The sequence below is a fragment of the Rhizobium sp. SAFR-030 genome (assembly GCF_059415005.1).
Genome location: NZ_JBPFDO010000008.1, coordinates 1 through 57,671, shown reverse-complemented (window position 1 = coordinate 57,671; position 57,671 = coordinate 1). Strand labels below are relative to the sequence as shown.

At 59.4% G+C, this 57,671-nt stretch carries 39 protein-coding genes and 5 pseudogenes; 25 read left to right on the top strand and 19 right to left on the bottom strand.

Features of this window, described 5'->3' with window-relative positions; genetic code table 11:
- The first annotated feature begins 269 nt into the window (after window positions 1-269).
- From ACR65N_RS21070 to ACR65N_RS21050, 5 genes are all read left to right on the top strand, one after another.
- Complete coding sequence (locus ACR65N_RS21070) at window positions 270-761, top strand: sigma-70 family RNA polymerase sigma factor (protein ID WP_440458610.1); 492 nt, start codon at window positions 270-272, stop codon at window positions 759-761.
- 344 nt (window positions 762-1,105) lie between these two features.
- Window positions 1,106-1,540, top strand: coding sequence for an IS66-like element accessory protein TnpA (gene tnpA, locus ACR65N_RS21065; protein WP_440458609.1), 435 nt, complete (start codon window positions 1,106-1,108; stop codon window positions 1,538-1,540).
- A complete protein-coding gene (gene tnpB, locus ACR65N_RS21060) occupies window positions 1,537-1,890 on the top strand; it encodes an IS66 family insertion sequence element accessory protein TnpB (RefSeq protein WP_440458608.1) in 354 nt (117 codons plus the stop codon). The genes tnpA and tnpB overlap by 4 nt, the downstream gene beginning before the upstream one ends.
- A gap of 46 nt (window positions 1,891-1,936) precedes the next feature.
- Complete coding sequence (tnpC, locus tag ACR65N_RS21055; protein ID WP_440458607.1) at window positions 1,937-3,595, top strand: IS66 family transposase; 1,659 nt, start codon at window positions 1,937-1,939, stop codon at window positions 3,593-3,595.
- A gap of 2 nt (window positions 3,596-3,597) precedes the next feature.
- The gene (locus ACR65N_RS21050) at window positions 3,598-4,182 is read left to right on the top strand and encodes a plasmid pRiA4b ORF-3 family protein (protein WP_440458606.1); all 585 of its coding nucleotides are present in this window, start codon (window positions 3,598-3,600) and stop codon (window positions 4,180-4,182) included.
- Window positions 4,183-4,215: 33 nt separating this feature from the next.
- On the opposite strand, the gene ACR65N_RS21045 is transcribed toward ACR65N_RS21050, so the two are convergent.
- From ACR65N_RS21045 to ACR65N_RS21005, 9 genes are all read right to left on the bottom strand, one after another.
- Window positions 4,216-4,440: a DUF6429 family protein gene (locus tag ACR65N_RS21045; RefSeq protein ID WP_440458605.1), complete on the bottom strand. Its 225-nt coding sequence runs from the start codon at window positions 4,438-4,440 to the stop codon at window positions 4,216-4,218.
- Window positions 4,441-5,448: 1,008 nt separating this feature from the next.
- Window positions 5,449-7,860, bottom strand: coding sequence for a membrane-bound PQQ-dependent dehydrogenase, glucose/quinate/shikimate family (locus tag ACR65N_RS21040; RefSeq protein WP_440458604.1), 2,412 nt, complete (start codon window positions 7,858-7,860; stop codon window positions 5,449-5,451).
- Window positions 7,861-7,970: 110 nt separating this feature from the next.
- Window positions 7,971-8,618 carry a PRC-barrel domain-containing protein gene (locus ACR65N_RS21035; protein WP_440458603.1) on the bottom strand — a complete coding sequence of 216 codons (648 nt, stop codon included), beginning with the start codon at window positions 8,616-8,618 and terminating at the stop codon, window positions 7,971-7,973.
- 619 nt (window positions 8,619-9,237) lie between these two features.
- Window positions 9,238-9,858: a LysE family translocator gene (locus tag ACR65N_RS21030; protein ID WP_440458602.1), complete on the bottom strand. Its 621-nt coding sequence runs from the start codon at window positions 9,856-9,858 to the stop codon at window positions 9,238-9,240.
- A 368-nt stretch (window positions 9,859-10,226) separates the two neighbouring features.
- Complete coding sequence (locus tag ACR65N_RS21025; protein WP_440458601.1) at window positions 10,227-11,222, bottom strand: zinc-dependent alcohol dehydrogenase; 996 nt, start codon at window positions 11,220-11,222, stop codon at window positions 10,227-10,229.
- Between the two features lie 125 nt (window positions 11,223-11,347).
- Entirely contained in the window at window positions 11,348-12,871 is a 1,524-nt protein-coding gene (locus ACR65N_RS21020) for a tripartite tricarboxylate transporter permease (protein ID WP_440458600.1), read from the bottom strand.
- A complete protein-coding gene (locus ACR65N_RS21015) occupies window positions 12,868-13,329 on the bottom strand; it encodes a tripartite tricarboxylate transporter TctB family protein (protein WP_440458599.1) in 462 nt (153 codons plus the stop codon). Before ACR65N_RS21015 ends, ACR65N_RS21020 begins: the two co-directional genes overlap by 4 nt.
- A 4-nt stretch (window positions 13,330-13,333) precedes the next feature.
- Window positions 13,334-14,290 (bottom strand): tripartite tricarboxylate transporter substrate binding protein, encoded by a 957-nt coding sequence (locus ACR65N_RS21010; RefSeq protein ID WP_440458598.1) that lies wholly within the window; start codon window positions 14,288-14,290, stop codon window positions 13,334-13,336.
- Window positions 14,291-14,338: 48 nt separating this feature from the next.
- The gene (locus tag ACR65N_RS21005) at window positions 14,339-15,271 is read right to left on the bottom strand and encodes a FadR/GntR family transcriptional regulator (protein WP_440458597.1); all 933 of its coding nucleotides are present in this window, start codon (window positions 15,269-15,271) and stop codon (window positions 14,339-14,341) included.
- Here ACR65N_RS21005 and ACR65N_RS21000 point away from each other — a divergent pair.
- Together ACR65N_RS21000 and ACR65N_RS20995 are read left to right on the top strand one after the other, a co-directional pair.
- Complete coding sequence (locus ACR65N_RS21000; protein WP_440458596.1) at window positions 15,270-15,764, top strand: 2,4'-dihydroxyacetophenone dioxygenase family protein; 495 nt, start codon at window positions 15,270-15,272, stop codon at window positions 15,762-15,764. The genes ACR65N_RS21005 and ACR65N_RS21000 overlap by 2 nt on opposite strands.
- A gap of 90 nt (window positions 15,765-15,854) precedes the next feature.
- The gene (locus ACR65N_RS20995; protein ID WP_440458595.1) at window positions 15,855-16,580 is read left to right on the top strand and encodes an SDR family NAD(P)-dependent oxidoreductase; all 726 of its coding nucleotides are present in this window, start codon (window positions 15,855-15,857) and stop codon (window positions 16,578-16,580) included.
- 585 nt (window positions 16,581-17,165) lie between these two features.
- Here ACR65N_RS20995 and ACR65N_RS20990 read toward each other — a convergent pair.
- The 5 genes and pseudogenes from ACR65N_RS20990 to ACR65N_RS20970 form a co-directional block, all read right to left on the bottom strand.
- Window positions 17,166-17,414 (bottom strand): annotated as a pseudogene (locus ACR65N_RS20990) (PAS domain S-box protein); the annotation flags it as partial.
- Between the two features lie 493 nt (window positions 17,415-17,907).
- Window positions 17,908-18,354, bottom strand: a complete 447-nt coding sequence (locus tag ACR65N_RS20985; RefSeq protein ID WP_440458594.1) for a hypothetical protein — start codon at window positions 18,352-18,354, stop codon at window positions 17,908-17,910.
- 42 nt (window positions 18,355-18,396) lie between these two features.
- A complete protein-coding gene (locus tag ACR65N_RS20980; RefSeq protein WP_440458593.1) occupies window positions 18,397-19,707 on the bottom strand; it encodes an HlyD family type I secretion periplasmic adaptor subunit in 1,311 nt (436 codons plus the stop codon).
- Window positions 19,697-21,424 (bottom strand): type I secretion system permease/ATPase, encoded by a 1,728-nt coding sequence (locus ACR65N_RS20975; RefSeq protein ID WP_440458592.1) that lies wholly within the window; start codon window positions 21,422-21,424, stop codon window positions 19,697-19,699. Before ACR65N_RS20975 ends, ACR65N_RS20980 begins: the two co-directional genes overlap by 11 nt.
- 92 nt (window positions 21,425-21,516) lie before the next feature.
- Window positions 21,517-36,408, bottom strand: coding sequence for a carbohydrate-binding protein (locus ACR65N_RS20970; RefSeq protein WP_440458591.1), 14,892 nt, complete (start codon window positions 36,406-36,408; stop codon window positions 21,517-21,519).
- A gap of 646 nt (window positions 36,409-37,054) precedes the next feature.
- On the opposite strand from ACR65N_RS20970, the pseudogene ACR65N_RS20965 reads away from it, so the two are divergent.
- Window positions 37,055-38,182, top strand: a pseudogene (locus tag ACR65N_RS20965) (IS3 family transposase).
- Between the two features lie 231 nt (window positions 38,183-38,413).
- Here ACR65N_RS20965 and ACR65N_RS20960 read toward each other — a convergent pair.
- Window positions 38,414-39,178: a LuxR C-terminal-related transcriptional regulator gene (locus ACR65N_RS20960; protein ID WP_440458590.1), complete on the bottom strand. Its 765-nt coding sequence runs from the start codon at window positions 39,176-39,178 to the stop codon at window positions 38,414-38,416.
- A gap of 197 nt (window positions 39,179-39,375) precedes the next feature.
- Between ACR65N_RS20960 and ACR65N_RS20955 the strand changes: the two are divergent.
- Window positions 39,376-40,033 (top strand): annotated as a pseudogene (locus tag ACR65N_RS20955) (IS3 family transposase); the annotation flags it as partial.
- A 990-nt stretch (window positions 40,034-41,023) separates the two neighbouring features.
- Here ACR65N_RS20955 and ACR65N_RS20950 read toward each other — a convergent pair.
- Entirely contained in the window at window positions 41,024-41,518 is a 495-nt protein-coding gene (locus ACR65N_RS20950) for a helix-turn-helix domain-containing protein (protein WP_440458589.1), read from the bottom strand.
- A 716-nt stretch (window positions 41,519-42,234) separates the two neighbouring features.
- On the opposite strand from ACR65N_RS20950, the gene ACR65N_RS20945 reads away from it, so the two are divergent.
- The 4 genes from ACR65N_RS20945 (at window position 42,235) to ACR65N_RS20930 (ending at window position 43,718) form a co-directional block, all read left to right on the top strand.
- Complete coding sequence (locus ACR65N_RS20945) at window positions 42,235-42,690, top strand: DUF3846 domain-containing protein (protein ID WP_440458588.1); 456 nt, start codon at window positions 42,235-42,237, stop codon at window positions 42,688-42,690.
- Window positions 42,687-43,028, top strand: a complete 342-nt coding sequence (locus ACR65N_RS20940; protein WP_440458587.1) for a hypothetical protein — start codon at window positions 42,687-42,689, stop codon at window positions 43,026-43,028. Before ACR65N_RS20945 ends, ACR65N_RS20940 begins: the two co-directional genes overlap by 4 nt.
- Complete coding sequence (locus tag ACR65N_RS20935; protein ID WP_440458586.1) at window positions 42,979-43,515, top strand: hypothetical protein; 537 nt, start codon at window positions 42,979-42,981, stop codon at window positions 43,513-43,515. Before ACR65N_RS20940 ends, ACR65N_RS20935 begins: the two co-directional genes overlap by 50 nt.
- Before the next feature lie 77 nt (window positions 43,516-43,592).
- Window positions 43,593-43,718 carry a hypothetical protein gene (locus tag ACR65N_RS20930; RefSeq protein WP_440458585.1) on the top strand — a complete coding sequence of 42 codons (126 nt, stop codon included), beginning with the start codon at window positions 43,593-43,595 and terminating at the stop codon, window positions 43,716-43,718.
- A gap of 327 nt (window positions 43,719-44,045) precedes the next feature.
- On the opposite strand, the gene ACR65N_RS20925 is transcribed toward ACR65N_RS20930, so the two are convergent.
- Complete coding sequence (locus ACR65N_RS20925) at window positions 44,046-44,255, bottom strand: hypothetical protein (RefSeq protein WP_440458584.1); 210 nt, start codon at window positions 44,253-44,255, stop codon at window positions 44,046-44,048.
- 255 nt (window positions 44,256-44,510) lie between these two features.
- On the opposite strand from ACR65N_RS20925, the gene ACR65N_RS20920 reads away from it, so the two are divergent.
- The 4 genes from ACR65N_RS20920 (at window position 44,511) to ACR65N_RS20905 (ending at window position 48,141) form a co-directional block, all read left to right on the top strand.
- Complete coding sequence (locus tag ACR65N_RS20920) at window positions 44,511-46,127, top strand: RcgA family putative transporter (RefSeq protein ID WP_440458583.1); 1,617 nt, start codon at window positions 44,511-44,513, stop codon at window positions 46,125-46,127.
- Window positions 46,117-47,139 (top strand): alpha/beta fold hydrolase, encoded by a 1,023-nt coding sequence (locus tag ACR65N_RS20915; RefSeq protein ID WP_440458582.1) that lies wholly within the window; start codon window positions 46,117-46,119, stop codon window positions 47,137-47,139. The genes ACR65N_RS20920 and ACR65N_RS20915 overlap by 11 nt, the downstream gene beginning before the upstream one ends.
- A 457-nt stretch (window positions 47,140-47,596) precedes the next feature.
- Window positions 47,597-47,794 (top strand): hypothetical protein, encoded by a 198-nt coding sequence (locus tag ACR65N_RS20910; protein WP_052642493.1) that lies wholly within the window; start codon window positions 47,597-47,599, stop codon window positions 47,792-47,794.
- A 98-nt stretch (window positions 47,795-47,892) separates the two neighbouring features.
- Window positions 47,893-48,141 (top strand): hypothetical protein, encoded by a 249-nt coding sequence (locus tag ACR65N_RS20905; protein ID WP_440458581.1) that lies wholly within the window; start codon window positions 47,893-47,895, stop codon window positions 48,139-48,141.
- On the opposite strand, the pseudogene ACR65N_RS20900 reads toward ACR65N_RS20905, so the two are convergent.
- A pseudogene (locus ACR65N_RS20900) lies at window positions 48,138-48,451 on the bottom strand (ATP dependent DNA ligase). The gene ACR65N_RS20905 and the pseudogene ACR65N_RS20900 overlap by 4 nt on opposite strands.
- Before the next feature lie 11 nt (window positions 48,452-48,462).
- Between ACR65N_RS20900 and ACR65N_RS20895 the strand changes: the two are divergent.
- The 8 genes and pseudogenes from ACR65N_RS20895 (at window position 48,463) to repC (ending at window position 56,704) form a co-directional block, all read left to right on the top strand.
- Window positions 48,463-49,524: a hypothetical protein gene (locus ACR65N_RS20895; RefSeq protein WP_440458580.1), complete on the top strand. Its 1,062-nt coding sequence runs from the start codon at window positions 48,463-48,465 to the stop codon at window positions 49,522-49,524.
- Between the two features lie 69 nt (window positions 49,525-49,593).
- The gene (locus tag ACR65N_RS20890; protein ID WP_234614022.1) at window positions 49,594-49,773 is read left to right on the top strand and encodes a hypothetical protein; all 180 of its coding nucleotides are present in this window, start codon (window positions 49,594-49,596) and stop codon (window positions 49,771-49,773) included.
- A gap of 584 nt (window positions 49,774-50,357) precedes the next feature.
- Window positions 50,358-51,173: a helix-turn-helix domain-containing protein gene (locus tag ACR65N_RS20885; protein ID WP_440458579.1), complete on the top strand. Its 816-nt coding sequence runs from the start codon at window positions 50,358-50,360 to the stop codon at window positions 51,171-51,173.
- Window positions 51,122-51,778: pseudogene (locus tag ACR65N_RS20880) on the top strand (Fic family protein); the annotation flags it as partial. The gene ACR65N_RS20885 and the pseudogene ACR65N_RS20880, both read left to right, overlap by 52 nt.
- A gap of 221 nt (window positions 51,779-51,999) precedes the next feature.
- Window positions 52,000-52,869, top strand: coding sequence for an ArdC family protein (locus ACR65N_RS20875; RefSeq protein ID WP_440458578.1), 870 nt, complete (start codon window positions 52,000-52,002; stop codon window positions 52,867-52,869).
- A gap of 180 nt (window positions 52,870-53,049) precedes the next feature.
- Window positions 53,050-54,264 (top strand): plasmid partitioning protein RepA, encoded by a 1,215-nt coding sequence (repA, locus tag ACR65N_RS20870; RefSeq protein WP_440458577.1) that lies wholly within the window; start codon window positions 53,050-53,052, stop codon window positions 54,262-54,264.
- A complete protein-coding gene (gene repB / locus ACR65N_RS20865) occupies window positions 54,261-55,274 on the top strand; it encodes a plasmid partitioning protein RepB (protein WP_145162306.1) in 1,014 nt (337 codons plus the stop codon). The genes repA and repB overlap by 4 nt, the downstream gene beginning before the upstream one ends.
- Window positions 55,275-55,465: 191 nt before the next feature.
- Complete coding sequence (gene repC / locus ACR65N_RS20860) at window positions 55,466-56,704, top strand: plasmid replication protein RepC (protein WP_440458576.1); 1,239 nt, start codon at window positions 55,466-55,468, stop codon at window positions 56,702-56,704.
- Between the two features lie 93 nt (window positions 56,705-56,797).
- On the opposite strand, the gene ACR65N_RS20855 is transcribed toward repC, so the two are convergent.
- Complete coding sequence (locus tag ACR65N_RS20855; protein ID WP_302079820.1) at window positions 56,798-57,340, bottom strand: helix-turn-helix domain-containing protein; 543 nt, start codon at window positions 57,338-57,340, stop codon at window positions 56,798-56,800.
- Window positions 57,341-57,671: the final 331 nt, after the last annotated feature.

The window sequence follows — 57,671 nt, the reverse complement described above, 5'->3', positions numbered from 1 at the left end:
ACGTGCGATCATTGCTAGGGCCAGGACCATAATCAGCACGCGCCCGAAGCCACTACCGTTCGGCAATCCGGAGACCACTCGCGACGCAGGGTCAAGGGAGGGTTGCTCTGGGCTGAGGGCATTCGCATGCCAAACGCGGGATCAAGCGGCCCCGATTATTTCAGTCGAGAACCGTCCATTGAGGACTTCCCGAAGTCAAACAATAAAAATGGATCAGGAACTATCTAAACAACCTCATGTTGAAGCCGCATCCGGAGAGAGAGGACATCATGACGGAAGTCCCTGGAAGTGAGCCTGTGCGGGCTGAGATGATAGAGCTTGTTCCGGCCCTGAGGTCGTTCGCACGTCGATTTGAGCGTAACCCTGCCAACGTCGATGACCTCGTACAAGAGACGCTGGTGCGTGCGCTCGCCAATCTTGACAAGTTCAAAGAGGGCACAAGCCTGAAGTCTTGGATGTTTACGATCCTACGCAACACCTTCTGCACCAAGTTTGGCTTGTCCAAACGCGAGGTGGTCGGACTCGACGACTGCGCCTCGGCCAGGTCGTCAATCAGCGCGCCGCAGGAGTGGGGCATAGCCGCACAGGAATTCCACAAGGCGATGCTCGGCTTACCAAAACACTACCGGGAGGCCTTCGACCTGATCCTGCTCCAGGGCCAGTCCTATAAGGATGTTGCTCACCGAATTGGATGTCCGATTGGCACCGTGAAAAGCAGGGTCAACCGTGCGCGCGCTCAACTTTACGAACAACTCAACTGAAGACGAGCTAGCTCGGATCGCGCTTCCGGCCCGACAGGTTGCGGGCACCAATGTCTGAGCGATCGGCGAGGGACAGCGCGGGGCCGCGGCGTCAAAACCACGGATAACTCCAGCAACAGCCAGAGGGCGGCGCTTATCGGCTACCGAAATAAAGGCCGCTGTTCCGATTAATGCAAGGCGACGCTCGTCACTCTCGGCGCGGTCATTCCTAGACGACTTGCCGTACCGATCCTTCAGGAGAACCGGCGCCGCAGGCGTATCCGTCCGAGCGAGACCGCCTGTGAATATTGGATAAAACTGTCCAGACCCTGTCCTTATTCTCAGGCATAAGGACAGTTGGACAGATGGAGATTTTTGAAGGGGACAGCGGGTCTCGGGTGAGCCGTATCGAGGTGATCAACACCGGTCGGCGGCGTCGCTTTAGTGAGGATGAGAAGCTGCGGATTGTCGCAGAAAGCTTTGCGGGGAGAGGCCGGGCGTCGGCCACGGCCCGTCAGTACGGCATCAGCCGCTCCCTGTTGAACCGTTGGCGCAAATCGGTTCGCCAGGGTTTGCACGGCCAGAAACAAAGCGATAGTTTTGTGCCGGCGTTCGTCATGCCGGAAGCTTTTGTGCCGGTGAAGCAGGCCACTCCACCTGTTGCGATGGAGCATCTGGTGGCGTCTCCTTCCGGCCGTATGGAGATTGTCGCGGCGAACGGCCGTCGTGTGGTCGTGGACGGCAGCGTCGACGTTGAGGCGCTGCTGCGGATCATGCGAGGGCTGGAGACGTTGCGGTGATCACGCTTCCTTCCGGTCAAAATGTGCGGGTGTGGATTGCAACGGGCCATACCGACATGCGGTGTGGGTTTCCATCCCTTGCGTTGCGGGTGCAGGAGGTGCTGAAACTGAACCCTCTGGACGGCAATCTTTTTGTGTTCCGCGGTCGCAGCGGATCGCTGATAAAAGTGATCTGGAGTGACGGCCAGGGGAGCTGCCTTTTTACAAAAAAGTTGGAGCGCGGCCGGTTCGTGTGGCCGTCTACCCAGGGCGGCGCGATTGCGATATCACCCGCGCAGCTCAGTTATCTTCTGTCCGGGATCGACTGGAGGCATCCGCAGGAAACCTTTCGTCCGACGAAGGTCGGCTAAGCATTATTCAATTGAAAATACAGGGGAAATTTGGTCGAATGGCTTCATGATCTCGAAGCCTGTCGATCTTCCTGCGGATGTTGTAGGCGCTTACCTGGCGCTGCTTGGCGAGCATGAAGCCTTGCAGGCTAAACACGCTATCGCAGTTGCGGAAGCGGCCAATGCGCAGGCGATGCTCTCTGACAACGAGGCACTGATCGTTGCTCTGGAATTGAAGATCGAGAAGCTCAGGCGCGAGTTGCGAGGCCAGCGCTCTGAGCGCACGGCGCGCCTGCTCGACCAGTTGGAACTGCAGCTCGAGGAACTCGTGACGGCGGCGACGGAGGATGAGGTCGCGGCGAAAGCAGCAAGCGCCAGAACCTCGAGCGTACGTTCGTTCACGCGCAAACGGCCGGTGCGCAAGCCATGGCCGGACGATATCGAGCGCGAACGTATCGTCATCGAGCGGCCGACGACTTGCGCCTGCTGTGGTGGTTCGCGCCTGTCAAAGCTGGGCGAGGACGTCACCGAGACGCTCGAGGAGATTCCGCGCCGGTTCAAGGTGATCGAGACGGTGCGGGAAAAGTTCACGTGCCGTGACTGTGAGGCGATCAGCCAGACGCCGGCACCGTTCCATGCCACGCCGCGCGGCTTCATCGGTCCTCATCTGTTGGCGACGATCCTGTTCGACAAGTTCGGCATGCACAGCCCGCTCAACCGGCAGAGTGCCCGGTTCAAATGCGAGGGGATCGATCTTTCGACCTCGACGCTGGCCGACCAGGTCGGGTACGCAACAGCGGCTCTTATGCCTGTCTTCGATCTGATCGAGGCGCATGTTTTTGCGGCCGAGCGTCTTCACGGTGATGACACCACCATTCCCATTCAGGCCAGAGACAAATGCACGACCGGACGCATATGGACTTACGTATGCGATGACCGGCCGTTCGGGGGAGCAGCGCCGCCAGCCGCAATCTATTATGCGTCAAGTGACCGGCGCGGCGAACATCCGCAGAAACACCTGGCTGGATACGGCGGCATTCTGCAGAGCGACTGCTACAATGGCTTCGAGCCGATCGCTGTTGCCGCAACGAAAGAGATCCCTATCACCTTCGCCTTTTGCCACGCGCATGCGCGGCGGAAATTCTTTGAGCTGGCCGATATCCAGAAAAGTGCGCGGGATCGCAAACGCAAGGGCAAGCCGATCTCGCCGATCGCATTGGAAGCCGTCAAGCGCTATGACGAGTTGTTCGAGATCGAGCGGCAGATCAACGGTTTGAGCGCCGAAGAACGACTGGCTGTGCGGCAACAGAAGAGCAAGCCGCTGTTCGATGACATGCACGAGTGGTTGACGAAGGAACGCGCCACACTCAGCAGATCGTCCGAGGTCATCGAGCCGATCGACTACATGCTCAAGCGCTGGGATGGTTTTGCCCTCTTCCTCGAGGACGGGAGAGTTTGCCTCACGAACAACGCAGCCGAGCGGGCGCTGAGAAGTGTCGCATTGGGAAGACGGAACTGGACCTTCGCCGGTTCCCAGCGTGGGGCAGATCGTGCCGCTGTCATGCTGACCGTCATCACCACCTGCCGCCTCAACGATGTCGACCCAAAGGCGTGGCTTGCCGATGTCCTGGCTCGCATCGCCGACCATCCTGTCACGCGCCTGCACGAACTGCTGCCCTGGGAGTGGAAACGTGCATCGCCGGCAACCGTCATGCTGGCGGCCTGACGATGGTGGCTTCCGTCGTCCGCCTGAAGGTCACCCTCGATCATGTCGAGCCGATAGTGATGCGGCGTGTTGTCGTGCCGTTCACCATCAGGCTCAGTCGGCTGCACGAGGTATTGCAGGCGGCGATGGGCTGGACCAACAGCCACCTTTACGAATTCCGCATGCGTGACGTCGGCTTTGGTTTGCCTGACGAGGAATGGGGGGATGGTCCGATCGATGCCCGCAGGGTCTCGCTGCTGTCGGCAGTCCAGGACACCGGTGCGAAATCGTTCAAATACCTATACGATTTTGGCGACGGCTGGGAACACAGCATCAAGATCGAGCGCACCTTTCCTGCAGTCGGCACGGAAGGACCGATGCTCCTCGAAGCAACGGGACACTGCCCGCCTGAAGACGTCGGTGGTCCATGGGGTTATCAGGAGTTCCGCGAGGCGCTTACAGACCCGGCGCACGAGCGACATGCCGAAATCCTCGAATGGTGGGGCGGCAGCGATTATTATCCCGCCGCCGCCAACTTCTCGCAGCTCAACAAAGACGTCGATGACCTTGCTGCAAAATGGGCCCGAAAAGCGCGCCGCAAAACCTGAACGCCGGCTGTGGGTGAAGGCCGAAACTGGACTTTACCGTGCAAACAACCGGCGGAACAGTTCTTCCGAACGCCGTAGACCTTCGTCCGTCAGGACCAGCGACTTCGACTTGTTCACCGGATCACAGATCAGTCCCTTCTCGTGCAACCGGTTCGTCGTCGTCCAATCAAATCCCTTCCAGGCGCAACGCTCATCGTGGAGCGTCAGCCATAACAGTGCCAGGACCGCGTCATCGATTTTGTCCTCGTCGATCTCCATTCTGCTATGCTACCACGCGCGAGATCCCAAGTCCCGCGGCCCACCTCGGATGGATACCCGCAGGCGCACGTTGGCGTTCGCTGACTTGGCGAAGCGCCATCGGCGGCACAGACAACTGGAGGAAAGGACGCGGCTTCAGATCCTTCGTGGCACAAAGCTGATCCACTCTCGCGAAGCGGCTCCAGTGAACGTTCGTAGGGTTGAGCAGCCACACTGACGCTTCACGTTGATCGAATGTAGGAGACAACTAATATTGGCGATTGTCTAATGCAACTGGTGCCTAACGGCTAATAATAGTTCTTTGTACTCGAGTATATCGAATATCGTTAAGCTATAATTTCTACGTCTGTTTTGAATCGAACAACATCACCTTCGACATGAGGAGTCAAAGCGAGACCTTGATTGAGTTTTCAGAGCGGTAGCGAAAGGAATCGTCTAACGTCAGTGAGGTGGCATCGCTTGAGGAAGCTGCCTCCAACCGGCGAGCGGGCGATGCGCTCGTCGAGGCGGGCGCAAGCGCTGCTGGCGTCGATATGGGCCGCAACAGGGTCTTGTGCAGTTCCGAGATCGTAAGCCGTTGAGCTATAGTAAATGATCTCCTACCATATCGATGTTATTATCACTCATACGCGATAATGAGCCCCAATTCGCTGACGCCCGATACGTAACACCAGTTGCGACTGATAAGTGAGGCATGGCAAGCTTGTCTATCGCTCAGCCGTTGATCTAGCCGGCCAACCGCTTTGCAGCGACTAGTCAAGCAGGCGCCCTTAACCGACGCAGGCAAGTCTCCTTATACTTCAAACCTGCTCCGGTTGCATCACGCTGCTCCACAACGAAGGTCGGAACGATCGTCATACCGAGGTTATGAGACCCGCCTGTGCCAATCTTTTCCGCCTTGAAGTGAATCGGACCACAGATGACGCGGGCTCGCAAGATTTCAATCACCTACGTTTATTTACCGCAACTTGAATATTGCCTGTTAGTCCTACTTGATCACCCCTCCTGCTAATCCAGCCGGTAAGCGATAAGGGAATCCCCTGGCGTCGTGCCGATGGATCCGTGACCGCCAGCCGCGATGACGATATATTGCTTGCCGTCCGCTCCTCGGTAGGTCATCGGCGTCGCTTGGCCGCCCGCGGGAAGCCTCGCCTGCCAGATTTGCTCACCAGTTTTCATATTGTAGGCCCGGAGATAATTGTCGAGGGTGGCGCCAGTGAACGACACACCGCCGGCAGTGGTCAGGGTGCCACCGTGCGCCAGGATGCCCATGGGCATGGGGATTGGCCACGCCAGACCGAAGATCTTCTGGTCCTTGACGGTCCCGTGACGATGTTTCCATGCGGTCTTGCCGGTAACAAGATCGACGCCCACCAATTCGCCCCATGGCGGCGCGTTGCATGGCAGGCCGAGTGCCGAGCGAAAGTGCTGGATACTGATGCCAAAGGGGCCGCCAAGGTTCTCGTTCCCAGGCTTTTCCCCCTCTTTGGTAAACAAACGCCGGTTGAGATCTTCCGGCGAGCGCGGATAAGCTTTGTAAAGATAGGGCAGATATTGCGGCGTGCCGATCAGCCATTTGTTGACAGGATCAACAGCGACAGAACCCCAGTTGAACACGCCGATATTGCCGGGCCAGACCAGCGAGCCCTTGAGTGTCGGCGGAGTCCAAGGATTTCCATCGTAACGCTGACGGTTGTAGGTGATGCGGCAGGCAATCTGGTCAATCGGCGACACGCCCCACATCTGGGCTTCACGCAGAGGCGCTGGTGTAAAGTTAAGCGATGATACCGGCTGTACTGCCGACGGCTTCTCGTTCGGCACGTCCGTATCGGTCTTAACGGAAACCTCATGAACCGGAAGAACCGGCGTCCCGTCCCGACGATCCAAAACCCAAAGGTTGCCGCCCTTCGTTGGTATGATGATCGATGGTACCGGCTGGCCGTTCTTCGGAAGGTCGAGCAGCGTCGGTTGTGAGGGATTATCCCGGTCCCATAGATCATGATAGGACGTTTGAAATTTCCAGCGCATGCCGCCGGTATTTATATCCAGCGCCACCAGCGCGTCCACAAACGCTGCGTCCTCGTCCGTCCGGTTCGTGCCGAACTGGTCGGGCGATTTGTTTCCGAACGGGACGTAGATCAAGCCGAGGGCTTCGTCGGCACTAAGCGTCGCCCAGGCGGTTGGCGAATTTGCTTCATAAGTCGCGCCGGGCGGCAACGGTGCTGTCTCAGTTGGCTTGCCGGCGTCGAACTTCCAGACGATCCTTCCGGTGCGAACGTCGTAGGCGCGTATGACGCCGGATGTGTTATCTTCGTAGTAGTTGTCGGAGATCGCGCCGCCGATGACAATCAGGTTCTTGGTGACGAGAGGCGCCGAGGTCTGCATGTACGAGGCGCGGTTGAGGACCGGCATCTGATCCAGAAGATTAACATAACCCTTGTCACCGAACTCCTGGCAGAGCTCTCCCGTATCCGCGTTGATGGCAAACATGCGCGCATCGACGGTCGTCGAGATAACCCGCCGGGGGCAGGAATTGGAGGCGAGAGCAGCGCCCGCCGCTGGGGTCTGCGCCGCCGGCGTGACAGCCGGCAGATTGGATGAATCGTTGTAGGAGACACCGCGGCAGGTCTGATGCTGCGTGAACGTGTCCGGCTTCAGTTCTGGGTTGAATTTCCACTTCACGTGGCCGGTTTCGGGAACAAGAGCTTCGACGATGTTGTGCGGTGTGCAGAAATAGAGAAGGCCGTTTACCTTCAGCGGTGTTGCTTCGAAGGTGAATTCGCCTGGGTCTTCGTCTGTCTTGATGTCGCCCGTGTGGTGCTCCCAGGCAATCTTCAGATTTGGCACGGTTTGCGGCGTAATATCCGCGAGCGAGGAATACCGTTGGCCCAAGTTCGTCCCGCCATAGGCGATCCAATCCGCTTCAGGAAAGGTGGGGGTACCGGGAACTGCCGGTTGAGCCTGCGCGGTTTGTTCCGTCAGTTCTCCTTGGACCAGGCGTGGGTCGTAAAACCAGGACACGATGCCGAGTAGGATGATCACGACGATCGTGGCACGCAGGGCAAGAAGGCCATTAGTCGGCCTGAACGGGCGCGACGCACGAGGATCCTTCAATCCATTGGGCACGAAAGGAAGGGCCAGGATCAATCCGATGAAGGTCAGCAAGGCACCGCGCGGTATCCATTGCCACTTGTCAAATCCGACTTCGTAGACGGTCCACAGGAAAGTGACGATCAGCAGCAGCGCGTAGATCAGCATCCCGGACTGGCGGCGACGGACGAGTTGCACCCCGGCAGCCATCAGTCCCAAACCCATGACGATATAAAACCAACTCCCGCCGACTGCGGCAAGTTGGACGCCTTGGAAGACGATGACGGCTCCCAAGAGCAAGGAGATCACTCCGAGAATGACTACTAACATAGCGACCGTCCTTGTTTTGGCCTTGATTGCTTCTGCTGGCGGATGGAGTTCGACAACTTATTCATGGATGGCAGCAAGCTGGAGCATCTGCCCGTCCTCAGGCTCCCCGCTCAACGCTCGAATTCCGGAGCTGCATCGATCTCCCCGCGCGTTGCATCTAGGATGACTAGGTTCTGCAACGAGGCAGCGGATCGGCCGTCAGCAGCGGGCTGACCGCCATTGGCTCCAGCACCGTTCTCAGCCGTGTTCGACTGGTCGCCACCCGTATGGCCGGCTCCGCGAGTGGAGGAGGTTCCATCCGGTGACGTGGGGGCTGGCGGTTCATTGTTATTACCAGAAGTCTGATCCGACCCGACCTTGAAGGTGTCGGCCGGCACCGCAATTTCCTTGCCACCCAAGCCGACTATTCCACCAATGCTCACGATAATGGCGTTGAGCGACCCATTGGAGCCGATGAGCACATCGCTGATCTCGCCCACGTTTTCACCGTCGGCACTCCTGACCGGGCTGCCTTTGAGGTCCGTAAAAAGCGCATCTCCCGCCATCGGCGCCGATAGGAATGGCGTGGCGGGGGATGCAGGCTGTCCTGTACCACCGGCAGGCAGACTATCCGGTGTTCCACCCGTTTCCTCTCCAACTGATCGTGAGTTATCAGGCTGACTTTGTGGAAGGGTTCGGTTGCTGCTCGTTGATTGAGCATCGCTCGGATGCGGAAGCAGCAATGTGCCCACCATCGCAAAAGCCAATGTGTTCCTCACCTTCGCCTCCTCTGGTACCCTGAAGGCGCTCTAACTGGCCCGCTTCGTTAAAGTTGCGGCGACAGAACCTGACCATCTCCACGCTCTATCAAGCTGTTGACGTCAACATCTGGCTTGCACCGATCTGAGGGGATTGTTGTTCAACTTGCTCCGATGTCTCCCGTAGGGACTATGCGCAAAGGCAGCAAAAAACCAGAATATGGGGGGCGCCAGTACCGGTTGAAGGCAAGCGGATGGAAGCCTAGCTACGAGAAACGCGGTCGCGCGGCGGTCGCTGCGACAAACCCAGGAGGAACCTGCGACGATGCTCAAAGCCCGGTCGGCAATCTCCGGTGGCACACCCCGATCATGCCCATCTGCCTTGAGGAATGTACAGGCCGATGCACTCGGCGCTGTGTACCTGTCACCAACTTGCCCAGGGCAATTGCTGTACGGATGTCAGCTTCCCGCTGATCGTTTCGGTCCGACGGACACGCTCTTGAGCTAGGAACTGCCGGCGCTTGCTGCTGACGGCTGTGTTTCGTTCAAGGTGTTCATGACCCGTGAGGAGCTGCGGCTTCGGGCCAGGTCCACCTGCGCGATCGGCCTAAAACGCGGTCGCTCACTATCGTGCTGGCGCTCATGTGACAAGCGTGTAGGCGGCTGAGCCAAGCGCCGCCACACCGAAGGCGATGAGCAAATAGCTGGTTCCACGGGTGACCTTGCTGGTAAAAGTCTCGGAAAGGTGATCACGCGCCAGGCTGACCACCCCGCTGAGGCAGAACCACCAGCCGAGTGAACCCGCGAACACCCCGCCGACGACCAACACAGAGCCGAACCGGCTGGTCTCGTCGAGCAGTCCGAAGCCAGCAAACAGCGCTCCGAAGGAGAGGATCGTCGCCGGGTTGGAGACCGTCAGCAAGAAGGTCCCTGCCACTGTCGCAAACAGGCCTCCGGCACCGATCTTGGCGGGTTTGACCAGGTTCGCCGTCAGGCCGCGATAGCCCAGCCAGAGCAGAAGCAGGCTGCCGCAAATCGCCAGAGGCAGCTTTGTAACAGATATTGTCTCAGTAAACGCGGCAACGCCGGTAACCGCTACCAGCGCATAGCTAGCATCGCCGACTGCGGTACCCAGCCCGCAGGAGAATCCGGCAAGAAAGCCCCGATCCAGTGTACGATTGATGCACAGCATTCCGATCGGTCCTACCGGCGCTGTGATGATCACGCCCAGAAGAGCGCATTTCAGGAACAGCAGCAGCATTTCGGCGGATTTCCATCGGTGTGCTTAGCCAGAGGTTTCGCAGGCGTTGTATCTAATCGCTTCGGAATTCATTGCAAGCTCCCACTCTATATCCGAGAGAGATGCCCCCCTTGTTACGGAGAAACCGTACAGTCGGAGCAGCAAGCTATCTATCTCAAGAGAACAAGCGTCGGTTCATCCAGGCTAAGTGGCGGGAGCGGCCGAAGCAGGTGCGGTTGCGCCGTTGCCTAGACGCCGCCTTGACAGGATCAGGACCAACAGCCGCCAGTGGCCATTGGACCAGACAAGACTAGGTAATGAAAACGCGAGGCTAGCGGTCAGATTTGTTGAGTGCTGGGCCCACACACCGCACTATAAGCGGCACAACTTTAACCCATCGCCACGACAATTTTGAGATCTGGCGCCCCATTGACCAGTCTCTCGAACGCGTCCTGGACCTGATCGAGGGGAATGGTCGCTGATACCATCTTTGCGAGATCGTCAGCCATAGCCGGAAGGAGCGCAATAGCATCTGCGAAATCCCGCCGAGTATAGACACGAGTGCCAAAGACTTTCAATTCGCGAAACGACAGCGCCTGCAGGTCGACCGGCTGTGGGATCTTGTGGATCGAAACGATAACGATCTTACCGCCAACCCTGGCACTCGCCACTGCCGCCGTTACTGCCGGGGCAACGCCTGCGCATTCGAAGACGACATCGAAACCGGACCGCCCTTCAAGCGCATCGGTCAGCCTCTCGCCGGCCGTAATCGTTCTGAAACCGAATTCGCGGGCGGCGGCCAGCCGATCCTGATTTGTGTCGGATATGACGATCTGCGAAACGCCACGCTGGCGAAGCAGGATCGCGAGCGTCATGCCGATGGGTCCGGCACCGATGATCGCAGCCGCCTCGCCTCCCCTTATCCCGCCGACAGTGGCCGCGTGGACGCAGACCGCGACGGGTTCCGCCTGTGCAGCAACGATTGCGGGCAGATTCTCCGGAATCGGATAGAGCAACTCCGGCGCCAGCCTGACAGCTTCGGTCATGCCGCCTGGACCATCAATGCCGACGAGGCGTAGTGTCTCGCAGACATGCCCGAGACCGGTCGTGCAAGCCTCGCACTCACCGCAGGAATAGAGCGGGAAACAGGTCACGCGGGTGCCGGAGGCAAGATTGCTACCCGGCGCGGACTCAGCGATACGCCCGACGAATTCATGGCCGATCACCAGCGGCGCCTTCGAGCGCGGATGTTTGCCGGCGAATATGGTCAGGTCGGTCCCGCAGATGCCGCAGGCTTCCACCGCGACCAGCACTCCCTCGCCCTGAGGGCTTTCGAGATCTTCAACGACCAGTTGGCCCGCACCGTTATAGACGACTGCCTTCATTATCCTTCCCCCGCAACTTCGTTGAGTAGAGCTGCCCGTAATCGACGCATGGCCGTGCGATGGAATGTGAGCTCCATGCGTGAAGAGGAGGCAGGCCCTGGGCCGGGCATGCCATTGGCATGACGTCAGTTGGAACTCGACGACTCTTCTGTCTCTTTGTCGGACGGGGCCGAGCGCCATTTCATGAACGCCGCGGCCAAAGGATATGTCCAGACGATCAGCGTTATCACTCCAAGCGTGCCGGAGATGGGACGGTTGAAGAAGTTGATGTAATTACCGTTCGCCTTGATGATCGAGGACATGAAGTTCTGCTCTACCACCTGCCCGAGGACCAGACCGAGGATTAGTGGAGCTGCGGGATAATCATTCTCCTGCATAATCCAGACCAGAATGCCGATGGCCAACACCACCCAAAGTTCAAAGATGTTGTTGCTGACGGCATAGGCGCCATAGATGCAAAGCAACAGGATCAGTGGGTAGAGAATGGCATCCCTGACGGAGATCACGAAGCGACCGAGATAGATCGACGCGATGCCGAGCGGGATCAGGATGATGTTGGCGAGCAGGAAGATGATGTAGATCGCATTGACCATGTCCGCCGAGTTGACGAAGACCAGCGGCCCGGGTTGGATACCCTTCAGGATGAGAACGCCGACCACGATGGCCGTGATCGAGTCACCTGGAATGCCGAACACAAGGGTCGGCACATAGGATCCGGAGAGGGCTGCATTATTGGCAGACGCGGCGCCCGCTACACCTTCGGTCGATCCCTTGCTGAACAGTTTCGGCTCGCGCGCGAAACGTTTGGAGATCGCGTAAGTCACCCACGCCGCAATGTCTGCTCCCGCGCCTGGCAGCGCACCGACCAACGTCCCGATGACGCCCCCGCGGCCGATATGCTTGCGCTCCCGCCACAGGACCGCCGCGCTGGGATAAGGGTTCCCGGTGATCTTGATCTTCGTGTCGAGCTTCTCGTTGTCGAAACTCGCTGCCTTTCTGAAGATCTCGGCCAGCGCGAACGCTCCAATCATGACGGAGATGAAGCCGATGCCGCCCTGCAGGTTCATGTTGCCGAACGTATAGCGCTGGATGCCGGTGACGAAGTCTAGCCCGACCACCGATAGGAAGAGACCGATCATCAGGGCGATCCAGCCCTTCAGGGCGTCATCGCCCGCCACCAGCGTTGCGCAGGATAGCCCGAGTAGTGCGAGCCAGAAGTATTCGTAGCTGGAGAAGTTCATCGCGAAATCGGCAAGGAACGGGGCGCCGAACATCAGGACGATCGTGCCCATGATACCACCGATTGCCGACGACATGACGGACAGGCCGAGCGCCTCGCCCAAACGGCCGGCTTTCACCAACTCGTTCATATCCGACGTATAGGCTGCGGAGGCTGGTGTTCCGGGTATGCGTAGAAAAGCTGCCGGAATGTCGCCGGCAAACATTGCCATGCCGGAACAGGTGATGATCGTCGCAAGTGCAGCCACCGGGGACAGGGTGAAGGCCACCGGCACGAGCAGGGCAACGGCCATTGTGGCGCTGAGGCCGGGGATCATGCCGACGAAAAGACCGAACAAGGCCGAGACAACCATGGTGACTAGCACGTCGGCCGACATGACGAGATTCAGTCCATCAAGGAAAGCGGTCATCCGATTATCTCCTCCACGATGCCTTCAGGAAGCGGAATTCCAAGCAAGTGGCTGAACACCATTGACACGACGATGCTGGCGACCACGCCTACAATCACCGCCTTAAGCGGCCGCACGCCGTAGAGAAGACAATGAGCCGTGACGATGACGATCGCCATAACGATGGAGCCGACCACCGGCGCCAATAGCCCGTAAGCTATGATCGCGACAGGGATGAAGGCGAGCAGGGCGACCTGGCGTGGCGACGAAATCCATTCGGGCAGTGCGACATCCCCTGCGCTGCGCCAACCGCGCAGCGCGATCAGGCCGCCTAGGACGGCCATCACGCTTCCGATGATCGTCGGAAGAAGTCTTGGGGACGCTGCGCCTGCCGGGACATGAAATCCCTGGGCCAGCACTGCGATTGCTACGCCGAGTATCGCAAATGCCAGGCCCGTCCAGAAATCTGGCAGGCGCATGGTGCTACTCCTTGCGCTGGGCGATGCCCAGGTCGTTCATGATCGAACCGATCTGCGTGTACTGCTCCGACAGGAACTGACCGAACCCTTCGGAATCCAGCACGCGTTTGCCAAAGCCCTTGTCGTTCATGAACTTGGTGAATTCTTCTGAATTCGCCACTTTCACGACCGTATCCGAAAGCTTCTTCTTCACGTCAGCCGGCAGCTCCTGCGGGCCGACAACACCGCGCCAGGTCCCGCCGGTGAAGGCGACGCCGGTGGCCTCTTCAGCGGTCGGAACATCCGGGAAGGCTGCGATGCGCTTTTCGGCGAAGACAGCCAGTGGCTTCGTCTTCCCGGCCTGCATCATCGACATGCCTTCCGGCAGGGACGAGAGTACAACGTTGGCTCCACCGGCAGCGAGTTCCTGGAACCCTGGCGCAGCGCCCTGGGACGGGACGAGCGTGACCGCCAGAGGATCGACGCCATTGGCCTTGAGGAAGCCCGCAAAGGCGAGATGGTAGGCGGCGCCCGTTGCCGTGCCGGTCACCGTGAAGGTGCCTTTCGGCTTCGACTTGATGTCCTCAAGCGCCCCCTTGACGTCCTTCCACTCACCGGCGGTCGAAACGTGGAAGGCGCCGGAATCGAAATTGACGAGCGCAATGGGGTTGAAGTCGGTTGCCTTGTATTGGCTCTGGCCGGCCCAATAGAAGGTTGCAAGCTCCGCCGTTGCGAAGCCGAGCGTGTAGCCGTCCGGCTTTGTCGTCAGCATTTCCGAATGACCGATGACGGAGCCGCCGCCCGGCTTGTTGACGACGTTGACCGAGACGCCGAGTTCCTTCTCCATTCCGCTTGCGAGCACCCGCGCAACAGCGTCAGTGCCGCCGCCGGCAGCCCACGGAACAATTAGTGTGATCGCCTTTTCCGGATATTCCGCAAAAGCCGCCCCTGCCGAAACCCCGAAAACTGCGGTGGTCATCATCAGACTTTTCAATACTGGCACTGGTTTCTCCTCCTCTATGCCTTTCGTCTATCCTATTAGTTTCGCAACCTTCATCTTCTCGGTCGTGAACTGGATTGTATCGAGCATCGCCTTTTCGGCGGCTGCCGCGTCGCGCTTGCGGATCGCCTCGAGCACTGCGAGGTGATTGCCAAGATTGGCGCGAAAATTTTCCATGTGATTGGCAGTCACGCCGAACAGCAGGCCCAATATGCTGTCGATGGCGCTGTCGAACGCCTGCAGGATAGGGTTGCCCGTTGCCTTCAGGATGGCGAGATGGAACTCGCGGTCCGCCACTACTGCCGCCTCGGCATCGCCGCGCCGCGCTGCATCCTCCATCCTGGCATAGGCCGTCTCTATGTCGATGACCTGTAGCCGCGTCGCACGGCGAGCAACAAGGCCGGCCGAAGCTGGCTCGAAAACCCGTCTGGCTTCATCGATGGCTTCAAGGATGCCGGGCGTCATGACCTTGCTGTCCATCAGCCAACGGAGCACGTCTCGGCTGAGCGTGTTCCACTCGCTCCTGTCGGTTACGGTAGTGCCGCGGCGGGGCGCCGTCGTGACCATGCCGAGCCCAACGAGTGTGGAAATGGCTTCGCGGACCGATGACCGCCCGACGCCGTAGAGCACCATCAACTCGCTCTCGATCGGGATCGCTTGGCCTAGCTCGAACCGTCCCGCGGCGATGTCGCCACCTAATTGGTCAAGCACATTATCCGAACGACGGACGCGCGCGGCTCCAGGCATCAGATGTTTTCTCCCATTCATGCGATGATAGTTGACATTCATCTGATGATTGTCAAGTTTGAAGGTGATAGGCTTCGGCGCTGCGTCGCGTGGTGCCTTAAGTAGAGAGATCTCAAGCGAGGTTCCGGCCGTTCTACGGTCAAAAGATCGAACGATGGAGGAGATAATGGACAACCTTTCACCAGAGCAGATCGAGGCCGAAAGAATTCGGCGCATGCCTTATCAAAAGCCGCAGCCGGAGGGCATCCTTCCGGATCTCGTCGTGCCGCATGCCATTCCGACGGATGATCGGATCTGGGTGCCGCAGTCTGAGAATGTATGGTTCCGACCGCTGTGTCTGAACCGTTCGGCAGGTTACTGGATGAACCTTCTGAAGGTCCGCAAGTCGGGCGTTCTTAGCCGCCATCGGCATCCGGGCCCGGTCCATGCCTTCGTGCTGAAGGGTAGCTGGCGCTATCTGGAACATGACTGGGTTGCGACTGAAGGTTCATACGCGTTCGAGCCACCTGGCGAAACGCACACACTCGTGGTCGACGAGGGTGTCGAGGAGATGATCACCTATTTTCAGGTGAACGGCTGCATGTATTACGTAGATCCCTGGGGCAACAACAACGGCTACGAGGACGTCTTCACCAAGATCGAGATGTGCCGCGCCCATTACGAACAGATCGGTCTCGGTGCCGATTACGTAGACCAGTTCATTCGCTGATCGTCTCGCGCCGTCGGTACGGGGCGATGAAGTCCCATTCGCCGACGGCGCAATCTACCCAGCAATGGTTTATTACACGAGATTGTTCAAATGACCTTCCAAGCGGAATTGTTCTCCGGAAAAACGGCACTAGTCACCGGCGCCACTACTGGCATCGGCGCAGCAATTGCGAGGTATCTCGCCGAGCTCGGCGCAAGTGTCTACGCCGCGGGACTTGGTGCCGACACCTTCACCACTCCTGCCGATCTGAAGATGGAAGCTCGGGAACTGGACGTCTGCGACGATGCCGCCGTTTCTGAATTGATCGCGGGTCTCGACCGTCTGGACATCGTCGTTAATTGCGCCGGCGTCATCCGCCGTGTCGAAGAGCATCAGCTAGACGTTTTCGAGAAGGTCCTGTCGATCAACCTGACGGGAACGATGCGAGTTTGCACGGCAGCACGGGCCAAGCTGGCCGAAACCGCCGGCTGCATCGTCAACACGGCCTCCATGCTGTCCTTCTTCGGCGGTGGCCTTGTCCCGGCCTATAGTGCAAGCAAAGGCGGCGTAGCGCAGCTAACGAAATCGTTGGCGATTGCCTATGCCCCAGACGGCATCCGGGTCAACGCGATCGCTCCAGGTTGGATCGCCACCCCGCTGACCAGAGCGCTGCAGGAAGATCCGGCTCGATCGAAACCCATACTCGACCGCACGCCGCTTGCTCGTTGGGGCAAGCCGGAGGATATCGCCGGAACCGTAGCCTTCCTTTGCAGCCCAGCCGCGTCATTTGTGACCGGCACGGTCATGCCCGTGGATGGCGGCTATCTCATCAGCTGATTATTGTCGGCGGGGGCTGGTCTGGAGCATCCGTCGTCACCAACAGATGAACGCCGTCAAAATACGGCTGAACGCCCTGAACTGTTCCCACTTGAGCACCTCGAGATCGATCAGAACCACAGAGCTCCTCTCACTCGCGGCACCCTCGACTTTTCACCTTTCCTGATCAGTCTGAGAGAGGCTAACTACGATGGTCTATTGGGTGTTGAAGCATTCTCCTCGGCAGTTTCGCATCCAGACATCGTGGCTGGCATAGGTGCTCGGCGTAAACACGTTCGCGTGGCATTAGGTCGCGTTTGAAGCTGTTGAGTTGCTGAAGAGGCATGGGTTTTGAGGAAGCGCACCTTCTGCAAAACCACTAGTTTTGCAGAAGTCATCGACAGCCTTAGACGACGCGCCCTTGAATAAGTCTTGACCCACGCGCTTCAGTCGCTTCGGAGACGCGTGCGGACATCAACCGCAGGGTTAGGCGCCTTGAACCGATAAGCACCAACGGTAAGCGGTGCGATCTCGCGATGCCTCTGATAATCGATGCCATTTGCATTATGGGCATCCCGTCCAGCGTAGACGCGTTATGGAACGGGGTCAGCGGGACTGAACTGTCTTCTCCGCAAGTTCACGCTCATGCTGCTTGTGGATCGTGATGTCCTCGATCTGCGACATGAAGCGAACAACCTTGCCGCAGCTATCGCTCATGACGGCGACATGTATGATGACCTCGACGATCCGGCCATCAGAGCGCACGTAGCGCTTCTCGGTCGTATAGCCGTCCCGCCCGCCTGCTAGCACTTTTCGGAAGCGGACTAAGTCCGCTTGCAGGTCGTCCGGGTGCGTGAAGTCGGCGAAGGGAGTTCATTCAAAACGGGAGTGGTATCCCGACGAGCCCGGAAAAGGCATCGTTGCCACGCAGGATGCTACCGTCCACTTCTTGCACGAGTTGCAGTGTAGAAAGCGCGGGCTGACGCCTCCCAGTGGTCTAACGTGTTGAGCGACGTTGTGATCAGTCTTTGCGCTAAGAAAGAGGTGATCACCAATACCGAAGTCTCGCGGAGCTACGCCGGCTCGCGGAGGACGAACGGACCGACAAACTGGTACGCAACGGTGCAACCGATGCTTTGAAGCGGCTAGCGAGGAAGCCAGCGGTAGTGAAACCGACTTCAGCGAGATGCTCCCAATTGCTCCCTGCACCTCCCACCTAGTCAGATTTTTGTTGGGACGAGGTTTCTTCGACCAAATGGTTGAGCCCGCCTCCCTCCTCGCATACATGCTCAAGTTCCAAGAGGTCCCCTAGAGTTAATATTTTGGCCCTGATGAGCACGAGTCGAGATCAAAAGGATCCGATCAGCGCATGGGTCGCTCGATAGAATTCACTACCAATTTTGCTGACGAAGTCACCATATATCTCGGCGAACAAAAGCCCCGATAGGATGAGATTGGTGCCAACGATCAATGGCCCGGTCCTTCTTTTCCCGGCAGGCGGCGTTGCTCTGATCTCGTCTTGCTTACGGCCCGTCCCGGCGCGATTGACCGCCACCTGGGCTTCGGTAAATTCCACCGAGCGCCTGATCGTCTCCAATTGCAGGTTCAGCTTGCGGATCTCCTCGTCGAGACCGAACGACACCGCAGTGGGCACGATCGCCGCGCTGCGGTTCGGAACATGGCGTTCGACGCGGACTATTCTGGAAACTTCCGCGTCGGCATTGTCGACGCCGATCTCGCCTCGGCGGATCATTTCATTGGCGATCGTTTGGACGTCGGATAGCCGGTTTTCCATGGCGTTCTTGCCTTCTCGGTCATTGCGTTCGGGATGGTTGTCTCAGCTCTCGCGCATCGCATGGCGGACCTGGTCGGAAAGCGGCTTAATCATGTAGGACAGGATCGTGCGGCTTTCGGTCTGCACGAAAACCTCGGCGGGCATGCCTGGCTTCAGCAGCGTCTCTCCGGCTTTCGCGATTTCCGCTTCGGGGATGCGCAGGCGGGCAAGATAGTAGCTCGCACCTGTCCGTTCCTCGACGGTCAGGTCCGGCGAAATATCGATCACCGATGCGACCAGTTCCGGGGTGACCCGCTGGTTCAATCCCGAGAGCCGGATACGCGCGTCCTGACCGGTGGAAACCTGATCGACATCTGCCGGCGCTATTCTTGCCTCGACGATCAGTTCATCGTCGTCGGGAATGATGTTCACTAGAGTCTCCCCCGGCGCTGCAACGCTGCCGATCGTGTGGATGTTGAGCTGATGCAGCGAACCAGCAATGGGCGCGCGAATATCGAGCCGACGCAGCCTGTCCTGGGCGGCGATGCGCTCTTCGCTGAGCTTGGCGATTTCGGGGCGCTTTTGGTCGAGTTCTGTCAGCACGCTTTCGTAGAAGGCTTCGTCCACCTGAATGTGTTTCAATTCGGCCTGCGTCTTGGCCTGCTGCGTCTCGATGATTTCCGCCGTCAATGCCGACTGACTGCCCACCAGGGACGCCTTTTCCCGTTGCATGGCGATCAGTTGGGCCTGGGTAATGAGACCTCGGGCGCTGAGACTGTCGTAGCGGCGCAACTGTTCGTCGACCAGCGCGACATTCTCGTCGACCGCCTTTCGCTGTGCCTCGAGCGCGGTGATTTGTTCGGCAAACTGGCTGACTTGCTTTTCCAGTTGGGACTTTTGGCTGCTGCGCGTCACCTGGCGGGCCAGTTTGAGCATCTTCTGCGCTTCGGTCAGCAATGTCATGCGATTTTCGGCAACGAAGGACAGTTCGGCCGGGAAATCTATTCCTGTGCGGCCTGCCTGTTCAGCCAGCAGGCGCGCCTCCTGGACCATCAGTTGCGCCAGTTGCCCCTCGATGATTCCGAGATTGGCGCGAGCCATCGTACCGTCCAAGCGAAACAGGAGCGCGCCCGCCTCCACATGGTCGCCTTCGGTCACGACCATTTCGGCGATGGTGCCACCGTCCGGATGTTCGACCTGCTTGGCTCGGCCGAGCACGATGATCTTGCCAGCGGCCACAACGGCTCCACTGATTTCGGCATAGGCGGCCGCCGTGCAGACCCCGCCAAAAAACAGCCCGCCCAAGCCGATGGCAAAAAAGAGCTGCTTGCGGATTGCACCGGTGATGGTCCGGTCGAGATGATCATACGGCATTGGCAACCGCCTTTCCTGACTGCATAGAGCCATTGAGGATAGAGACGTTGGAGAGGACCTGGTCTTTGTCCCCAAATGCGACCTGCTGACCATTCTGAATAATCAGGATCTTGTTGACTGCGGTCAGCGCGCTGCTGCGATGGGCGATCACAACGACAATGCCGCCACGCTCGCGAATATCGACGATTGCTCGGCTGAGCGCCTGTTCGCCTTCAACGTCAAGGTTGGAATTAGGTTCGTCGAGCACGACCAGAAAAGGATTGCCGAACAGCGCACGGGCAAGACCTACGCGCTGGCGTTGGCCGGCGGAAAGCCGGGCGCCGCCGTCGCCGATCATGGTGTTGTAGCCTTCCGGCAGGCCAGCGATCAGGTTGTGCACGCCCGCCATCTTCGATGCGGCAACGATTGCCACGACATCGGCATCTTTGTCGAAGCGGGCGATGTTCTCGGCGACGGTTCCCTCGAACAGTTCGACATCCTGGGGCAGATAGCCGATGAGCCGTCCGCGGTCCTCATCGCTCCACTGGTCGATCGTCGAACCGTCCAGCCTAATGGCGCCCTTCAATACCGGCCAGACCCCGACGAGTGCGCGGGCGAAGCTGGTCTTACCTGAACCGGAGCCGCCGATGATGCCGAGGCCGTCGCCGGCCTGCAGCGAAAATTCGACACCCTGCAGCAGCACCAGTGGCTCGCCGGGTGCGCTGGTTGCCGCCTCCTGAACGGTCAGTTCGTGTTTCGGCAGCGGCAGGCCTTCCAGCCCCTGGTCGACGTCGCACTGCAAGAGTACCTGGTTCAGCCGGCCCGCCGCCTGGCGGCAGGCGATGAAGGACGGCCATTGCCCGACGGCCTGCTCGATCGGTGCGATGGCGCGCGCCATGATGATCGAGGAGGCGATCATCACGCCGCCGGAGATCTCCTGCTGGATGGCCAGATAGGCGCCCAGAGCCAACATGGCCGATTGCAGGATCATGCGCAGCAATTTGATGATGCCTGAATAGAAGTTGCTGCGGTCCGTCGCCATCTGCTGGGAATAGTAATAGGGCTCGACGATCTCGGAGAACCGGTCGGACAGCCTGCCCAGCATTCCCATGGCATTGACGACCTCGGAATTGCGCCGGGCGCTGTCCATGACCTTCGACTGTGCGGCGGTCCGCATGCCGACCTCCTTGCTCGGGCTGCGGGACGAAAACTCGTTGCAGATGACCAGCACGAAGATCAGCGCACCGCCGGCGAGCGCCAGATACCCCAGCGCGCTATGCATGAGGAAGACGAGCGCGAAATAAAGCGGCATGAAGGGAAGGTCGAAGATCGACGCGGGACCCTGCGACCCCAAAAACCGACGGATCGTGTCGAGATCACGGCCGGGATGAACGCCTGATCCCTTGATGCCGAGCAGGACCGGCAGACGAATATTGGCGCGCAGCGACGGATTGCACAGCCTCGTATAGACCCGCATGCTAATGCGCAGCAGGGCGCGCGACCGCAGGATATCAAGGAAGCCGCTGAACAGATAGAGCGCCAGCGTGATCCCCGAAAGCACCACCAGCGTCGGCACGCTGCTGCTCGACAGCACCCGGTCATAGACCTGCAGCATGAAGATTGGACCGGTCAGCATCAGAATGTTGAGTACGGCGCTTATGACGAAAATGCCCCAGAACGCGGACCGGCAGGTCCGGATGGCATCGGCGACGGACAGATTGCGATTACGTTTGAACATGAACTCGCCCCAGTATCGGGACCGGCTCCCCAGGGACCGGCCATTCCCCTCTGTTGACGGCGGCGTGGTTGAACACGCCGCCGTCGGTCGCATCAGATGACGATGTCGTATCCGTGCAGATGGTTCTGTTCGGGCTCGTCGAGCGGCGTCGCGTCGAACTGCGCGACATCCGGCGCCGGCGGTGTCTCCTCGATGCCGGATGCGTCGGTATCCGCATCCAGGCCCAGGCTCATCAGCGTCATGGCAGACGCGGAGGCCGGTTCGAGCGTGAAGGACGAGAAGTCCTGCGAGCCGCCGTTGAAGGTGAGACGGACGACCGTCGTGCCGGCATCGAGATTGACGGTGGTCGTCTCCGTGTCCTGGAAGTTCGACCAGGTGCCCGTTCTCGGTGTCGCCACCGTGATCGTATCGACGGCGCTACCGTTGGAGAACGTTGCCGTGACGCTGCGATTGGAGCCACCCGCCTCGCCCAGAGCCAGCGACAGGTTGAAGTCGTAGGCCCCGGCCTCGGTGACGCTGATCGTGTATTCCAGCCACTCGCCATTGCCGATCCAGCCGACATCCCCACTTGTCGTGACCTCGACCGAGGATCCGCTGCGACCACCGTTCGTGCCGCCCTGGAGGCCGGCTGCGTCGTTATAGGCAACGCCCTGCCCGCCTTCGTCATAATCGATGGCATCGACCACCAGTGCAGCGTCACCGAGAACCGGCGCCACACCACCGAAGGGCTGCTGTCCGGCCGGCGCCGTCAGCGTGAAGGATGCGAGATCCAGCACATATCCGTTGGAGGCGAGCGGACCGTTGAAGGTGAGCCGCAATGTCTGCACGCCGGCGTCGAGAGCAAACGAGATCGGCGCGCTCTGGGCGAAGGCCGCATTCGCGAAGTTCGATCCGCCCGCATGACCGTCTGCCAGCGTGACCGTGCCGAGCTGCGTCTGGCCGTTGAGCGAGACGCCGATCGTGGCGCCGATCACCGGTGTCTTGGCATTGGCCGAGAATGTATAGGTCCCGGCCGTTGCCACGTTGATCGTGTATTCCACCCATTCGCCCGGCTTGACATAGCCGATGTCGAGGCCCGGTCCGACCAATTCCACCCCGCGGCCGGGACGGAAGCCCGGATTTTCGATCGGGTTGTCGAGGCCGGCATTGTCGTTCCAGGAAATCCCCTGGCCGCCATTGTCGAAATTGCTGGCATCGACGGTCAGCACGCCGTTGGTGAAGGTCGGCGCAGTTCCCGGGTAAGGCGTCTGCTGATTGACCGGCGCCGTCAGCTTGAACGACGCAAGATCGAGGACGTAACCATTCGACGCGAGCGGACCGTTAAAGGTCAGCCGCAGCGTCTGTACGCCGGCAGCAAGGTTGATCGAGATCGGTGCGCTGTCTGCAAAGGCCGCATTCCCGAAATTCGATCCACCCGCATGACCGTCGGCCAGCGTGACCGTGCCGAGCTGCGTCTGGCCGTTGAGCGAGACGCCGATCGTGGCGCCGCTCACGGGGGTCTTGGCATTGGCCGAGAACGTATAGGTCCCGGCGGTCTGGACGTTGATCGTGTATTCCACCCACTCGCCCGGCTTCACATGGCCGATGTCGAGGCCCGACCCGACCAGTTCGACATCCCGTCCCGGACGGAAGGTCGAGTTGCTTGTCGGATTGTCGAGGCCGGCATTGTCGTTCCAGGAAATCCCCTGGCCGCCATTGTCGAAATTGGTGGCGTCGATGGTCAGCACGCCGTTGACGAAGGTCGGAGCCGTTCCGCCATAGGGCGTCTGCGGACCGGTCGGGGGTGGCGTGGTAGTATCGAAGAAATTGACCGTTCCGTCATTGTCCGCGTCAAGCTGCAGGGCATCGTTGATGCCGTCGCCATTGGCGTCGTTGGCGGCCGTCAGCACATGCGGCTTGACGTTCTTGATGATGAACATGTGGTCGTTGTAGTCGTAATTGCCGGCACCGGGATAATCCTGGATGGCGATATAGGTACCGGGAATGACGTTGCCGTCGGCATCGAGCGCTTCGAAGAACCGGATCAGATGCCCCTGCTCGTTGCCGACAAGCTGGCCGAAGTTCGGATCGATCTTGTTGGCTTCCGGATCGCTCCAGGACGCATAGGTCGGGCGGCCATCGACCAGGATGAACAGGCCGAACGGCGTGTTCTGGTTGATGACGCCGCGGGCGACGGTCGCGCCGGCACCGGTTCCGGTGACCAGCTGATCGGGCAGAACCGTCTGGCTTTGCTGGTCGTCGTTGGCAAACAGGTTGGTGACCGCGCTCGTTGCGAGCTGGTGATAGCCCAGCCGGGCGACGTTGCCCTGCTGCAGGAAGGCTGCCATCTGGATTACTTCGATACCTTTCGCGGGATCGAGCTTCTCCAGGTAAGGCATCAGCACTTCGTCGCCGACGGTTTCCACCCGGCCGCCATTGGCAAGCTGGCCCTGGGCCATGTTCGTCGTGTAGCCGAAGGCTTCGACGATCTGCGCCACGGTCGGCTCGGAATTGTTCTCCGAGAATTCCTGGGCGAGACCGGCGAGCTGGATGACCTGGGCTCCATCATAGTCGTTGGAGTTGATCGTCAGCGTTGCCTTGTAGAGATCCGCGCCGGCACCGTTGCCGGCATGGGTGCCCTTGAACCGCACCGTGACCTGAACCGAGGCGCCGGCTGCAACGCTCGTCGGGACGGTCCCGACAAACTCGAAGGCGGCGGTATCGGACAGGACGAGGCTCGTCAGCGTCAGCGCAGTGAAGCCGTCGTTGGTGATGGTGAATGTGGCTTCGTTGCGGAACGTCTGTGCGGCATTTGCAGGCTGGTCGATATTGGTGAAGACCAGGCGGTCGTCCGCTGCGGCGTCGTCGAGGCCGGCGATCACCATATCCGCACCGAAGCCGACCGGCTGGACGCCCTCGATGACGAAGAGGTTGTCGTTATAGTCGTAGTTGATGCCGGTATAGTCCATGATGCCGAGATAGACATTCGGGATCACGTTGCCATTGGCGTCGAGCGCCTGGAACACCTTGACCGTATGGCCCTGCTGGGCACCGGGTATGATGACGCCGCCTGTCGGGTTCAGACGCGGATCGGTCGAAAGACCCGCAACCGTAATCCCGAAGATGTCGTTGCCCGCCCAGCCGTCCGGCACATCGCTGTTGGTAAAGGTGCGGGTGGCGAAGGTGTTGTCGTTGCCGGCATTCGGCAGAAGGCGCTGGTTGTCGTTGCCTTCGTGGTTCCAGAAGGTGATGCCACTGCCCTTGTTGCCCGGGTTGTGGATGCCGATTGTGGCGCCGCCAGTGCCGTGGAAAGCCGCGATATGGGTGATCTTTGCCGAGGTCACACCGTCCGCGAGTTTCCAATACGGCGACAGAATCTCCGTTTCATCCGTCTTGGCGAAGACGTCGTCGGTGGAGAGCACCGAGTCTTCGCCGCCGCCCTGCAGCCGGAGGCCTTCGATGACATTGCCGAAGCCGAAGATCTTCCAGATCTCGTTGACATTCGGCTCCTGGCCTCCTTCGTCACGCGCCTGCCAGAAGCCGGCAAGCTTGACGGTGGCGACCGGGCTGTCCTGATCATTGGTGATGATTTTCAGCTGGCCTTCGAAGACGGTCGAGGTCGCGTCGACATTGGTGGTCGGCGGCGTATAGGCCGCACGGTTGAACACGACCGTGACGTCGAGGAAGGAGCCGGGTGCGATCGACACGCCGTTGAGCGCATTCGGGTTCTGCAACACGAACGGTCCGGTCAACTGGTAGTCGCTGATGGTCAGCGGCTCGGTGCCGGTATTGCTCAGCCGCACCGTACCGGTATCCTTGAAGTCGCGCGGTGCGCCTGGTTCGACGGCGTCCGGATTCTCCAGGTAGGAGAAATGCAGCCGGTCGTCGAAATAGGCGGCGTCGAGGCTCTGGATCGCGATATCCGCATTCGGATTGCCGGGTGCCGGCTGGATGTCGAGATAGTCGAGACCGTTGGCGCCGGGCGCGTTGGATACGATGCGCAGCTGGTAGTCTTCGCCGGCTTCGAGCGCCAGATAGATCGACGCCTCGCCTGCCGTTCCCGCGCCAGGGAAGGCGCTGATGTCGACTTCGACACCATTCAGGAACCACGTCAGGGATTGCCCGTTGGCGGCACTGGCATTTGCGGCGACATCCAGCTTGTAGGTGCCGTCCGCTGTGACGCTGAAGTAGAAGTCCACCGTGCTTCCATTGACGGTATTGGCAGAGCCATCCGTCGCTTCGAGCTCGATGCGGCCGCTACCGTTGATGTCGGCATGATCCGGTTCGAACACCGAAACTGCATCCTTCGTCACGCGCAGATAGTCGATATTCGGACCGTTGCCCCCAGGCGCCGTCAGTGTGATCACGTTGGTGCCTGCGGACAGGTCTAGCGTGACGGATTGGGGACCCCAGGCCGTCTCGGCCGCGTTCGAGTTCGGTGCAAACGGCAGCGTCTGGACGACGACACCATTGACCGACAGAACCATTGGCCGTGCCGCCTTGGTCGAGGCGAGCGCGTAGAGGATGTCGAGGCCGTAGCTTCCGCTCGTCGCCGTCGAGACTGTCCAGCTGACCGACTGGTCGGCCGTGCCGACATAGTCGACGAAGGCGCCGCCGGACTGGCCGCGGTTCTCGGTGACGACCGCGGCCCCGCCGAGATCGGCGTTTTCCGCCTCGTATTTGACGTAGGTCGTGCCGTCGACGACCATTTCGCCGTCGTTCGGGATGGAATTGCCTTCGCTTGCCACCAGCACTTCCAGCTGGTCGATATTCGGACCGGTGCTGGCGACCGAGCGCAGGGTGACGGTGGTCGCCCCACCGGTCAGGACGACCGGGATCTCGATCGTCTGCCAGTTGTTCCACGGATCGGAGCCGTCGGTGACCGGGGTCGGCGCGAAGGACTGGACCTTGACGATCGTCCCGTTGATCTCGAGCTGCAGCGGCCTGTCCGTCGTGCCGCCATTGGCGTAACGGAAGCGCAGGATCGCATTGCCCGCCTGATCGGCAGGCACCGAGAAGTTGAAGCTGATGAAGTCGGCATTGGTCGAGCCGAAATCAGCATAACCGCCGGGTATGCCGTCATTGCTGTTTGTGTTGCCGTCAGTCCCGAAAGCGCCGGGACGCAACCCGTTCACCGTGCCCGCGACATTGCCGGGCTCGATATTGGAAGCATCGCGGATCTGGATCTGCGGTGCCGTGCCGGTCGGCACGACCACGGATGTTCCGTCATTCGGCGTCCGATCTTCCGCCTGGATCGTGGTGAGCAGGACGAAGTCCTCGCCGGATGGCTCTTCGCCCGGCACGAAGCTGAGCGAGACGGTCTTGGTGTTGAGCGCGTCGTCGGTCACTTCGATGCTCGCCGTCACCGTGCCCGATGTCGTTCCGGTATCGATGGTGAACTGCTTCTGCGCATTGAGCGTGATCGTCTGCTTCGGCCCGCCGTTGAACGAGATGCGGATCGCCGTGATGTCGCTGTCGAGGCCGTCGATGCGGAAGACCGCAGCCTCGGGATCGCTGACGTCGAGCGCGACGAGGGCAAGGTCATTGCCCTCGTCGGCCGTCAGATCCTGCGTGACGCCACCTGGCGCTGGGGTAAGCAGGATCAGCTGGCTGGCACCTGTGCTGCGGTTGAGCGTCATCAGGTAAAGCTGGCCGGTCGCCGGATTTTCAATGATATCGAGCGGGTCGATATAATCGTCGATCACCGAACCGTCGGGGCGGCGCAGGACGTCGTCATCGATGATGTTGCCCTGTGCATCCACCCGGATGTAGCGGACGTTGTCGCCTGTCGAGAACTGGGCGAACAGCACGGCCCCCTTGAGGTTGGAACCGAAGGCGCCGCCCGTATATTCGATCGCACCGTTCGGCGACTGGTTGTAGCCGAGGTTGTAGATGCCATCGAGATCGTAATCGGCGTCCGGCTGGACGCCGGTCTGATAGCCGTCGGTGCTGGCATTGCCGTCATTGCCGCCGACGACTTCGTTGGGATCCCGACCGCCGGTCGGATTGCCGCCGTTGAGGATATACTGGTCACGCAGCACGTTCGGATGGCCGTAATAGCCGCCTTCGTCGATGGTGAAGAAGTAGTCGTACTGCTTCGGCGAGTTTGCGATCGTCGTATCGAGGCCGGGCTGGGTCGGATCGGTCGGCGTCTTGCCGCCCGAGGCCGTGCCGTTGGTCGGTACGTAGAGATTGCCGTTCGAATGCCAGACCAGATCATAGGCATTGCGCACGCCTGTGGCGTAGATCTTCAAAACGGCGTCGTCCGCATAGGGATTGTACATCCCCGGATAGCTGCCATCGACATTGAACTGGTTCGCCGGCGACTGATAACTTGGGTTTTCAGCCTGGCTAGGCTCGGTCTGTACGTTGAAACCGTTTGCCGGTGCGTCCCGTGTCGGATCGATCTCGAGGATCGCCGCATTGAGCAGACGCTCGGGACGATTGCCCCAGGCGCCGTCCGCAGCGCCGGCCGCCGAGTTGGACCCCTGGCTGAGATAGAGAAGATATTCCGGCTCGCCGTTGGTCGTCGTGTAATCCGGGTTGCGACGGAATTCGAGGCTGTTCGTCAGGTGGTCGCCGCCGGAGCGGGGCAGACCGTTGATATAGGCTTCCGCCGTCGAGTTCTCGAAGACTTCGCTAAGCGTGATCTTGCTGACCCGACCGGAGAACTCGGGCGTGTCGAAGGCCTTTGATTCGCGTGGGATCGGGGCATTGTCGGAGATCCAGATCGTGTTCGGATCTTCCGGATCGAAAACGAAGCCGACGATGCCGCGCCGTTCACCGTTACCGGCGTCGAGATAGCTGAGCGACAGCGTCTCCTGCGAGGCCTTGTCGATCGTGCCGTTGGGATTGACGTCCCAGCGATGGATTTCGCCGGTAATCGTCGCGACATAGAGCTTTCCGTCAGGGCCGAACTCGACCGTCGTGTAACCGAAGGCACCATCCGCGAAACCGTCGAGGATGACATCCGTAGAGAAGGCGACCTCGCGCGGAACGTCTACCGGCGCCGTACCCGTGACGAACGTGGTCGTCAGATCCTGGAACTGCTTCAGCGAGCCATTCGGATCCGTGATCGAACCGAGGTCCATCACGTCCTGAACCTTCAGCGTATAGCTGGTGTTTTCTTTCAGGTCCTGAAGCGGCCGGATGTTGAGCGTATCGGCGCCGCCGCTGATCTGGATGGAAACAGGAACCTCGATCCCGGTCAGAGTTTCGATCAGCTTGATATTGTCCGTATAGGCAATGTTGGGACCGCGGTTTCCGTCCGCCTGCAAATTGATGCCGACAACGAAGGTTGAGGTCGGATCGATGTCCGTCGGCAATGAGCCGTCCGGCCCGATGGCGATCGACACCTGTCCGTCTTCGAGGGAGGCAGCAACTGGAGCGACGAAGAAGGAGAAATCCTTGTCCGCGCTGCGGCCGTCGCCCGGCGTCAGGTCCGGAACCCTTTCGATTTCCAGATACTGGATTTCGGTGTTGACGCCGCCGATCGAGTCCATGGTCAGCTTGCCGTCGGTGACCGTCACAACAGCGGTCACGAGCGTCGAGCGGAAGCCGCCGCCGTTCTGACTGCCGTTGATCGGGTTTGCCGGCGTCCATTCCGGCATGACGTTCACGCCTTCAAGGTTGATGATGTAATCGGAATCGAAGGCACCGGCCGTATCCCCGATCGACATCGTAACCTGATAGGTGCCGTTTTCCAGCGCCATCTCCCAGGCCCGCGCGCCGGCAGCACCCGCGCCCGGATATTCGAAATGCGCATAGGTTTTCTGCAGGCTGGATGCGCCGGACACCGTGTCCTTGTACCAATGGGCGTTGGCCGGCTGCGCCGAGGCAATCGTGCCGTTGGCGGTACCATCGGCAACGCTGGCCTCGGTCACCCAGCCGTAGCTGAAGCCGTTGCCACGATTGCCATAGGCTGCACCCGTATCGGCGAGATAGCCCGTCGGCGTTTGATAGCCGCCCGGCAAGCCCTGCGTTGTCTGGCCCGGCGCCGGTTCGAAGTTGATCTTCACCACCGGCTCGAAACGGATGAGCTCGCGGGTTTCCACCGGCCCCTCATCGCCGTCGCGGCTGATGGTGACATTGTCGATATTCGGGCCGTTGGTGAGCGTGTTCGCCAGCGAGATGGCGTTGACGCCCGCCGACAGCTGGACATCGTAAGTCACCTCCACCCAATTCGCCCAGCCCTGGTCGGCTGTGCCGCCGACCGGTATGGTGGAATTCAACGAGACCGTCTGCGTGACACCGCCGATGGACAGGATCATCGGACGATCCGTCGCGCCGCCATTGGCGTAGCGGATGGTCAACTGATAGGTGCCCGCCTCCTCGACGGTGACATTGAAGCCGGCCTTGTCGCCGACGTCGTTGCCCATGTCGAGATAGCCGGCGCCTTCGTAGCCGGGCCGCAGGCCGTCGCTGTCGAAGGTCTGGCCCGGACCGCTATTGCCGGTATTCGCGTTCGGCTCCTTGTTGGTCGGCGTGCGATAGACGGTATCGGCCGGCGTCGAGGCATTCGCCTCGATATCGGTGATGGTGAAGGTCTCGCCCTCGATCGTGACAGAGAAGGGCTCGGACGGATTCTGCGGGCCTTCACCGTCGATATACACAAACGTCGCCTGATCGATATTCGGGCCGCCTGTCGCGCCTGCCGGCATGGCGAGGCGAATGGTATTTTCGCCTGCCGTCAGCGTGACCTCCACGCTCGTTTCGACCCAGGACGTCCAGCCCGTCGCGGCGGAGCCGGTGCCGGTGACCGGCCCGGGGATGAAGGAAATAGAGCCCTCGGCCGTTCCATTGACAGCCAGGACAAGCGGACGATCCGTCGTCGCGCCATTGGCATAGCGGAACGTCACGAGGTAAGTGCCGGCTACCGGCGCATCCACGTTGAAGGTGATCGCATCGCCCGGATTGGAGCCGAAGTCGATATAGGCACCGCCATTCGCACCTGCGCGGTAATTGCCTGTCGCATCGAGGCGCGTGGCGTTGACCTCGCGGGTGAACGAGGTGTCGCTGTCGCCTGCTCCCGTATCGTTTACCGTGACCTGCGTCGCATCTTCCGCCTGGATTGTGAACGGCGCCACGACGACCGGTCCGGCAATCGTGAAGTTCATCTGCGACTGCGCCACGTTGCCGACGGCATCCGTGACATAGGCGATGGCGGTATAGCTGCCCGATGCCAGCGCCGAGCCGTCGACGGTATAGTCGCCGTCGGCATCCGGATTGACGGTGACGCGGGTCGCGCCGCCGTCGAAGCTCATTTCGACCTTGACTATGTCGCTATCGACACCGGCGAGGTTGAAGTTGATGGAAGCGGCCCCGCCGCCGCTCAGAGGCCCCTGCGGCCCGCTGAGGAACAGCGGGATCTCGTCGGCATCGGCGGACGTGTCGCCGGTCGAGGGAACGTTGCCGGTGATCTCGATCGAGTCGATATTCGGGCCGGTTGTTGCGCCGGCCGGAATGGCCAGCGAGAACGTGTTGGCGCCTGCCTGCAGCGTGACCGTTACCGTCTGGACGGACCAGTTGTTGAAGCCTTCGTTCGGGCCGGAGGTGTTGCTTCCGGTAGCCACGAAGGGCAGAGCTTGTGCCGTTCCGCCATTCACGACGAGATTGAGCGGGCGAGCGCTGTTGCTGGCGTAGCGGATGTTGAACGTGTAGGTCCCGTCTGCAGGCACCTCTACAGTGTAGTTCAGGCGGTCGCCCGCCGTGTCGCCGTAATCGACATAGCCCGTCCCGGAGAAGCCCGGACGCAGGCCATTGACGAGGCCCACGGTACCGGCGGATTCCTGGTTGCTCGGATCGCGGATGGTGGTGATCGTCGCGTTCGAGCCGTTGTCGAAGGAGGTGATCGTGCCGGTTTCGGCCTGGATGGTGGTCGAGAAGGGAACCAGCACGACCGGTTCGCCGACAGTGACCGAGAAGGTCACCGCTTCGCTCGACAACTCGCCGTCGCTGGCCGCAACCGAGATCGCGTAGGTGCCGGCGGCAACCGTTGCCGCAACGGTCAGCACCCCACCGGCAAGGCTGATTCCGGTCGGCAGGACCGACCCGTTTGCGAGCGTCGCGACATAGCCGACGCTGTCGCCGGCATCGGGATCGGTCGCGCCGAGCACCGCGGCGAGATCGATCGTCGTCCCCTCGCTCGCTTCAAGCACGACATCGGCGATATCGGCACCTTCGCCGAGTTCCGGCGCTTCGTTCACATCACCGACGCTGATCGCCAGTTCCGTCGTGGTGGTAAAGCCCTGCTCGTCGGTGGCGATGACGGAGACGGTCACAGTCTCTTCCGCCTCGTGATCGAGGCTCACCCCATCGGCAAGCCGGATCGTGTCGCCTTCGATGACAAACCGCTCGTCCGTCGTCGTGTAGACGATAGCCGCACTGTCGCCGTCCGGATCGATGGCCGAAAGCGTGCCGACGACGCGGGCCGCAACGTTTTCATCGACGGTGCCGCCGGTCAGCGTGATCGCACCCGGCGCCTGCTGTGCCGGCGCCTCGGTCGGCGTCAGCGTCAGCTTGTCGATGCGAAGATACTCGCCGATGTCCGACTGGCCGGAAATCTGCGCGATGGTAGCCGCATCGACGAAGACCGGGCTGGTAAAGGTGATGGTCTTCAGGTTGCCGGCCTGTGCGGCATTGCCGCGCGTGGCGGAAGGATTGTCGAACGTGCCGTTGTCGTTGAAGCTCAGATTGTCGGCAAGAACCGTGTCGCCGATCTTCAGCGTGAACCGCGCATTGCCGTCGGTCTCGTCGAATACGGTGATGGTGACGGTGTACCAACCATCCGCAACGCCGTTCTGCGACAGGACGGTGGTGACGCTGCCGGCCTGGTTGGCATTGGTGCGGATCAGCTGGTCGCCGGATGCAGCAGGTGCCGCCGACGCGTAGAAGCCGCTCGCCTGGCCAAGGCCGGTGAAATCCTCGGCCTCGACGACGAAGCTCGCTTCGCCAACGGCCTCACCGCCAATGAGGTACGGGATCTGGATTTCGGCGCTCAGGCCCTGCGGATCGGTCGCGACGATGGTGAAGAATCCTTCGCCCGGATCGGTCGGCGTTCCGACGATGACGCCTTCCTCGTTGAGGCTGAGGCCGGCCGGAAGGCCCTCGACGGAAAATGTCAGTGCGTCGCCGTCGATATCCGAGAACGCGTCGCTGTAACTCGAAATGTCGATGGAAACTTCGTCGCCGGTCATCGCCTCCATAGGCTCGAACTGGATGGACGTGTCGGCGACCGGCGCATCATTGATGTCGGCGACCGTCAGAACGAAATCGCTGGTGGCGGATCCGCCGCGCCCGTCCGTCGCAACGACAGTGACCGTATAGCTGCCGGGCAGTGCGGCGATCGGGCCGGACAGGACGCCGCCTTCGAAGACGAGGCCCGTGAACCCTTGTGCCGGATTGCCCTGTCCGTCGGTGACCTCCAGCGTATAGCTCAGTGCATCGCCATCGCTGTCGATGAAAGGCAGGTCGACTTCGAGCGTGCCCCGCTCATCGACGCTCATGTCGGTAATGCCGCCGCCGACCACACCCGGCGCGGTGTTATCCGGTTCGATCTCAGCCAGCTGAACGGAAGAGAAGCTGACCGATCCGATGCCGTTGCTGGCCTGGTCGTCATCGGCGATGAACACCAGCGAGCTGATCGTCTTGCCGGCATGGGCGGAAAGATCGATGGTGACGGTGATCACCTCCCCCGGCGTGCCGTTCGAGCCGTTGCGCAGGTCGACGAAGGACGACTGCCCCTGGTTGCCGGCGATCTGGTAGATCGACCTGTCGCTCATCTCGAAGGGAAGCTCGTCGTCGTCGAAGCCGATGGCAATGATTTCCGAAAGCACGCTGCCAAGGGTGACTGTCAGCGTCAGCTGAGTGTTCTCGGTGATCGTATAGCTTTCGCCGATCGAGGCGCGCTTCCAGAAATTGCCGTTGAGATTAAGCGTATTGCCGCCATCGGAAATCGTGCCGCCGGCACCGCTGTCCTGGCTGCTGTAAGGCGTCAGACCGGCCTGGGTGAAGATGATCCCCTGCGGATCGACCGGCTCTACCGGAACCTCGGGTGCTTCGCTGACAGCGAAGGTGAAACTCTGCGTCGTGGTGAACTCGCCATCGAAGGCACTGACGACAACGTCTACGGACGGCTCCTCGGCGAAGTCGAAGCTCGCCCCTTGTGCGATGACGAGCTGGCCGCCCGAGTTGATGCTGAAGCGAGCGTCGCTGACCGAATAGACGAGCGCGTCGCCGTCGGGATCCGTGGCGCTGACCGTGCCGAGCACGGTGCCCTGCGCGACGTCTTCCATGAATGTGGCCGTTCCGGCAAGCGAGATGGCGACGGGCGCTTCGTTGACATCAGCGACCGTGACGGTGATGTCCTGGCTGGCAGACGTCGTGCCGTCGCTGACCGTGACGTTTGCCGAATACACGCCATCGCCATCCGCATCGTCTGGATTTTCGAAATTGGGCGCGGCAATCAGCGAGACATTGCCGTTCTCATCGATCGTGAATTTGGCGGCATCCGCGCCGGACAGCGCGTATTGCAGAACATCGTCGTCATCATCGGCGGCAACAACCTGCCCGATGGCGTGTGTGTTTTCATCGACGATGAAGCCGGCCTCGCTGGAAATTTCGGGCGCCGCATTGCCGGGCTCCTCCGGATCGACAGGCGCGGCCGCGACGACGACGCTGACGACGACCGGTGCCGAGGCGAGAGTGCCGTCGCCGGCGGCGACCGCGACGGAATAGGTTCCGGCGATAACGCTTGCCGCAACGACGAGCTTGCCGTCGACGATCGAGAAGCCGGCCGGCAGATCGCCGGCATTGGCGATGACGAGCGAGACATCGTCGTTATCGACATCGTCGGTGGTGAGCGGCAGGTCGATGACATGCTCGCTGCCTGCGACGACATTCTGCGCCGGGACGACACCTGCAATGGTCGGCGCATCGTTGACCGACGCGAGGGCAACGGTGACGGTCGAGCTGCCGCTCAGGCCGTCTGCGTCGGTAACCGTATAGCTGATCGACGCGTTGCCGTCGAAATCGGCCGCCGGCGTGAAGGTGATGACCGTGCCGGCGACGCTGACCGTTCCTTGTTCAGCCGGAACCGTGGCGGTGATGGTCAGCTCGTCGCCTTCGGCATCGGAAATCTGATCCGCGACATCGATCTGCACCGGAGTATCTTCGGTGCCTTCGATAGACAGAGCGGTTGCCACCGGCGCGGTGTTTACCGGCACATCCGCCTCATCAAGCGTGATGACGAACTTGTCGATGTTCGGGCCGGTCACGGTGCCGGAGAGACCGATATTGCTGAGGACAAGCGTATTCTGCCCGGCTTCGAGGTGAACGGTCACGGTCTGAACCGACCATCCCTCCCAGCCCTGGCCGACGCCATTGGTGCCATTCGGTGCCGTCTGGATCGACGTGCCGAGATCCGCGAGATCGGTCGGCCGCGCGGAAAGCGCATTCGCACGCGTCGCGGCAAATGGCAGGGTCGCCAGGAGAGTGCCGCCGACGGAGCCGCTATAGAGCTCGAGCGGGCGGTCCGCCGTGCCCCCGTTGGCATAGGTGACGGCCACCGTATAGTTGCCAGAAACCGGCACGTCGAAGGTCAGGGAAACCTGAGCAGCGGTATTCTGCGCCCAGTCGAGATAGGATTCGCCCTCGGCACCGAAGCGGAAGATTTCGCTGGCGGGCGTATTCGTACCGGTCATCGGCCGGTTAATGGCGCCGTTGGTGTTTGCGGCAACCTGCGCCACCAGGCTTTCAGCCTGAATGACAATCACGTTCGGATCGGCTTCGCGGATTTCGAGATAGTCGATATTCGGACCGGAGAACCCGTTTGCCGTCAGGCGAATGGTGTTGTCTCCCGCCTGGAGATAGACCCGCGTGCCGCTCTCAGCATAGGTCGTGTTGGCGCCGGTGCTCTTGAAATCGAAGACGCGGTCCCAGAGCTGCCCGTTCACGTCGAGACGCATCGGGCGATTGCTGGTCCCTGCGGAGAAGAACGCGTAGCCGACGCCGATATCGTAGAAACCGGCCTCGGCGACCGAGAAGCTCCACTCAATGTACTGCCCGTTGCCGATATTGTTGCTGTTGAAGCCCGCGAAATCGACATAGGCATCGCCATCGGCAGCGTCCGCATTCGGAACGTCGCCGGAGGCGGCCGTATCCTTGTGAACGATGACCGGGTTGGTCGTCACGTTGCCGCCGGAATTGCCGAATGTGGCGGATTCCGCCTGGATGCGGATCGGCGCGGACGCAAACGCCGGGAGCTCGACGTCATTCTCGGCAGGCAATTCGACCTCGGCCTCGGCAGGCAGTTCGACCTCATTCTCGGCAACCGCATCCGTGGCGGGAGTCTCCGGCGCGGGAGGAACGGTTCCCGTATCATCCTCGCCGGTGAATTCTGCCGGCTCGCCCGAAACCAGCGTCAGATTGTTGGCCGGCGTCCCGCTATCGCCAATAGCCGGCGCCGAGCGGGAGACTGCGGACGGTGTGAAGGCGGCCGTCTCGAAATCCGGCGCCGCGTTGCCTTGACGGGTGTCCGATGCTGAACTGCTGGAGCCAAGGAAGCGGAAATTGCGTCCGCCTGCGCCGGCAAGCGCGCTGGACGGTGCATCCGTCGGCGCCGCCGCAGGGATGGTTCCGGTTGTCAGGTCGGCCTTGTCATCGGGCGAGACAATCCCCTCGTCATTGATGCCCGCCGTTACATCGGCCTGAGGCGCGTCGCCTGCAGGCGTCACAACTGCCGCGCTTGCAACCTCTTCGCCACGCCGTGCCGAGGGTTTGTCATTCGGAATAGCAGGCGAGGCCTCGGGGCTTTCCTCGTTTGCATGCTGGATGCTGGGGCTGAGCGCCAGCGCGACGGCACCGACGGCGGCGATGTTCAGGCCGGCAAGGGCGGCCGACGTCAACATAGAGCGAGCGGACTTGCCGCCGCTCGCGGGGCCGAGGTTGCTGATGCCTCCAATCTCTGCACCCGCATTGTTGAGGGACGAAAAGGTTAGGACATGCATGCCTTCCTTAAGATCGAGATGCAGAATCTTATTGGAGTACATCGTCCAAGAGCCGGTCGGCTCGAACTCTACGACTTCCGGTGGTTGGCCGCTGAGGGCCATCGTCGAACGCAGTGACTCGTTGCGACCGTTGGAAAACGATATCAGGATCTCCTGTAGGCCGCCTACGGTCACCTCAAGAAGGAAACCTTTGTCGCCTCCCGCGGCATATTCAGACACTCCAAACGACGAGGTAAGCTCGGCCACCGACGTTTTGATGACTTTGCCGGAATTGCTTTCGTTATCCATGATCGCCCCCTAGAGAAGACGCCTGATACGCGTCAACAAGTGATGACAGCAGCAGTCGCGCATGCCTGTCCCTGACAAGATTTTGCTTGAGAGGAAGCAAAACCCAAACAGCTCATAAGGCTGGGGTGCTGGTTTAATTGAGGTAACAGATGATTAACGCCTAAACGAAACGCGCATGATCTCGACAGAACGTCATGTTCGGTTCGAAGCAGGTGACTTCGTCTTTCACGACAATAGGATTGAGCTGAGTGGAGGCGTTCGTGGCGTTTTGACCTGCCACTGGAATTTCCTCCAGATTGGATTAGCGTCCGGCCCAGCGAGGACGGACTTATGAAAAAGGAGATTTACGGAAGAGTAGATTATTGGGGTGCTGAAGGAGCAAGAGGCTGACGTTAAGGCGGCTGATCTTTGCCGCAAGCGCGGGATTCCCGAGGCGACCTATTAGAATTGGAAGGCCAAAGATGGCGGCATGGAAGTGTCAGAGGCCAAACGTTCGAAGGGGCTGAGGACGAGGATGCCAAGCTGAAGAAGTTGTTGGCCGAACAAATGTTGGATGTTGCCGCGCTTCGCGAGCTACTTTCAAAAAATGGTAGGGCCCCACACCCAGTGGGAAGCCGTCGCGCATCATAAAGCCGAGATGGGGGCTTTCGGAACGGCGGGCCTCCGCAGATCGAAAGACGATCCGCGATCGATCCTCTCGACCGCCTGAGGCCGAGTTGCGAGAAAAATTGCGCGATCTGGCCAAAGAGCGACGACGGTTCATTCTGCTTCGGCGAGACGGAGAGCCTTCTGCGGTCAATCGCATCTATCGGCTGCATCGCGAGGAAGGTCTTCCCGTGCGCAAGCGGAACGCCAGGCGTCGTGCTGTCGGCACCCGTGCTCCGATCCTCGTCGAAGCAAAGGCGAATGCTCGCTGGTCACTGGATTTCGTCCACGATCAGTTGGCCTGCGGCAAACGCTTCCGCATCCTTAATGTGGTCGATGATGTCACGCGCGAATGCTTGGCGGCGATCCCTGACACATCGATATCAGGTCGCCGTGTCGCGAGGGAACTGACGGCGCGTGTCGAGCGAAGAGGCAAGCCCGGAGTGATTGCTTCAGACAACGGAACCGAACTGACCTTGAATGCCATCCTCGCCTGGTCGAAGGATCACGAGGTCGAGTGGCACTACATCGCACCGGGAAGACCGATGCAAACCGGTTAGGTCGAGAGTTTCAACGGCCGCATGCGCGACAAGTTGCTCAACGAGAGCCTGTTCTTCGGCCTCGACCATGCCCGCAGCGCCATTGCCGAATGGGCGGAGGACCCAGACACCTTTCGTCCGCACTCATCGCTCGGATACCAGAGCCAGGCAGACTATGCCGAGATCATCACCGCAACCGGCTCGAACGGTACGCAATGCGGAAGCTTCGCGTTTCCGCCGGTTGCTCACACCGCGCCATTTGGCGTATTAAAACTGCCGAGGCTCTAATCGCTGCTGGATGAAAATTCAGTGGCAGGTCAGCGGAGCTGGCTGCGAAATCTCGCGTCAACTTGGTACTCAGAGCCACCAAAGGGCTGGAAGCCAGTAGACGTGTTGCCATTTGGAGTCGAAGCTCGGCGGCCCGAGAAATTCAGAAGTTAGCATTGTGAGATATGCTTGATTAGACAGCACCAAGCGCGAAAGCGTTGCGATGAGATTGTGATCTGCGGAACATGAGGACGTATGTCACCTGACTACAGCATGTAGGCGGCCTCGATCAGGAGGTTGGCGGTGGTCTCGGGAAACAACGTCTTTAAATCTAGCATTAGTGAGGCGAAAAATCCCGATACCATGCTAGCTGTAGGCCTAAACAGGTCCAACCCGATCTTGCTGCCCTTCTGTCCTACTGCATAAAGTGCAGCCTGGGTGCGGTTCTGCATGCCGAGTTTCCTGAGGATCGCACGAACGTGTACGCGGACCGTACTTTCGGCAATGTCGAGCTCCAGAGCGATGATCTTGTTGCTCGCGCCCCTTGAGATCAGGCTCAGCACCGCGTGCTCCCGATCGGTGAAAGACCGCACATCGTAGTAAGTCCCGCTGCTGCATGCATTGGAAGCCTCGGGTAAGAACGCTGAAATGGCGGCGGTCGGTAGGAGAGTGATACCGTGGCGGATAATGCGGGCCGCAAGCGCGATCTCCTGCAGTGTTGCGCCATCCGGCAACAAGGCGCCAATCATGCTGATGATCGGGCGATAATCCTCGAAACTCTGATTTGAGCGCATCAGGACAATGATACGTGTCACGTCCACGCAATGACTGGCAACCGATAACTGTGCAACAACATCATTCGGGTTTCCAGCATCTACAATTGCAACGGTGTCTTGCCAATCGACGACCAGGTTCATCACCTGAGTTAGAGAAGCACATCTGGAAATTTGCGCAAAGTCAGTCCGGATAGCTTGCTCCATTGCCGACAAAAATATGGTACTGTCGCTCACTAAAAAGACTGATACAGGCATGTCATATCTCTCCGATATTTCTAATGAAGCAAATATTATAAAAGTAATCCACAGTTATTTTCTGAAAAAATTTAGATAAGCGTTAATTCCAAAGTCGACTGGCTATCAGAGTATATGCTGCGGCTGGAAGGAATCTATGCTTATCAAGAGCTTAATTGATTCAGAATTCGCGCGTTCGCAGAGACAGCGGCCAGCTAGTGTGGCACGACGTGTTGGAAGAAGGGGTGTCGTGTGTTCTCCTTCGTATTGAGCGGCTGATGCGTTTCAATACGCGCAGGGCTAGGCCAAGGCGTGGGTTGCCGAAGGATGTCGGGTGACCGTGGCGTCATCATGCCGAACGGGCTGGACCGTCAGTTCATGGCAGAGCGGCCGAACCAGAAAGGGTTGGCCGAATTCACTTACATCCGGACCGCAGAAGGCTGGCTGTATGTCGCGGCCGTCATTGACCTGTTCTCACGCCCTGTCGTCGGCTGGTCGATGAATGCCAACATGACGGCCCAGCTCGTCACTGGTGCACTGATCATGGCGATCTGGCGTCGAGGAAAACCAGATGCGCTCCTGCAGCACTCCGATCAAGCAACCCAATACACGAACGAGCAGTTCCAGCGAATCATGGGCGACCACGGCATCACCTGCTCGATGAGCCGCTCTGGAAATGTCTGGGACAACGCCGCAATGGAAAGCTTCTTCTCATCACTGAAAAAGGAGAGAACAGCACGGAGGTCTATTGCACGAGAAACGACGTCAGGGCGGCTGTCTTCGTTTACATTTAGCGCTTCTACAATCCGAAACGCCGCCACTCGACACTGGGCTATCTCCGCCCCAGACTTTGAAACCAAGGTAGAATTAGTTTAACCTCGTGTCCTATAAACCGGCAGCAGGCCAAACATAGCTCGTTCCGGCCGCTCGCGAGCAAGGACGCGGACTGCCATGAAAACGCCGAGCAGATGTCGAGCCAAGGTCTCCGCCCGCGTTGCAGCTGTGATTGTGCCGTCGGCCTGACCCGTATCGATGCAACGAAAAAAGAAAAACGCGCGATTCGATCGAGCGCGCCAGCGATGACCTCCCGAAACTTCGGGTCGTGCGGCGCTATTTCCAAAGCCGAATTCACCAACATACAGCCCTTGTGCTCCAAATCGTCCAACGAGCGGTTCAAAATTTCCTGAAGAAAAAGGCGTCAATCGCCGAAAGGGGCGGCAACGCTTCGCATTGAAGCGCGGGACCTGGTTGCGCAGATCCCCAAAACCGACGAAGGCTCACGGCCTCGTATTGTCGCTTGCTTCCATCGCTCGGATAAATACCGCGCTGGCGGAGATATAGCCTGCGTTGGCTGGATCCTGACTGCGATCGAGAACGCGTCAATGAAAGGCGACCTTCCCGACTGGCGAAAGCTTCGTAAGGTCGTGAAGAACGCGGTGAAGCTCCTATCGGATCTTGCCCCGACGCTTCACTGAATGCAGGCAGGTCCGGCACACATCCGATGGTTAGACATAGGCTTTAGCCTGGTGATGCGGAACGGTTGTGGCGGGGAAGTCGGTCCCGGCTTCCGCTTCGCGGCGCTATGCTAAGCCTCCTGCGGCTTCCCTTCTTCCGTCAAAACCGTGTCGAGAATTCCCGCTTTCCCGCCCCTGAAGGAGGCGCGGCGCTATGCTGAAAGCTCCGATGTTCTTCATTGTCCTTCTCGGATCTCGGACTGGCGCCGATCGATCCGAGCGATGGCTTCGCCGGACGGGCCGGAAAGGACGCCGCATGAGCGCCGGCTGTTCGCCAAAGGCGGCCGGCGCGCGGCGGAAACCAAACCCAACCCGCTGAGTGTCATGGCGCGGCTTTCGCCGCGCCATTCGTTTACTGCCTTCCGATCGTCCGGGGCTCCATGGCGATCACCAGGTCATGCACCATCTTCAAGGTCGTATCGTCGAGCTTTTTCAGGTGGTCGACCGTTTCTCCCATCAGCTGGTCTCTCAGGGCTTCGCGTGACTCGGCTTTGGAGTGAGAGGGCTGTTCGTTGACGAGAGGATCGAAGAACTCTTCCGGGGTAATATTCAGGACCTCGAAAACGTGGAGCAGGCGTCCGACTGTCATCAAGGAGGAGGCGTTTTCGTAGCGGGCGTAGGTAGCCTCCTTCACCCCTAGCAGCATAGCGACTTTGGCTTGCGCAAGTTGTCGATCGGTTCGCAGGTCACGCAGCCTTTGCGCGACACGCAGATCCCGTTGCCTGAGATCGATGATCTTTCCGTCGAGCCGTTTGCGATAAACCGGATGATCTCTGCTTGGGTCGTCAACGCGTTCAAGTCCGAGATAGCTTACCCACTGCTCGAGTCCGAAACCTGCCATTGCCATCAACCACACTAGAAATTCATCGTTGGTCCCCAGGGACAATTAAAGATGGTGCCTCGAATGTCTACCCTGGATAGCAGCTTTGGCGCATCGCCTTGCGACCCCGCTCTATGCCTTCGGCACGGAGCCAGCAGGCACTGTCTCCGCCCATTCGGGTGACGATCGGTCGCGCTGCGGCTTCGCCTTCCATCACATGCCTCTTGGGCAAAAACCGGTTCGGAACATTTACAGCCTCGCGCGATCGACCCATATTGCCGGCTGATCAGGTCAGGTCATGGCAGATCTCTAGCCCTTATCTGTCATGCCTGCGGAGGCCGTCCCGCCTGATCGGGGGGCCTCTCCACTCTCCTAAAACTCTCACAGTGATCAGCATCAGGATGATTTGTCCGGTCTACGTCACGATGAAGCAGTGACGCCGGAGGCGTCCTGTCTGTCTCTTTGATGAAGGAAAGAGGAGCGCCGCCCCCTCTCCCTCACAAGGGGAAAAAACGGTCTCCCCGTCCTTCCTTCGCGCAGCCTTAAGGCCGCGCTTTCGTGCAGGATCGCCGCTAACGCGCCGCCCCTTCGGCTTTGCCTCGGGCGGGCGAACCCCCTCCGTTTTTATCCCCTTGCCACCCTCTCCCCCGCTGCTCCGCGCGAACTCGGGAACAGGAGCGGGGCTCCTGCCCACGAGGGGCACGAGAAGACCGCTTCGCGGAATTGGAGAAAGGGTGAGAACTATGACCACAACCGCAACCGTTTACCTGCTGGACCCGGAGGCCGGGACCATTCAGGCCGCAGAGGTCGCACCACTGAGCGCGTTCTCTCAGACCTACGGGCTGATTGGATGCCAGCTTGTCGAGGTGGTGCCATTCGACACGAACCACGTTCTTATCGTCGATGAGGAGGGTTTGCGGGACGGCTTGACCGCTTTCACTGTCTTTGATGACTACCCGCAGCCATTGGCCGGAAAAATTGTTCTTGCCAGTCTGGACGGCTCGCATGTCCTGCCGCCGCAGATCAGCATTGAAGAAGCAGCGGCCCGCCTGAACGTCTGCAAGCCGGTTCTTGATCCGGTCTTTGCCGAGGCTGACGAGCATTCCCCCGATGGGGTTATCCTGGGCGGCGCTTTGATCGGGTTCCAGACCCGCATCACCCGCACTCACCCAACCGTCATGGCGGGGGTAGTCCGATGATCATCGCTGTTGTCGAGGACCGCCCCCTGTCCATTCTCGCCGGAACCTTTGCCGCCACCATCGCGGCGAAGGACATCGAACATAGCTTCCATGCCCTTACTCATTTTCCGGAGCGGCGCACCCTGTCCGAACTGGAAGGGCTGGCAGAGCGCCTGAACGGCTTTGCCGCCTACATGGTGGAGCTGTGGGAGCAAGCAAAACTGCCCCTGCCGGACGCTGGAATTGGAGGCCTTTGCCCGCCGTCATGTCGAGATCACCCGCAAGTATTGGGCAGCGGAAGGCCGTTGCATGAACTGGTTTATCACCGGACCTGCCCGCTTTCCCGTCGCCCGCAATGAAAAGCGGATGCGAGTATCAGACGCCCGCCGTGCTGACGTCTCGGCCCATATCGCGACTGCGAAAAAGGCAGTGAAGCGCAAGGCGTTTCCCCACGGAACCGATGACGAGCCGATCCGCTCCAACGATCCGGCCGCCATGCAACGCATTGCCTCGCGGATTGAAGACCTGGCCCTGTCTATTGACCGGATGAAACGGGCGAATGTCATCATTTGCCGGATGGAGAAGGATCAGGCGAGCGAAGCCGACATTCTCGCCCGCGTGTTTGCAGAAACCGGCATGGACGAGGAAAGGGCATCGCGTGGCGTCACCCTTGCCCCTTGGCAGAACCGCCGCGGCTTTCCCACCACCAACACCCGCGCCGAGCTGCGCCGTATGCAAACGATAAGGTCAGGGTGCGCGTCTGGTATGGACGCGCCACCGCGACAGGTTGGGAAGCATGGAAGGATTGGGACGGCTATCGCTTTGAGACCGACCGCGCCAGCCTAGCGAAAAAGCGGTCAATGCCGCTGTTCAAATAGGACCTGGGCCGCATTCGATGCGGCCCGACATTAGGAGGAACACCATTGAGCCGCTATACCGTGACCGTGAAGACCGCCGGAGAGTCCGACGAGAACGCCGTAATCGGCTATGACCCGCCGTCGCGCACCTTCTTTCTGCAGGCGGTTCCCGATGAAGAAAACGACGAATAAGCGCTGTGGTTCGGGACGCTTCTTGAGCAGCACCCAAGCCTTGAATCATCGAGAACGCGCGCCGTTTTGGCTATGTGATCGAGGGGCTGTCACAGAACGCCATCATCGCCATGACAAAGGAAGCCGGAACGCCAACGCCGCCCAGCCTTGGCGAGCGGTTAGGATTGTGCGCTGACAATTGTCAGATGCTTTATTGCGATTTTGGCAGTTACGAACCTGGCCGCATCGAGCGGGCTGCGGTTCGCCCGAAGGGAGCCCATGCCGCTCCCCTCGGCTCCCCTCCCGCCCGGCATACGAGCCGCCGTTGGCGGCACTTGATCATCTCGCTCAGGAGGTTGATCGCACCGGGCGATCCGCCAGCAATGAACTCATTTCTTTGGCCGAAAGCGTGCTTTTGGTCGCGATCAGATAGGCCGCGAGATAGGTCAGCTTCAGCTTAGCCTCTCCCTCGCCCTTTGGCTTGTAATTGATGATTGCCAAGCGGCGTGCCGTCGCTTTTTTCCCCTCTTGAACGGCTGCCGTGTGCTGATCGATCAACTCACGCAGCGAAGGCCCTTCTCCAGTCGCACTACCTGCGGTTTCTGTTCTAACGTGCTTGGACGAGAGCTCGTCCGAGGCGAAGCTTGTGCGCAGAGTGGCTGTTGCCCGATGCGAAGAACGCGAACTGGATAACGACAGTAGCATGGTGGATGTCTCACCGATCAAGTTGCATTGGAGGGCATTTAAGACCATTGAACCTGACGAAACGCACGATAGGATGCGAAACGAAACGAAATCCGGACCTGCAAGTCATTGGAAAAAAACGGTAAGATTTTTGTCGCGCCGCCTAACGACGGAAGCGATTTCAAGGAGCTGTTCAAGCAGATGGCCGCTGCAGGAGCCGGTCGACCCTTGGGCGATGATGGTTTTCCGCAAGGCCCCTGGACGCCGGAACTGCTGGCTGATGCCATCTCAGAGATCGACTCCAACCGGGCCGGGGTGGATCTTCGGACGGTCCAGCTTTGGTTTCAGGAGAACGACAAGGGCATCAGCACCGCCAACATTCGCTGGCTTGCACGCATCTTTGGTTGCGATGATCGCGAGGCGACGAATGATTGGCTGAAGGAGCTCAGCGCGGCGCAAGCGCACCTGATCGCAAAACGGCGGGATCAGAAGAAGACCGGGCTCCCGACTGCAACTGCGCTGAGTGTGCCGGATATGCCGGCACCAGTCGTTGACCAGACTCCCCAAACGGCCGTCGTCTCGGTGGACCTTCAACCCAAGCCGGCGGAGCGGCCATCGGGATTGGCGAAGAAGACCGAGGCGATTTTCTCGCACGCATCATACTTGAACCTGCCGGCGTCGATCTTCGCGGGTTCGTCGGCCCTCGGGTTCCTGTCTTACATCCTGGGGATCCACAGCATTACCTATTTTCGTGAGGACGGCATCGAGAAGCAGGTTGGCTTTCTCTGGGCACCGAACTGGACGTTCCTGTTCATGGTGCTATTGCCGGTGTTCTTCGCTATCATCATCGAGCTTCTGGTTTTCTGGAAGCATGATTGGCGCCCGAGGTTTCTGGCCCAGGTCGATCGCTTGCAAAGCGTCGGAGCCTGGACGCAAAATCTGCAGGCCAATTCCTATAGCTATTGGGCCGTCTTCCTGATCTGCGTCGTATTTGCGGGGGTGTTTCAATGGATCGGCGTCGACCTGATCCCCCTTCTTGAGCAGAGCCAGGACTTCGCTCCGAGCTGGGGGACGATTGGCATCATCCGTCCGGATGTCATCTCGACGCCGGCGGCCATCGTGTTCACTGCCCTTGCCTACCTCTATATGTCCCTCAGCTTCTACCTGCTGTTCGCCGGCCTGATCCTGCTGCACACGGTCGTCCACGATCTATGGAAGCTCGGCGGCCAAGCGAAGCTGCGGCCGGAGCAGGATTCGCGGCCGGAGGTCAGCGAGGCCGGTCTGAGGATCATGCGGGCAATCTTCAGATGCACGGTTCTCGTAGTGCTCGCCGCCATCTGCATGAAGGCGCAGAGCGCGTACCTTGCTTCGCAAGGACCCGACATCATAACGTGGATGGTTCGCGATGTGTGGGCGGCCCTCGCCGACTACGAAGACGACGATTATACCTCCAACTACCGAATGCCAACCCACTACAGCAGCCTCCTCGTCGCAATATCGACCTGCAGCGTCTTCCTGTATGGAGCGATCCGGCTGGGCAGTGACAGACGTCTGCGAGCGCCCTTGTGGAAGATGTCTTCCGCGATCGGACTGCTCCTGATCTCGTATCTGACGATCGATGCCTTTGACGGCTTCTCGGTTTTGCTGATTGTCGCCGCATTGATCGCCACATACGGGCTATTTGATCCAGAGTTTGGATCCGGCTGGCGAGCCGGCGATATGGAAGGCGACAGCCATGTTTCATAGCTGGCTCGATCGGTGGGACGAGGGCCGCGCCCAACGCGGCGAAGAGGCCAAGGAGACCACGGACCTCATTCTGGACGCCGATCGTGCATTCCCGGGCATGGGAGCGGCTGAAACGCTAGAGGGGTTTTGCGTACTCGCGGAAACGGCCGCGGCTGATCCGGGTTTCTTTGATCCGCCTGATTCAAGCGACCAAACCTTTGAGCTGCGGGATGGCTGGCTGAAATTCCCTTCGGACATCTCAACGGATGTCGCGGAAAACAACATCGTATGGGCCAGGATCACGGAGAGCGGAAAACGCGATCAGGCGGTGGTGATCTTCCATCACTGGAACGCCGAAAGTCGGAACCGGCAGATTGCCGGATTCCTCTCCTGGCAAGGGATCACGGTTATCGAGATCGCCATGCCTTACCACTTGGAGCGCCAGCGCCCGGGCTCGCTCTATGCCGATTACATGCTCAGCGCCAATCTAGGCCGAACGGTGCAGGCCGTCAGACAGGCTGTATGGGACGGGCGCAAGCTTATCCGCTGGCTGAAGCGCGCGGGGTATCGAGATGTTTCTGTCCTTGGGATGAGTCTTGGTTCCTGGATAGCCGGACTGGTCGCGGCGCATGAGGCCGCCGTTTCTCGGGTGTCACTCTTCCTCACGGCAGGAAGCCTTGCCGAAATGGTATGGACCGGGCGCGCAACCCGATCGATCCGGAAGAGCCTCGAGCCGCATCTTGCGCTTGCCCAGCTTCAACGAGCGTGGGCACCACTCAATCTTGAAAACCATGCAGACAGGCTGGCGCGGCCAAGCCTCGAAATTCATGTCATCCTAGCATCGAGGGACACGGTTGTTTTGCCGGACCTGTCAGGACGCCTACTAAAGCGGCTGCAGAATGCCGGAGCCAGAGTGAGCGTGCTGCGGCTCAATAGCGGGCACTACTCTCTTGGGCGGCCACCCTACATCTTGGGAGCCGGATGGAGCCTGAAGCGGTTTCTGTTGCGCAAGCGCGAGGCCGCCCAGGCTTAGGAGCGTTTGAGCGCCGCATCGAGCGGCACCCGACCGCAATAAGGGGAGCCCCCTTCGGCCCCTCCCCTCAAACTCCCCTTCCCCCTCACGACGGAGGCGCCCCGCAAGCGGGACGGTTCACTGAGGATTGTTGTCGTTTCCGGCTATGAGCGTCGACGTGAGCTCAACCACCGCTGCAGCATCACGGCGATGGAGATCCGACCTAGCGGCCGGATCACGATTTGCCGGTTGAAGGCAAAGACGACGGCCAGGGCTACGAAGGCCGCGTTTTCAGGCCGCTCCTTAGTGGCCGTACGTAATCTAATGCTGCGCACGATACGTCAGGCCCCGCCTTGGCGTGCAACCCCAAGGGTTCTCCTCTCCGCTTCGCTCCGTTGCGATCGCTTCGCGATGCACTCGGCGGTTCCAGCCGTATTCGAGCTTCGCGATTACGCCAACCACTAAGGAGGAACCTCTGATGAAAACGCTCGTAACCTTCTGCCAGAAAACCGGCCGTCGCCTTCGCCAGTTCATCAACCGGCAAATCGCGAAGTTATCCCATAAGGGCCAACTTCGGTTCTCCATCGCCGTGATGCTTCCGCTCATCGCCAAGGTCGAGTTCAGCTATCAAGTCGAGCTCAACAGCAAGGCCGGAAACGACAACAAGCCTCAGTGAAGCACAGCCGCACCCTGCCCTGCAGGGTGCGGCCTATCCGTCGTGATCCCGAACCCGCGGGCCTTGCAGGCGCCCGCAGCAAGCATATTTGCTGGAAGATGACCGACTTTCCGAAAGCGCTACCCGAAAAGGACGAAAGCCGCTACATGGCGTGTCAGATGGCGGTGGAGACTGTTTTGCAGGATCTGGTAGAGGACGCCTTGCGCCGAGGTTGGGAGGAGACGGAAGTCCTCTCCATTCCAGAGGTTGCGGACAACCTCATGCTGGCGGCGGATGCCAATCGGGATCCAGACCTGCTTCTCGCTGCTCTGAGAAGAAACATGCCCCCGCCCAATCTTGCCGGTTAGGCGTTTCCAACATCGAGCGAATATACTGCCGCTGCGTCTTCAGGGTCGCGAAGGCTCTTGAACGAGGCGTGGCGCAGTTTCCCGTCGGACGTCCATCCCCGGAAGTCAATTTCAGCGATCAGGCCTGGATCTGTCGCGATCCGGGTCTCCCTTTGAAGCGGATCACCGGCTTGTTCGTTTTCAGCTTGTCGAGCTGCTTTCGCAACGCTCGCGCTTGCTGATGTTTAAAGCCGGTTCCGACACTTCCGACATAGACATACTCACCTCCTCTGAGAGCTCCGAGAAGGAGGCTTCCAAAGCCATCTGGCATACCCGCGGCGCGTGGACCTCAGCGACGAGGATCAAGCCAAGCTTGACGCACTGACTGAGCGTTATGACGAACTGGCGGCGCAGATCGATGCGGATCAGGAGGATGAAGGTGCAGAGGCCGCCTTGTCCGCCGTCGAGCAGGAAATCGCCGTCCTGCAGAAGCGCGAAGAAGCCTATCGCAGCGAAGACCTCGCAATGGCAGGGGCAATCGTCACAATCGACCATTGGGGCAAGTTGTCGGTGCTGAGAGGCCTTGTCCGCGACGAGGACAAGAAGAAGGCCGAGGCCACGGAAGGGAAACAAGGCGGGGCGACCGAGGAAGCTGACGGCGCTTCGAAATCTACGGGGCTGACCTATTCAGCGGCTTTAATCGAGGACCTGACCGCTCAGAAGACGGCGCTTCGTGTCGAGCTGGCGAACAATCCCGACATTGCGCTTGTGGCGGTTGTCCACGCGATGTTGCTCGAAGTGCAGTATCGCACGGCATGGGGCATTCCCAGCCACCGGAGTGCGCTTGAAATCTCTGTCACTCATGAAGTGGTGGACGGTTCGATGAAGCGTCCCGCCGAGAACAAGGCCCTTGAGGTGTGGGGAAGCCTTGAGGAAAACTATGGGCACCGGCTTCCCGGCGATCCTGCTGACCTTTGGGAATGGCTGATGGATCAATCGCAGAGCGAGTTGTTGCAGCTTCTGGCCTATGCCGCCGCCCATTCCGTCAATGCGGTTGAGAAGAAGTTCAGCAGTCGCAGCCAAGCGCTGGCACATGCCGACCAGATGGGCCGCGCATTGAACGTGGACATGCGTGACTGGTTTGAGACTACTGCGGAAAGCTATTTCAGCCACGTCAACAGGCCGACCATTCAAGCCGTTGTTGCCGAGGTGCGCGGCGAGGATTTCGCCGCTGGTGTCGGCAACATGAAGAAGGGCGAGGCTGCGGAGTATGCCGCCAAGTCCATCAAGGACAGCGGTTGGCTTCCGCCTCACGTTCGGATCGCGTCTGACCCCGACGCAGAGGGTGAGGCTGAAACCTCAGAGGACAAGAACGAACACTCGTTCCCGATGGCAGCGGAATAATCCCGCCGCTGCTTTCCGCCGGTCACGTCCTCCAGCGTGACCGGCTCCCCCTATTCCAGAGGATAAGCCATGCTTGATTCCGTACCTGATCCGACCCTTGCCGCCGAAAGCTGCTGCCAACTAATCAACGCCTACCTGAACGATCCCGAGCATGTTGATTGGGATGACGTGCAAAAAGCACTCGATACAGCGCTAAAGGCCTTCGATCTACCACCGACCTACATTGAGGAGGCTTTTCAGCGCGGCTGAGTTTGCTACAAGATCGCACCTTAGCGCCCGCCTTGGCATCGAGCCAATGCGGGCGCTTTCGCAGGTGCCTGGGAGGCAGAAAAGTATCGGAAGACGGCAGATCAGGCCGCTTGTTGAGAGGAGCCCCGCGCCCCCTCCTCTCAAACTCTCCTCCCCACCCGGTTGAATTTCCCAACAATAACGGGGGGTAAATCCTACTCTGGGAACGTTCCAGATTTCAGCGTGAAGAGAGGGAAGACGCGGAAAAGCACGCTAACAAATTGAAATGTAGGCGCGATTTCAGATGTTGGCTGAACCGGCGCAGCAGCGCGGAAATGTGTCAACTTGCATCAATTCGGTATCTCAGGCTACAAATCGTAACGAGCGGAACCGTAACCGATTCCGACTCACGCATTCTAACAGCTTTTTGGAGATCACACCCGGCCCAGAAAAGAAAAACCGCTCCCGAAGAATCCGGAAGCGGTCTGCAGTTCGGTAATAATAAGCCAAAACCGTTCTCGCAGACCTCCCCTCCGATGTCAATAATCAAAACACCTTTTCGGTGAACGGCGGAGCTTTGTCTGGCCTCTGATAGGAGACGGACGATGGGGGAACCCACACAACACAAGCGGCCGACAGGTCGCAGAATGACGAAGGAGCGAGCCGAATTCCGGCGACTGGCGCAGTCAACGGAAATCGGAACGGTGACGCGCGGGCAGCTTGCGGTGCTTGCAAAAAACCTGATGACAATCGGGATGATTACGACCGCAGAATATGCGTTGCTGGAAGCCATCATCACGACCGCCAAGGCAGACGCCTTCGACAAAGGAGGGCGGCCGATCGTCTACAAGTCGAACCGACAGCTCGGCTATGACATCAACAAGTCGCCAGGGCGCGTAAGCCGGATTCTCTCCCGATTGTACGACCTCGGCCTTGTCACCATGCAGGACAGTGCGAATTTCAAGCGTTACCCGAGCCGTGACGGCGAAGGAGATATTGCCGACGCCTGCGGCATTGATCTGCGTGTCCTGATCGCTCGGCACCATGAACTTGATCAGCTGGTGCGCCAGAAGCGGGAAGAGATTCGAGTTCGCGACAGCGCGGCGCGTCGCTTTCGGGACGCTCTGCGTGCCGCGAGATATGCTCTGGCGTCCTCCACCGATCGAGGGGAAGTCATTCTCGGGCGGATCGGGTCCCGTGTTGAGAAGATCGCTGCCTTCATCAGATCAGCCAGGTACGCACCGGCCCAAGTCCTCCGGAAGGCAAGTTGCCTATTGCTTTGGCGCGAACCGCTCCCCAGGCTTTCTTCAAAAGCCCCCTTGCTGGCGGTGCCAGCCTTTAGTGAACTGACTTGTTCGGCATTAGAGCCGCCACACCCGAGCAATTCGCCGAGAAGGCCGCTCACGTCCTATCTGAGTTGAACTATGTTCATGCCTTTCGCGAAGGCAATGGAAGGGCAAACGAAGCTCTGGCGGTCTCCTTGGGCCGCACCTACGGGCACGACATCGATCTGACCGTCATCACCAAACCTCGCATGATCGAGGCATCCGTTGAGACCACGAATGATCCGTCCATTCCGGCGATGAAGCACCTCATTCAGGATGCGATGGATCCTATCCGCCGCGAGGCGATCCGCAGTGCCATGTCGGATCTTGAGCTGGCTGGCGAGAAACCTTTCGAGCACAACATCCGCACGGCCCGCCCGGGCGAAGTGATCGAAGGGCAGGTTCTCGGGCATGACAATCGCGTGGCGAGCCTCGTGACCGACAGGGGGATTGTGGCCGTTGACCGCGCTGACCTTCCCGAGCGGATGCCTCCCGACGACGAGGAGGTGAAGTTCACCGCTCGATCTGATTTCAAGACTCTGGGGCGGCCGGAACAGGTCCAAGATGCCCAATCGCAGCCAGGTCAGCAAAAGGCCCAAGAGCCTCAGTCGCAGCACATTAACGCCGAGCTTAAGGCTATCGAAGCGCAGCAGCTTGCCGATCGCCAGCGAAACCTCGACCAAGACGACCGAGAGTGCTGACCTGCGGCCCGGTCGCTGCAGTGAGGGGCTGTGTCATTGGCCGGGGTGCCGGAGCTCTGCGCCCTCCCCTGTCCGTTGAATGATTTGACGGACAAAATACGATAGCCCCTCCCCCATTCAACCGCGTGCGCGGTCCTACACTCCGTTGCGGCCCTACGGGTGCATGGGGTCGTTTCGCTATCTTCGGATCTTTGCCGTCAACCAACGAACAGGAGACGGCGATGCAGAGCGTAAAGGACACCTACCAGCGGATCACCGACACCATCATTCAGCAGCTCGAGGCCGGCACCAAGCCTTGGATCCGGCCATGGCGCGGAAACAGCCGCAGGTCGGCTACGCCGCTCCGCGCCTCCGGCGAAGCCTATCGCGGCATCAACGTGGTCATGCTGTGGCTCTCCGGGCAACTCGCCGGCTACGACGAAAACACATGGATGACTTACCGGCAGGCTCAGGAGCTTGGTGCTCAGGTCCGCAAGGGCGAACAAGGAACACTCGTCATCAAGTACGGCACCTTCACGCCGAAGGAGCAGGAGGCGGACGATCGTGCAATCCCCTATCTCAAGGGCTACACCGTCTTCAACGTCGAGCAGATCGACAACCTGCCTGACCGCTTCAATAGCCCGGCCGAGGCGGCGCCGATCGAGCCGGTTCCGGTTATCGACCATGTCGAAACCTTCATTCGGGCCACAGGCGCAAAGATAGCCTACGGCGGAAAGCAAGCCTGCTATCGGCCGGGCCCCGATGACATCCAAATGCCGGAGCGCGGTCAGTTCCTCAGCGAGGTTCATCTTTACAGCACGATTTTTCATGAGCTCGGGCACTGGAGCGGCGCAAAATCCCGCCTTGATCGTGACCTTAGCGGGCGGTTCGGGAGCGAGACCTACGCAATGGAAGAGCTTATTGCCGAAATCTCAGCCGCATTCGTCTGCGCCGATCTTGGCATTGAGCATGATCCGCGAGACAACACCGCGACTTACGTTGAAAACTGGCTCAAGGTGCTGAAGCAGGATTCACGTGCAGTCATCACTGCCGCCGCGAAGGCTCAGGCAGTCGCTGACTATCTCCGACGGTTCAGCTCTTCTACAGGGTAGGGGCCCTAGCAAAACTGTCGGGCCTCATGCGCATCGACCCAAAACTTTACAACTGTAAAGTTGGGCATCCTTGATGCGTTAACTTCTTGTTAACGAAAAACGCCTTGAAGAATCGGAGTCAGTCTGGCATCCCTGACGGAAATGATCTCTTAAAGTGGTCAGAACCGTCAAGAGGATTGAATGTTACAGCCAGCTTTTCAGAGCGTCAGAGACACTGCGTCGAAGATCGAGGTCTACACCTCGAAACTCTCTGCGGAGCTGAACGATATGCGTGAAGCTGTCTATCCACCCTCTGCGCAGAAAACATTTGGCCGGACATTCTCAACCCTTGACCTAGTGAGGCTACTCAAGGTTCCGGAAAGTACTCTTCGCCAGTTGACGCTGGAAGGGAAGGGGCCTTTGCCCGAGCGCGCAGAAAACAATAGGCGAACGTACACGATAGAGCAGGTCAAGGAACTGAGGCGATTCCTGGCCGAACTTCGTCCTGACGAAGCTGGCGAGCTGCTTCCGCATCGTCGCAAAGGGGAAAAGCTTCAGGTAATTGCTACAGCAAATTTCAAAGGTGGTAGTTCCAAGACAACCACTTCTATCCATCTCGCACATTTTTTAGGGCTTCAGGGTTATCGGGTCTTGTGTCTGGATCTTGATCCGCAAGCATCGATGACTGCGCTATTTGGTATTCAGCCCGAGTTCGATCTCGGCGAGAACCAGACAGCCTATGCAGCCATTCGATATGACAATGAGAGGCGGCCGCTCGCTGAAGTGATCCGGCCAACCTATTTCCCAGGTGTCGATCTAGTTCCTGGCAATCTGGAGCTAATGGACTTTGAGTTTGATACCCCGTCCTATCTGACCTCGAAAACCAGAGATGACCTGGGTTTGTTTTTCGAGCGGTTAAGCAGTGCCCTGGCCCGCGTCGATGATCGATACGATATCGTTATCATCGACACCCCACCGTCCCTTGGATACTCGACACTCGCTGCTCTTTATGCAGCCACGTCCTTAATCATTACCGTTCACCCGGCGATGCTCGACGTTGCATCGTGCAATCAGTTCCTGATCATGATCTCCGATCTATCGGAGGTGCTGGGGCAGTTTGGAGCTAAATTTGAGCATGACTTTTTCCGCTTCCTGCTCACGCGCGTGAACCCGAATGACGGGCCGCAGAAGTACATGTCCGGAGTCATGCGCCGATTGTTTGGTGATGATGTACTCGTGGCGGAGGCGCTCGAATCGACGGCAATCGCCGGTGCAGCGGTAGCGAAGAAGACCCTATACGAGCTTGAGTCGGGTGAGGTCGGTCGTGAGGCGTTGAAGCGCGCAATTGAGAGCGCTGACCGAGTTAACTCCGAGATCCTCGACCTCGTTCACAAAGTTTGGGGACGTAGCACATGAAGAAAAGCATCCTTCAGCGAATGGCGGCCGCCGAAACCCGGACGGAATCTCCTGTGTCGTCGGACGCGTCCGACAAGCCCTCGCTGGCGCGGCGGCACTCTTCACCTGTCATTTCCAATGTGGGTCGGGCACTGACACAGCTCACAGAAGATAGTGTCATTTCACTCGATCCTGACCGTATCGACCGCTCCCCCTATAGAGATCGCTTTGGCAACGACGAGGACGCGGCCAAAGAGCTCGAGGCGCTTAAGATTTCAATCGCAAGTGAAGGCCAAAAAATTCCGGTTCTTGTTCGGCCGCATCCGACGAAAGCGGATCATTACCAGCTTGCATACGGTTACCGTCGATGGGCAGCGATCAAGGCCATAATGGCAGAATCGGACCGCCCGGAGACCATAAAGATTCGAGCCTATGTTCGAGAACTTTCCGATCGGCAGTTGATTGAAGAGCAATCGCTCGAGAATGGTGTTCGGGAAAACCTGACCTGGATTGAGCAGGCAATGTGGGCTGTACAGCTGAAAAGTGCTGGCCTTTCCCATCGCGCCATGTGCCCAATCTTGGGAGCTTCAGAAGCGGCAATATCGCATCTTTTTCGAGTGACGGAGGCGGTACCCGAAGACATCATTCTTGCGATCGGAAGAGCAAAGGGAGTTGGTCGACCGAAATGGACCGCATTTGCCGAGTTGCTGAAAGATCCGAGCAGCGCAGCACGTGTTCGTAAAATAATCGACACGGTCGAGTTTCGAGGCGCTGACAGCTCCAGCCGTATTGCCCAAGCGATACGTGCTGCAAGTTCGGCGGCCGACAAAGTGACTACGGAGCCAGCTGAAGAGATTGTTGACTTCGCCGTGGGTGACCGAGTTTTTGGCCGCATGAAGAGTAATTCGGCTGGAACTACGGTCTCTATACCGAAGCAGGAACGCGCTTTCGCGCGCTGGCTCGCGGACCGAATGCCTGATCTTCTAAGCGAATACAACAATCGTTCAGATCCAACTCACAAAGAGGTGTGATCGAGACACTCGTTAATTGGTCAAGAGGAGAGACCGCGACAAAAGAAAAAGGCCCCCAAAACGTTTCCGTCATGGAAGCCTCTCTCAATTCCTAGCAAGATCGAGAATCGCATTTCCATGAATCCCAGTCAAGAGTCTTTGGCATCGTTTTGGTGAGCGGATTTCTTTTGCCTGAAGAAAGGTGAAGGAATATGCAGACGGGAAATGTGACGACGCCCTTTGGGCGGCGGCCGGCTGTGCTTGCTCTTGTAAAGAGGCAGCTCCAGACGTCCGAGACGAAACCAAGCCGCCAGGTCGAAAAATGGAAAGTGTTTCGCGACGCTTGTGAGGCCCGTGAACCCCTTGGCCTCCAGGACAGGGCGCTGACTGTGCTGGACGCATTGCTGACGTTTTATCCAGAGAGCGAGCTCAACTGCGATAGTGGATTGGTGGTCTTTCCATCCAATGCTCAGCTGTCTGTCAGAGCGCACGGCATAACCGGAACGACCTTGCGGCGGCATTTGGCTGCCTTGGTCGAAGCCGGGCTCATCCAGCGCAAGGATAGTCCGAACGGCAAGCGCTACGCTCACCGGGACAAGGGTGGTGATATCGAGCAGGCTTTTGGATTCGATCTTTCTCCACTTTTGGCTCGTGCTGCGGAACTTGCAGGTCTGGCACAGGAAGTCGCTGCCGAGCGCCTGCAGTTCAGACGAGCCAAAGAAGCGCTGACTATCTGCCGGCGTGATGTACGCAAGCTAATTTCCGCCGCGATGGTTGAGGGGGCCGACGGCGACTGGGAAGCCATCGAAAACATGTATGTCGGCATTGTCAGCCGACTCCCCCGCAATCCTGACCGTCGCCAGGTGGAGGTAATCCTCGACGAGATGCAGCTTTTGCGCACCGAAATCCTCAACCTTCTGGAAAATCAGTTAGATTCTCAAAATATGGACGGCAATGCTGTTCAAAATGGCTGTCACATACAGAATTCAAAACCCGAATCCATCCATGAACTTGAACCTAGCTCTGGAAAAGAGCAGGGCGGAGCCGTCGAGCTGGAAGTAGCACCCAAAGAGGTTGCTCAGCCGTTGGCAAAGCCGGAACAGATGAAGGCGTTCCCGCTGTCGATGGTCCTGAAAGCCTGCCCGCAGATTTTGGATTACGGGCCCGGGGGGACGATCTCCCATTGGCGCGAGCTGATGGGGGCCGCGGTGGTGGTTCGATCAATGCTTGGTGTTAGCCCGTCGGCTTATGAGGAAGCGTGTGAGGTGATGGGGCCGGAGAACGCGGCGGTTGCTATGGCTGCAATCCTGGAGAGGGCAGGGCATATCAATTCGGCAGGTGGATATCTCCGCGACCTCACGCGTCGAGCGAGGGCAGGGGAGTTCGGGCTCGGACCAATGCTGATGTCGTTGATGCGCGCCAATACGAACGGAGGCCGGAAAGCAGGGTGAGGGGCTGTGCTGACGCACTAGGGTGAGGTCTCGATGGAAAAGGCCTGAAGTCAGCCTTCCTACATTGACAGCACTTACAACCGGTTTCAGCTCTCATTCGTCTGTAGGTGTTTCGGTTGTAGATGACTTGCGACCTGGTGGGCGACCAGGCGGACGGCCTCTCCTGCTGGCTCTCGCAGCTTTTCGGTTCAATCGTTGGCGTTCAGCCTCAGCTTGCGCTTCAGCCTCCGCTTCCGCTTTCTGTCGAGCCTCAAGAACATCGCTTGGCGTCAATTGGCCAACTATGCCAATCAAACTGCGTATGGTGTCGTGGGGGAGGTCATGAATAAGTCTGAACAATTCAACCCGATCATCGGCCTCTTGAGGATCTTTGCCGTAAAGATGAGGTGCCGCAGCATGAATCATCTGCATTGGCAGGAAACCAAGGAGCTCGGAAAGGTGGATCATTCGTGATACGGTAAGGCGCGAAATGTTCAGTTCATAGCGGCTATAAACCACTCGTGCGAGACCAGCCAAGGTCGCGAAATCACTCTGGGTCAAACCAGTTTTCGCACGTTCGTCTAAGAGGAATGCGGAAAGCTTTGCGTCGATCTCCCCGAAGCTGACAATGCCGTCGAAGCCCTTCTGGCGGTACAAGGGTCTCTGGAAATCTGGATCTGTGGTCTCAACCAGTTCCCTTGAATTGATATAGTCGGATAGATTCCGCACCGTCGGTATTCCCTCAGTCCCCAGATCCGCCAGTGGCAGATATCACGCACCATAACGTGCCATTAAGGCACTGTCATCCTGCGCGCCAGTCACACAAACCTAACAATATTGGGGGGAATGATCTGTAACATTGCTCTCTTGGGATCGAAATGCGCAACTCAGAGGCGCGTTGTGCCTCGAGTCTGTTGATTTCCACTGAGAGCTGACCCGGCGTTTCCACCGAGAATTGACCCGCCTTTAGGTATCGTTCGTGTTGTTG

Excerpts from the sequence above, each read along its gene's own strand:
- ACR65N_RS21070 (WP_440458610.1), top strand. The coding sequence starts at position 270 with ATGACGGAAGTCCCTGGAAGTGAGCCTGTGCGGGCTGAGATGATAGAG.
- tnpA (WP_440458609.1), top strand. The coding sequence starts at position 1,106 with ATGGAGATTTTTGAAGGGGACAGCGGGTCTCGGGTGAGCCGTATCGAG.
- tnpC (WP_440458607.1), top strand. The coding sequence starts at position 1,937 with ATGATCTCGAAGCCTGTCGATCTTCCTGCGGATGTTGTAGGCGCTTAC.
- ACR65N_RS21050 (WP_440458606.1), top strand. The coding sequence starts at position 3,598 with ATGGTGGCTTCCGTCGTCCGCCTGAAGGTCACCCTCGATCATGTCGAG.
- ACR65N_RS21045 (WP_440458605.1), bottom strand. The coding sequence starts at position 4,440 with ATGGAGATCGACGAGGACAAAATCGATGACGCGGTCCTGGCACTGTTA.
- ACR65N_RS21040 (WP_440458604.1), bottom strand. The coding sequence starts at position 7,860 with ATGTTAGTAGTCATTCTCGGAGTGATCTCCTTGCTCTTGGGAGCCGTC.
- ACR65N_RS21030 (WP_440458602.1), bottom strand. The coding sequence starts at position 9,858 with ATGCTGCTGCTGTTCCTGAAATGCGCTCTTCTGGGCGTGATCATCACA.
- ACR65N_RS21025 (WP_440458601.1), bottom strand. The coding sequence starts at position 11,222 with ATGAAGGCAGTCGTCTATAACGGTGCGGGCCAACTGGTCGTTGAAGAT.
- ACR65N_RS21020 (WP_440458600.1), bottom strand. The coding sequence starts at position 12,871 with ATGACCGCTTTCCTTGATGGACTGAATCTCGTCATGTCGGCCGACGTG.
- ACR65N_RS21015 (WP_440458599.1), bottom strand. The coding sequence starts at position 13,329 with ATGCGCCTGCCAGATTTCTGGACGGGCCTGGCATTTGCGATACTCGGC.
- ACR65N_RS21010 (WP_440458598.1), bottom strand. The coding sequence starts at position 14,290 with ATGATGACCACCGCAGTTTTCGGGGTTTCGGCAGGGGCGGCTTTTGCG.
- ACR65N_RS21000 (WP_440458596.1), top strand. The coding sequence starts at position 15,270 with ATGCCTTATCAAAAGCCGCAGCCGGAGGGCATCCTTCCGGATCTCGTC.
- ACR65N_RS21005 (WP_440458597.1), bottom strand. The coding sequence starts at position 15,271 with ATGCGCCGAATTCTTTCGGCCTCGATCTGCTCTGGTGAAAGGTTGTCC.
- ACR65N_RS20995 (WP_440458595.1), top strand. The coding sequence starts at position 15,855 with ATGACCTTCCAAGCGGAATTGTTCTCCGGAAAAACGGCACTAGTCACC.
- ACR65N_RS20985 (WP_440458594.1), bottom strand. The coding sequence starts at position 18,354 with ATGGAAAACCGGCTATCCGACGTCCAAACGATCGCCAATGAAATGATC.
- ACR65N_RS20980 (WP_440458593.1), bottom strand. The coding sequence starts at position 19,707 with ATGCCGTATGATCATCTCGACCGGACCATCACCGGTGCAATCCGCAAG.
- ACR65N_RS20975 (WP_440458592.1), bottom strand. The coding sequence starts at position 21,424 with ATGTTCAAACGTAATCGCAATCTGTCCGTCGCCGATGCCATCCGGACC.
- ACR65N_RS20970 (WP_440458591.1), bottom strand. The coding sequence starts at position 36,408 with ATGCATGTCCTAACCTTTTCGTCCCTCAACAATGCGGGTGCAGAGATT.
- ACR65N_RS20960 (WP_440458590.1), bottom strand. The coding sequence starts at position 39,178 with ATGCCTGTATCAGTCTTTTTAGTGAGCGACAGTACCATATTTTTGTCG.
- ACR65N_RS20950 (WP_440458589.1), bottom strand. The coding sequence starts at position 41,518 with ATGGCAATGGCAGGTTTCGGACTCGAGCAGTGGGTAAGCTATCTCGGA.
- ACR65N_RS20945 (WP_440458588.1), top strand. The coding sequence starts at position 42,235 with ATGACCACAACCGCAACCGTTTACCTGCTGGACCCGGAGGCCGGGACC.
- ACR65N_RS20940 (WP_440458587.1), top strand. The coding sequence starts at position 42,687 with ATGATCATCGCTGTTGTCGAGGACCGCCCCCTGTCCATTCTCGCCGGA.
- ACR65N_RS20935 (WP_440458586.1), top strand. The coding sequence starts at position 42,979 with ATGAACTGGTTTATCACCGGACCTGCCCGCTTTCCCGTCGCCCGCAAT.
- ACR65N_RS20915 (WP_440458582.1), top strand. The coding sequence starts at position 46,117 with ATGTTTCATAGCTGGCTCGATCGGTGGGACGAGGGCCGCGCCCAACGC.
- ACR65N_RS20910 (WP_052642493.1), top strand. The coding sequence starts at position 47,597 with ATGAAAACGCTCGTAACCTTCTGCCAGAAAACCGGCCGTCGCCTTCGC.
- ACR65N_RS20905 (WP_440458581.1), top strand. The coding sequence starts at position 47,893 with ATGACCGACTTTCCGAAAGCGCTACCCGAAAAGGACGAAAGCCGCTAC.
- ACR65N_RS20890 (WP_234614022.1), top strand. The coding sequence starts at position 49,594 with ATGCTTGATTCCGTACCTGATCCGACCCTTGCCGCCGAAAGCTGCTGC.
- ACR65N_RS20885 (WP_440458579.1), top strand. The coding sequence starts at position 50,358 with ATGGGGGAACCCACACAACACAAGCGGCCGACAGGTCGCAGAATGACG.
- ACR65N_RS20875 (WP_440458578.1), top strand. The coding sequence starts at position 52,000 with ATGCAGAGCGTAAAGGACACCTACCAGCGGATCACCGACACCATCATT.
- repA (WP_440458577.1), top strand. The coding sequence starts at position 53,050 with ATGTTACAGCCAGCTTTTCAGAGCGTCAGAGACACTGCGTCGAAGATC.
- repB (WP_145162306.1), top strand. The coding sequence starts at position 54,261 with ATGAAGAAAAGCATCCTTCAGCGAATGGCGGCCGCCGAAACCCGGACG.
- repC (WP_440458576.1), top strand. The coding sequence starts at position 55,466 with ATGCAGACGGGAAATGTGACGACGCCCTTTGGGCGGCGGCCGGCTGTG.